Consider the following 57,671-nt stretch of genomic DNA (forward strand, 5'->3'; position numbering starts at 1 on the left):
CCAATGGTGGCGCGGCAATCAGATAGTACTTTACGCATTTCGCCAGAACGTAGACGCAAGGTAACGTAGTTTCCGTCACGTGCTAGGATCTGAGCATAAGCACCGGCAGAACGTGCAATTTGTGCACCTTTACCAGGCTTCATTTCAATTGCGTGTACAACAGAACCTACTGGGATATTACGCATTGGCAATGTGTTACCAGACTTGATCGGAGCATCCGAACCAGACTGGATTGCATCACCCGCTTTCATACCCTTTGGAGCCAGAATGTAACGACGCTCACCATCTGCATACAATACTAGTGCAATGTTAGCAGAACGGTTAGGATCGTATTCTAAACGCTCAACAGCGGCTGGAATGCCGTCTTTGTTGCGTTTAAAGTCAATCAAACGGTAGTGTTGTTTATGACCACCACCAATATGACGAGTTGTAATACGACCATGGTTGTTACGACCGCCAGATTTGCTGTTCTTTTCAAGCAAAGGTGCGTAAGGCGCGCCTTTGTGAAGGTCAGGGTTAGTAACCTGAACAACGTGACGACGACCGGCAGAAGTTGGCTTAGCTTTCAATAATGGCATTTCTAATCCCCTTCTTACTCAGCGCCACCGACAAAGTCGATGTCCTGACCTTCTTTAAGAACCACGTAGGCCTTTTTCCAGTCACTGCGTTTACCGAAAGACTGACCGTGACGCTTGGTTTTACCCTTAACGTTTACAGTACGAACACCTTCAACCTCAACTTCAAACAGTTTTTCAACTGCAGCTTTGATTTCAGCTTTGTTCGAATCTTTCGCTACTTTAAATACAACCGTGTTGCTTGCTTCAGCAGCCATAGTAGACTTTTCTGAAACATGCGGTGCTAAAAGCACCTTCAGTAGACGTTCTTCTTTCATGCTAACGCCTCCTCAAGTTGTTTAACCGCATCAGCTGTAATTAGCACTTTTTCAAATGCAATCAAACTTACTGGGTCGATGCCTGCAACATCACGTACGTCAACTTTGTACAAGTTGCGTGCCGCTAGGAACAAGTTCTCATCAACATCAGCAGTAACGATAAGAACATCATTTAGTTCATAGTCGTTAAGCTTAGCAATAAGTTCTTTTGTCTTAGGTGCTTCCACACCAAACTTCTCTACCACAACCAAACGGTCTTGACGGATTAGTTCAGACAAGATGCTTTTGATAGCACCACGATACATTTTCTTGTTAACTTTTTGATCAAAGTCACGAGGCTTGGCTGCGAATGCACGACCACCACCAACCCAAATTGGGCTTCGGATAGTACCAGCACGAGCACGGCCTGTGCCTTTTTGACGCCATGGCTTCTTACCACCACCACGTACTTCAGCGCGAGTCTTCTGCGCCTTTGTACCCTGACGAGCACCTGCACCGTAAGCTACAACGACTTGGTGTACCAAGGCTTCGTTGAATTCACGTCCAAAGGTCGCTTCGGATACTTCAAGAGCGCTTTGCGCATCTTTCAATGTTAATTCCATCAGTTCACTCCCCAGACGTTACGCTTTAACAGCTGGCTTAACGATTACATCGCCGCCAGTTGCGCCAGGTACGGCACCTTTAACAAGGATTAAGCTATTTTCTACGTCTACACGTACTACTTCCAAAGATTGGGTAGTCACTTGCTTGTTACCAAGCTGACCAGCCATTTTCTTACCTTTGAAAACTTTACCAGGTGATTGGTTTTGGCCAATCGAACCAGGTGCACGGTGAGACAAAGAGTTACCGTGAGTCATACGTTGTGAACTAAAGTTCCAACGTTTGATCGCGCCAGCAAAACCTTTACCTTTTGATGTACCAGTGACATCAATCTTTTTAGTGTCGTTAAAGATTTCAACAGTGATTTCACTGCCTACTTCAATATCGCCACCTTCGTTATCTTCCAGGCGGAATTCTACTAGAGCACGACCTGCTTCAACACCAGCTTTAGCAAAATGACCTGCTTCAGCTTTGTTAACGCGGTTCGTTTTCTTGCTTCCAGTAGTAACCTGAAGAGCGCGATAACCGTCAAGTTCTTCAGTACGTAACTGAGTAACACGGTTTGGGGTCGCTTCAATAACAGTCACAGGGATAGACGTACCATCTTCAGTGAAGATGCGAGTCATACCCACTTTACGACCGACTAGACCAATCGCCATTGTTATTACCCTCTCTTGTTAGCCCAGGCTGATTTGAACATCAACACCGGCAGCCAAGTCCAAACGCATCAATGCGTCAACTGTTTTATCAGTTGGCTCAATGATGTCTACTAAACGCTTGTGAGTACGAATCTCATATTGATCACGTGCATCTTTATTTACGTGAGGAGATGTCAATACTGTATAGCGTTCTTTGCGAGTAGGCAGAGGAATAGGACCGCTGACCTGAGCACCAGTACGTTTCGCCGTTTCAACGATTTCAGCCGTAGACTGATCGATCAACTTGTGATCAAACGCTTTCAAACGAATACGAATTCTTTGATTTGGCATCGATTAAGCTCCAATCGAAAGAACAAAAAAATTCACCTTTTCTCTTCCATTTTATTCTGGAAAGAAAAGATGTGCGTAAACCGATGGTTCCCAATTGGAACCCTGTTCTTTTTCCTAACACGCCTGTAGCAGTCTTATCTTATCGATTTCGCTTGCTACGCTGGCAACCACCCTAAAAGCAGTGAGGTCGCGGTTAGAAACATTGCCCTATTTGGGCAGTGGGCGCGAATTATACAGAAGGCAGGATACATTGCAACCGCTAGATCGCTTTTTGTACACATTAATTGCAAATCTATGACTTTAGTACAGCTGCGTCTTTTTAACAGGTGGTGTAAAGTTACGTTATTATTGAGCTACCTTAATGTAAGTAGTATTGCCGTTAAAGCGCTATACCTATAAGGTGGTAAAACATATGCAACAACGTTTAATCAAATTTGGATATAGCAGCGTTACGCTGTGCTAAGAACACTATGGAAGTAGAAAACAGTCAGCATATTTTCACTCATGTTAAACGCATTCTGAATAATCACTCGTCTTTATTAGACGCATACAGTTTGCTTGAACCCATCATTCTTGACATGTTTGGTGCTACCCGCATGAGCATCTTTCAGCGCCGCCGACAACATCAAGATTTAGTCGCTCGCTTTAAAACGGGTAAAGAAACGTTAGAGATTAAAGTGCCTATTAGCCCCATGTCTATTGCCGGCTATGTTGCTATCTCGCAATTGCCTTTACTCATAGCTGATCCTTATAACACCGCAGAGCTTAAAGCTATTCATCCCCGTTTACGGTTTGCTGATAAGTTCGATAAAGACAACGACTTCAAAACCACTAACATTTTATGTGTGCCGATTCTTAATGCCGGTGTGTTAATGGGCGTAATGCAAATTATCAATAAGCAACACGGCAGTTTTGATGATAATGATTTAGCGCGCGCAAACGACTTAGCATTGGTACTAGGGGCTAAGTTCCGTTATGAACTTGGTGGTACTAACAATCCATTTGATTCTCTACTCCATAAAGGCTTAATTAACGAACCTGCGTTAAAAGCTCTGCTATCTACCTCTAATGACACCCGCGCTATTGTGCAGGGTTTGATGTCTGAGCATCGCGTTCCCGAGCATGAAATTGGCCATTCTCTTTCTATTCATTACCAGGTTCCCTTCATTGGTTACTTACCCGATAAGTACCATCGTTATGAAGGTGAAAGTAAACTAAACCTGTCTTACCTTAAACGTAACCATGTTGCGGTTATTTCTGATGTAGAGGGTAACCCCATTGTGTTAATGGCAGAGCCTAACAATGCCGCGCTGTTAATGGAAACGGAAAGCGCATTGGGTATCGAAAGTTATGAAATTGCTGTCGGCTTGCCCCATCAAATACTTCAGTACCTAGGTGAAGGCGGCGGCGGTAACGCGCCTGGTGACATGAGTGAGATTCTTGATGAGATTGGTTTATCAACTGAGGAAAACGACGAGCTTGTCGATGAGCTTTCCGATGATGCCCCTGCAGTAGTACGTTTGGTTAGTCGTGTATTACACGATGCAAAGCGTCTTGGCGCGTCTGATATTCATATCGACCCAGAGAAGAATGCCCCCACTCGTGTGAGAATGCGGGTTGATGGTGTGTGCCGAGATATGAACAAAGTGCCTAACTCACACCATAATGCGGTTATTGCCCGTATTAAAATTATGTCTAACCTAAACATTGCTGAAAAGCGTGTACCTCAAGACGGTAAGTTGGCGTTTAAGATGAATGGGCAACTGGTAGAAGTACGTGTTGCCACCATCCCTACTGTAGCCGGTGAAGGGGTGGTGATGCGTTTGCTAGCGTCAGGTGGCGCTATGCCCATCGAGAAAATGAATCTAGCGCCTACCAATTTGAAGCGCTTAGAAGACATGATTAAAAAGCCACATGGCATCTTGTTAGTAGTAGGGCCAACTGGTTCCGGTAAAACCACAACCTTGCATGCTATTTTGGGTTACCTAAACACCCCAGAAAAGAAAATATGGACAGCAGAAGACCCCGTAGAGATTACTCAACCCGGTTTACAGCAGGTTCAGGTAAGCCCCAAAATAGGCTTCACATTTGCTAACGCCCTACGGGCATTTTTGCGTGCCGACCCCGATATTATTCTTATTGGTGAGATGCGTGACAAAGAAACAGCTCATGCTGGCATTGAAGCCTCGCTTACTGGCCACTTGGTGTTATCTACACTGCATACCAACTCTGCCCCTGAAACCATTACCCGTTTGTTAGATTTGGGGTTAGATCCCGTGAACTTTTCAGATGCCTGTGTAGGTATATTAGCCCAGCGTCTTATTCGAACCCTTTGTGGTAAGTGTAAGGAAGAGTATGTAGCCAGTGATACTGACATGGCCTTCATTAAACGGCAGTACGGCGCGCAGATGCTAGATGAATTAGCGTTGCCTTCTCCGCTCAAACTCTACAGAGCAAAAGGCTGCGAAGAGTGTGGTAACACGGGCTACAAAGGCAGAACAGGGGTTCATGAACTACTTGGAATGACGCCTGAACTACGCTCTTTGGTTTATAAAGAAGCCAGTGTTGCAGAAATGAAAAAACAAGCCACCCAAGACGGTATGCGAACCTTAGTACAAGATGCTATTTTCAAAGTTATTAAGGGCGATACCGACATTCCACAAGTACAAATTGTGGGTGGCGACTAACCACGAAATATTTACTAACACTCTAAATTTGAAGATTTAGCTGTAACAGTATTAAATAATGCTAATAAATCTATTACTTAAAGGAATGGAAACCAATATGAAGGCAATAGTTTTTGCGTTGTTATGCACGGGCACACTGATATCAACGGCGGCAGAAGCCCAATTACGAACTAAAGATCAAATGTGGAAAACCGAATACCTTTCGATTGTTGAAAGTGGGTTGTTCGCATTAAAAGCTGAAAATTACGAAGAAGCCCATACTAAATTATTAGAAGGCGCGAAATTAGGTAATAAATCATCTCAGTATTACTTAGCTCAAATGTATTTTCAGGGGTGGGGTATCGAGCCTAATTATGAAGAGGGTTGGCTGTGGTTAAAAGTCGCTATGGAACAAAAAACCGCGGAGTGGAATCGTTCTTTTCGCTCTATTCGGGATGCGTTGCCAGAAGATTTTAGAACTGCGATGCAACCTTACGTAGAGGAACATATTGCTCTGTACGGAGCGAAAGCGCAAGACTTACGCTGCGAAAAACGTGCGGCAATTGGCTCTAACATTAAAGAGATAATCTGCTCTAAGCGATTCTATTTATTTATCCGTTACGCTACAAAAAAGCCCGATGTTTCATCGGGCTTTTTACGTTGACTCGCCAGCATACTAAAACGCTAAACGCCGCTGTTTATCCAATCCCTATTTCTTCAAGTATTGACGAATTACATAGTGCAAAATACCGCCATTTTCGAAATACGTGAATTCGTTCGATGTATCGATTCGAATATCCATCGAGAATGTTTGTGATTCGCCTGCATCAGACGTTACGGTGACATCCACGTCTTTTTGGTCACGGCTTACTGCACCAATTGAGAAAGTTTCATTACCTTTAATTCCTAAGCTACTCGCACTGTCGCCCGGCTTAAACTGCAACGGTAAGATACCCATACCAATTAGATTTGAACGGTGAATACGTTCATAGCTTTCTACCATGACCGCTTTCACGCCCATCAAAGAAGGCCCTTTAGCAGCCCAATCTCGGCTAGAGCCTGTACCGTATTCTTTCCCACCTACAACTACCGCAGCAACACCCTCGTCTTGATAACGCATGGCCGCATGGTATATAGACATGGCATCACCACTAGGATAATGCGTGGTAGCACTGCCTTTAGTACCCGGAGCCAACTGATTTTGCAGTCGCACATTCGCAAAAGTACCGCGCATCATCACCTCGTGGTTACCCCGCCTTGAACCGTATGAATTGAAATCTTTGGTATTTACGCCTTCTGCTTGCAAATACTCGCCTGCAGGGCTGTCTGGCGCTATGGCGCCTGCCGGAGAAATGTGGTCGGTGGTAATTGAATCGCCCACTTTCACCAAACATCTTGCGTTCTCGATAGCACTAAGTGCTTCGGGTTCTTCGCCCATTGTTTGGAAAAATGGCGGATGTTTAATATAAGTAGAGTCAGGCCAATCGTATACCGATGTTGAACTTACCGTTAGGTCATTCCACACACCACTGCCTTTAAATACGTCGGCATATTTTGCTTTAAAGATATCACTGGTGACATGTTCAGCTATATGGCTTTGAATTTCATCTTCACTAGGCCAAATATCTTTCAAATACACTGGCTCACCATTGTTGCCCAACCCTAGTGGCTCTTTAGTAATATCAATATTCATATTACCCGCTAAGGCATAAGCGACAACCAATGGTGGCGACGCTAAATAGTTGGCCGCAACATCTGAATGAATACGACCCTCGAAGTTCCGGTTACCTGACAATACAGAGGTAACAGTAAGCTTGGCCTTTTTAATTGCATCGCTAATAGCATCAGGCAAGGGTCCCGAGTTACCAATACAGGTAGTGCAACCGTAACCCACAAGGTTGAAACCGAGAGTTTCGAGTGGGTCCATCAAGTTTGCATCTTCAAGGTACTGAGTCACCACCTGCGAGCCTGGGGCTAAAGACGTTTTTACCCAAGGCTTACGGGTTAAGCCTTTTTCCGCCGCTTTTTTCGCTAGTAACCCCGCTCCAATAAGCACCGAGGGGTTTGATGTGTTGGTACAACTCGTAATGGCCGCAATAACAATGGCACCATCTTCTAAGTTAAATTTATTACCACGGAATTCTACATACGAATCATGCTCTTCATTGACTTCAGGTACTGCACCGCCTTCGGCGACAAATTCAGTTTCTTCGTCTAGCACTTTCACATCAATCTGCGAGCGATGCCATTCATTGAATGCTTTTGCAGCGTTATCTAGTGCAATTCTATCTTGAGGGCGTTTTGGCCCTGCAATCGAGGGGACAACGTCGTTTAAGTCTAACTCTAACGTTTCGTGATATTCGGCATCTTTAGTAAAGTCATCGTGCCATAGCGAACTTTCTTTCGCATACGCTTCAACAAGTTTAATTTGCGACTCGTCCCGCCCAGTCAAGCGCAGGTAATCGAGCGCAACTTCATCAATAGGGAAAATACCGCAGGTTGCGCCGTATTCCGGTGCCATATTGGCAATAGTGGCACGATCGGCTGTGGTTAAGTGCTTCAAGCCTGGGCCATAGAATTCTACGAACTTACCCACAACCCCATGTGCACGTAGTTGCTGGGTAATAGTCAGCACCATATCCGTTGCTGTCACGCCCGTCGGCAATTCACCGTCTAAACGAAACCCAACAACTTTAGGTAGAAGCATAGTAACGGGTTGGCCCAACATAGCCGCTTCAGCTTCAATACCGCCTACACCCCAACCAAGTACGCCAAGCCCATTAATCATAGTGGTGTGTGAATCGGTACCTACTAGCGTATCGGGATACACTAGGGTGTCATCACCCTCTTGTTTCGTGAAGGCAACACGTGCAAGGTATTCAAGGTTAACTTGGTGGACTATTCCTCGACCAGGAGGCACAACTTTGAAGTTGTCGAAGCTAGATTGCCCCCACTTTAAAAATTGGTAGCGCTCTTTATTACGCTCAATTTCAACGTCAGTGTTTTTCTCTAACGCGTTTTCTTCTGCAAAGAAATCAACCATTACTGAATGGTCGATAACTAACTCTACGGGATTTAGCGGATTAATAGTTTGAGCATCGCCGCCTAACTTATTCACTGCATCCCGCATAGCGGCCAAATCAACAATAGCTGGCACACCAGTGAAATCTTGCAAGATGACGCGGGCAGGAACAAAAGATACTTCATGCTCAACGTGATTCTCTGTATTCCACGTGGCAACTTGTTCAATGTCATCACTGGTAACAAACTCTTCATTTTCATGACGAAGTAAGTTTTCAAGAAGAATTTTAATACAATACGGTAATCGGTCGAGCGCAAAGTTCTCATTTACTTTGTCAAAGCTAATTGCCTTGAAGGAATTGCCATCGACATCGATATTAGAAAAAGATTGATATTTCACGCGCTCACCATCCTTATTTGCCTGTCATAAATATAGTTCTAGGAGCAAGTCAGGGAGCGCTTTTACTAGATGAATTGCAGTGCCATTTCGCACTCTTATTTCGCCTTAGAAGGAATTAGCGCTCCTAACTACTCTCACTTATAGTTGTATACGGTAACAATGTGAAAAAAAGTTCATGTTGATTTCACACCGTTAGCTAAGCAGTTTATGTTGATACTAAAGGGGTCTGCATCACTATTTGGCTAGTCTTACCTGTTAAACTTGGCTTTTCGAAACTGGATTTTTCGTTGCCGATCAACGATGATAGCGATCATCTTTTTTTCGTATCCGTCTGACGCACCATTTCATTGGCATTCGTTGGGCATTTTCACTTTAACGCCGCAGGTAACCTTACTATGTATAAACTGGTACTTATTCGTCATGGAGAAAGTCAGTGGAACCTTGAAAATCGTTTCACTGGTTGGCACGACGTTGATTTAACTGACACAGGTGTAGCACAAGCTAAAACCGCTGGTCAGTTAATGAAGGACGCAGGTTTTGAATTCGATCAGGCTTACACGTCTGTATTGCTTCGTGCTATCAAAACGTTGAATATCTCTTTGGAAGAAATGGGTCAACATTACCTACCTGTTGAACGTCACTGGCGTTTGAACGAGCGTCACTACGGTGCGCTTACAGGTTTAGACAAAGCTGAAACGGCTGCTAAGCATGGTGAAGAGCAAGTTAAAGTTTGGCGTCGTAGTTTCGATATTCCACCACCAGCGGTCGATACTGACAGCGAACACTTCCCAGGAGTCGATCGTCGTTACAACAACGTTGATGCCGAGATTCTTCCTCGTGGTGAAAGCTTGAAGATGACTATCGAGCGTGTACTGCCTTACTGGCACGATGTTATTCGCCCAGACATTCAAGCTGGCAAGCGCGTTATTATCGCGGCTCACGGCAACAGCCTTCGTGCATTGGTTAAATACTTAGATGGTATGTCTGATGAAGACGTACTAAGCTTAAATATTCCAACTGGCGTACCTTTGGTATACGAGCTAGACGAAAACTTGAAGCCTATCTCTAAAGAGTACTTGGGCGATCCAGAAGCCATTAAGGCGATGATGGATGCCGTTGCTAAGCAAGGCAAAGCTAAGTAGTCGATAGGTAATTATTAGAAAGCTAACGCTGACTATTAGAGCCACGACTAAAGAGCCGCAAACGTTGTTTGCGGTTCTTTTATATCTATTAGACTCTTAACTACACTTCTCAAATCATTTCCTTTTTCGACCATTATCATTGTTACTAATTTGTAAACACATGCTATTCCCATTACATTGTCATCAGGCTCAGTTTTTTCAGCAGGTGTACTATGCAGGTGTCGGTCTTCAAATCAGCCAATAAACTCATTACAGGTGAAGGGGCGTTAGCGAGCCTTGCTCATGAGCTTTCAAGATTAAATATAAAAGCACCTGCCATTATTACCGATAAGGGCGTAAGCCAATCTGGTGCTCTTAGCCATGTTACCAATGAGCTGAATTGCGAATGCCCTATTGTGATAGACGATATTCCTCCTGAACCTGAAATAAGCATTATTGAACAAAGGCTTGCTCGACTAAAACAACATAAGGTAGACGGAATTATTGCCGTTGGCGGTGGGAGCGCGATAGACAGCGCTAAAGTACTTGCGGCTACGTTTGATTACACGGGGAATATTGCAGACTTGTTTGGCGAGAACTTGGTTGCAGGCCGCGCATTACCCCTTATTGCCATTCCTACCACGGCGGGCACGGGTTCAGAAGTCACTAATATTGCCATACTAGCCGACCCTATTGCGCACGTTAAAAAAGGCATTGTAAGTGACTACCTATTACCTGACGTGGCCATTGTGACGCCTGAAATGACATTAAGCTGCCCCAAACACATTACTGCCGCCAGTGGGGTAGATGCATTTGTGCATGCGCTGGAGGCCTACTTGTCCGTTAATGCCAGCCCTATTACTGACGCGTTGGCCAGCAAGGCGATGACACTTATCTTTCATTCACTTCCTGTCGCCTATGCAAACGGCCACGATGTTAAAGCACGGGAAGACATGGCAACCGGAAGTTTAATGGCAGGGTTAGCGTTTGGTAACGCAGGCGTGGGAGCGGTGCATGCGCTTGCTTATCCGCTTGGCGGTCGCTTTCATTTGTCCCACGGTATGAGCAATGCAGTTATGTTGCCCCATGTTATGCGCTGGAATATAGGGGCATGCCAACAGCGCTTTATTGATGTGGCGGGCTTTTTACATTTACCCGTTGCCAATAAAAGTCAGTTAGAGATTGCTAATCAGGTAGTGGATGCCATTGAAGCGCTGTGCAGAAAAGTAGAGATCCCCGCTACACTGCGTGATTTTGATATTAGCGACGATGCCATTCCCCTGTTGGCAGAAGAAGCGAGCAAGGTGACTAGGTTATTACGCAACAACCCAAGAGTACTAAGCAAACAAGATATCGCGCAGATATACAAAGAGGCGTTTTAAACGCCTCATCAATCTTACTTAAATACCCATTTAGGTAGTTAGCTATTTAGATGGCTAACTATAGCTTCTGCAACCGCATGAGCACTTGCTGGATTTTGACCCGTGATAACGCGTTCATCTTCAATCACATGTACATTCCATGGCTGAACTTTACTGAATTTAGCCGCTTTACGGGCTAGCGCTTCTTCAAGTAAAAACGGAATATCGTTAATAGTGCCGTAATCCACTTCTTCTTCGCGGGTGAAACCGGTAATTGCTTTGCTCGCAATTAAGTCTTCGCCATTACTAAGCTTAATAGGTAACAGTGCTGCAGGGCCGTGGCAAACCGCGCCAATAATACCGCCATTTTCATAATGGGCAGCAGACAACTTGGCAAAGTCTTCGTTGCTTGCTAAGTCTGACAATAAACCAAAGCCACCTGGATAGAACACCGCATCATATTCATCAATGTTCACGTTTGATACGCTCACGCTGTTGCTGGTGCGCTGTTTAAAGTCTTCGTTATTTAACACGGCGGCATTAACATCGTCACCTTCGATATCGGTACCGTAAATAGGGATAGCACCACCATTGATAGACGCGATATCGTAATCTATGCCGTGTTTATTAAAAACATCGATTGCATGGGTGATCTCCGGCGAATAAGTACCGTTCGCTTGGTCAGTAGTTCCTAGTGTTGCGTGGTTTGTTACTGGGATAAGTATCTTTTTCATGGGTTCTTCCTATGCGTAAGGCACATCAGCTGCGCCGTAGTAATCAAGTGCATATACTATAGAATATCCCTGATAACTTGATAATATGCGAAATAGTTAAATCACTATTGCTATATAGCAACAATAATCTTTAAAACGTAAAATGAATCTACAACACCGCGAAGTTGAATAAATGGAAAGTTAAGATGGAAAGCTTTGAAGGCATTATAGAATTTGTAGCGGTAGCCGAGCGCAAAGGCTTTTCAGCTGCGGCCAAGCAACTAGGTTGCAGTACCAGCCACATCAGCAGGCAAGTTGCGCGTCTTGAAGAGCGAGTTGGCTGTGTTTTATTGGCTCGCTCTACCCGCCAAGTGAATTTAACCGAAAACGGCGCACTTTATTACCAGCACGCTAAAGACTTGCTTATTGGCCTTCAACAAGCCAATGAGCAGGTGAGCCATCAACAGGTAACACTTGATGGCGTTCTACGAGTAAGCGCCGCGGGCGGGTTTGCCGAGCACGCCGTGGCACCCGCATTAATGCAGTTTGCGTTAGCGCATCCAGAGCTTACTGTGGATATGGACTTTAATAGTCGCATGGTTAATTTTGTGGAAGACGATGTAGACTTTGTTATTCGCTATGGAGAACTGGCCGACTCAAGTTTAATAGCACGTAAACTGATTGAAAGACCCATGATGGCCGTTGCCACCCGGGATTACTTAGCGCAATGTGGCGAACCCTCCCACCCCAGTGAATTGAAAAAACATAGCTGCGTGATTTCTAACAACGATGTATGGAAGTTTTCAGAAAATGGAAAGCTTGAGAATATAAAGGTGAAAGGCCGCTGGCGCAGTAATAACGCAAATGCGGTACTTGCCGCGTGTGAGCAGGGTTTGGGTATTGGCTATATGCCTAAAAGCACGTTTAGTGCGTCGGTTGAGGCGGGAAGACTACAGCCTATATTGCAGCCTTACTGGGGCGACGGGGCAAGCAGTTGGATTGTATATCAGAACAAACGCTTCATGCCGCTTAGGGTTCGAATGGCCATTGATTATTTGGTGCAATACTTCACTGATTGGGAAGACAAGGCGCTTTAAAAATTTATAAAGATGCTAATAAAAAACTGCCAGCAGGTTTATCATGAAAACCTGCTGGCAGTATGTACTGATTGTTATATAGCGCTTCGCTGTTTATCAGCAAAAAACTTGCGCTTATTACTTACAGCTCTCGCACCCACATGTCTCTAAAGCTGACTAAGTTACCATGATCTTGAAGCTGAATAGGCTCACAACCATGGGCTTTATATTTAGGTGCACCTATCCACTCGGTAGTGCCCTGAATCTCTACATGGTTTTGCACCACCACGCCGTTGTGAATAACGGTTACGTACCCTGGTGATTCAAGCAAGTCACCATCGAATACCGGCGCTTTAAAAATAATATCGTATTCTTGCCATTCACCAGGTGCGCGCATAGCGTTTACTAACGGAATAGTCTGCTTATACACACTGCCCGCTTGCCCATTTGGGTAAGTGGCATTGTTGTAAGAATCTAGCACCTGAACTTCATAGCGTTGCTGAAAGAAAATCCCGCTATTATTTCGCTGCTGCCCTTCCATACCAGGCTCTGGCTGCGGTACTTTCCACTCTACGTGAAGCTGCACGTCACAAAAACCTTGTTTGGTTTTAATATCGCCTGCGCCCGGCTTTACCGTAAGCTCACCGTTTGCGAAATCCCATTTGGCGTCACCACCTTTTACCGACGCCCACGCTGACATATCGCTTGTTAATAAAGGGATAGCGTCAGAAGGAAGCTCGTTCTTTTTAGCACTTACCACTGCAGGTACTGGCTCCCACACTTCTGTTTTCGCTGCTTGTTTTTCGCGTTCAGCGCGCTCTAGTTGCTCGACACTCTCAGCAAAAGCCAAAGGTGCTATTGATGTTGCTAATAAAGCAGCTAATGCTATTTGAGCGCCCGCTTTTAAAGAAAAGGCTGTGTTGGTCGCCAGTTTAGGCAATCCGTGTTTATGTAATTTCATGTATTTTCCCTGCACTATTTATTTTCCGCTGCACTATTTATTTTCGTTGCACTATGTATTTGGTTTCGCAGCTAATTTATTTTTTCGTGAAAGCCTTAAGTCGCCCACGCCTTGTCGCCTTTTTCGTAAGGCAGCTCACCGTTGTAGTAACCGGGAATGGCCACATAGCGTAGCACCTTGGTGGCGCCTACCTGCGAAGTGAAAAAGGTATACAAAGTAAGTTGTTTTAGTAACGTGAAATAGTGCGGGATCGGGCCTTCACTGCCGGGCTCCCATTGGCTCGGTTTTGCTGTTGGAATACCGTTGCTAATACCTTCTGTCAAATTAGCGGCTTTCGCTTCTGTATCTAACTTTGTAAACAAGGTTTCGCGCTGCGTACTACTTAATAGCAGGAAGTCTTTTTTAAATGCTTCATTGCTACGAACATTAATTGTCTTAATGCCCTCTTTAAACGCTTTTTGTAACTTCGGGGTATAACAATCGGCAACAATCACCGGAATTACCAAGCCGACATTGGCGGCTTTTGCTCCTGGTGTATCGGTTTGCGGAATAATAACTTCCGCCATTTCGTTAATGAGAGCCACATCTTCCTTCGAAAACCCGGTTTCAGACAAAGGCACAGGGGCAACAATGTCATAAGCAAGTGCTTTACCACCCACAAGGGCAGTACCTGTGGCGGTAGCAATGAGTTTTAATAGGTCTCTACGTTCCATTACAAGTTCCTCCGCTTTAACTCTTCTACGGCAAAGCTAGCCGCGCGAGCGGTAAGTGCCATATAGGTAAGTGATGGGTTTACACAACTTGCGGATGTCATACACGCACCATCGGTAACAAATACGTTAGGAGCATCCCATACTTGATTGTGACCGTTTAGCACTGAGGTTTTAGCATCTCGGCCCATACGTGCAGTACCCATTTCATGTATACCCATGCCTGGTGCGTAGTCTGCATCCCAGCCATTCACGTTTTTAAGCCCAGCAGCCTCAAACATATCGATGGCATCTTGCTGCATGTCTTTACGCATTTTCAGTTCGTTTTCTTTTATCTCAACATCCATAGCGAGTACGGGCAAACCCCACTTGTCTTTTACTTTTTTGTTCAGATAAATGCGATTTGAATGGTCAGGTAACATTTCACCAAAGGCAGTCATGCCTATTGTCCAACCACCGGGTTCTGACATAGCCTCTTTTAAGCCTGCACCAACGCCTAACTCGGCCACATCTTGTCGCCAACCTGAGCGGCTAGCGCCACCTTGATAACCAAACCCACGCAAGTAATCTCGTTTGTCATCGCCCCAATTTCTAAAGCGCGGAACATAGAAGCCACTTGGGCGGCGACCATATGTATACTTGTCGTCGTAGCCTTCAACTTGCGCTGACGCACCTACCCGGAAATGGTGATCCATCACGTTATGACCTAATTCACCGCTGCTGCTACCTAAACCGCCATCCCATACATCGGTGGCAGAGTTCATAAGCAACCACGATGAATTGAATGCAGAGGCATTCACAAACACGATTTTGCTTTTGAAAACGTATGTTTCGTTGGTTTCAGCATCAATAATTTCAACGCCAGTGGCGCGCTTCTTGTCTTTATCAAACAAGATTTCTTTTACAATAGAGAAAGGACGAAGCGTTAAGTTACCGGTTTTCATTGCTGCTGGAAGCGTTGAAGACTGAGTACTGAAATAGCCACCAAATGGACAGCCCAACCAGCACTTATTACGGTACTGACAATTTGCACGTCCGTGTTCTGGCTTCGGCTCTGTCATGTTTGAGGTGCGACCGGAAATAATATGGCGAGCACCGCTATAGGCTTTTTGCACTCGAGCAGCCACGTCTTTTTCAACGCAGTTTAGCGCCATAGCAGGCTGGTAGATGCCATCGGGTAATACGTCTAAACCATCACGGTTTCCGCTAATACCAGCAAACTTTTCTACGTAGTCATACCAAGGGGCTACATCTTCGTAACGAATAGGCCAATCTACCGCTACGCCTTCTTTACCATTCGCTTCAAAGTCAGCTTTGTTTAATCGGTAACTCTGACGGCCCCAAGTAAGCGAGCGTCCACCTACGTGATAGCCTCGATACCAGTCAAAACGCTTATCCTCTGTGTAGGGGTTTTCTACTTCGTTCGCCCACATGCCGTTAGTAGATTCATTAAGCGGATAATCTCGCTTAAGCACAGGGTAATCTACTTTCATCGCCTGTGTAGGCAGGTCGCGATGTGGGTAGTCCCACGCTTCTTTGTGTGCGTTTTTGTAGTCTTTAATGTGCTCGATGTTTTTACCGCGCTCAAGCATGAGCACTTTTAGGCCTTTCTCGGTGAGCTCTTTAGCTGCCCAGCCTCCGCTAATACCTGAACCTACTACGATTGCGTCGTACTCGTTCGTCGCCATGTTATGTCCCCTTAAACACGTACTTCATGTATGGTGTTTGCTTGTAAAGTCATACGTCGCAGATACTGATCGCTTCTTTAAGCGACTCAATTCTGCCTGCTTTTGTATCTGGTGTTGGAATAAACTCTTGCGCTAAATACCCATCGAAACCTGTTTCTAAAATGGCCTTAGCAATGGCTGGATAATACAGCTCTTGAGTACTACCAATTTCGTTTCGTCCTGGCACACCGGCGGTGTGATAGTGACCAAAATAAGGATGAAAATCGCGAATGGTGCGAATAATATCGCCTTCGTTAATTTGCATATGATAGATGTCGTACAGCAAAGAAAAGTGCTTACTATTAAGGCGCTTGCATAGCTGAACACCCCATTTTGAACTATCGGCCATATAATCAGGGTGATCTATTTTGCTATTAAACAGCTCCATAAAGATCACCACGCCACGCTTCTGTGCATGAGGTAAAATGCGCTTTAAACCCGCCACCGCATTATCTAGCCCTTCCTCTTTGCTCATGCCGCGTGCATTGCCACTAAAACAAATTAGGTTGGTGTAACCAGCATCTGCCACTAGGTCGATATGCTTTAAGTATCGCGCTTCTAATTCGTCGTGCAGTTCACTGTGAATGAAGCCATCTTCAAGGCTAATTTCAGCGCCATTACACATAGAAGAATCAATACCGTACTGTTTCAGTACAGGCCAATCTTCCGGCCCCACCAAATCAATAGCCGCAAAGTTAAGTTGCTTTACGGTTTTACATAACGCTTCTATGGAAAGGTCGCCGTAAGTCCAGCGACTAACAGAATGATTAATATTGCCTTTTAGCGATGATTGTTTCATGCCGTGCTCTGATGGATTGGCTGTAGCATTGGTTGCTGTATTCCCTGCTGTATTGGCTGCATGAGCGCTGTTAAACGCAGCAGGTGCCAATACACCAGCGCCCGTTAGCGCCATTGCCTTCATTAAGCTGCGCCTGCGTTCGTTATGCATCAGTACTCACCTTTTCAGATTTAAACAGCACTAAGAAAATAACCAAAACAACCGCCGCAAAGCCTGCAGGGAACAACCAAATATCTTGCCAACTGTGAGATGTTGCCGTGGTGTACTCGTCTGTTATTTTTCCGGCTACTGCAAAACCAATCAGCATACCTATTCCATACGTTGCGAGGGTGATTAATCCTTGAGCTGCACTTTTGATGCGGTCACCCGCTTTGGCATCGGTATAAATTTGCCCTGACACAAAGAAAAAGTCGTAGCAAATACCGTGTAAGGCGATACCCACTATCAGCATAAACAGCCCTTCGTCTGCATTACCAAAGGCGAATAAGGCATACCGTATTACCCATGCCGCCATGCCAATTAGTAAGGTAGCTTTAATGCCAAACTTGTTAAGAAAAACAGGTAGAGCCAGCATGAATAACACTTCAGAAACCTGACCTAGCGTCATTTTTCCTGTGGCATTTTCAACACCAATTTCCGTTAAGAACGGATTGGCATTTTGGTAGTAAAACGCAAGAGGAATACAAATAAGTACAGAGGATAAAAAGAAGATAAAGAAGTTCTTATCTTTAAGTAACGCTAGCGCATCTAACCCCAACACATCGCGCAAGCCAGTCTTTTGGCCTGCCGCTTTTGGCGGTGTTGCGGGTAAGGTAAAGCTGAATATACCTAATGCTAACGACGCTATTGCACATAACATAAAGGTGTTTCTAAGCATGCCATCAGCAATTGCTGATGTGGAATCCCAAGAAAACACGTAACTAATAAGTAAGCCCGCAACAATCCAGCCCACGGTGCCCCACACACGAATTTTACCGAACTCTTTTGAAGGGTTTGTCATTTGGCCAAAAGCCACTGAATTCACCAATGCAAGGGTTGGCATATACGCAATCATGTAGCCTAGTACGTACGGGTAAAAGGTGGTGAAATCACCCGCCTGATACATCATGTACATCAGCACCGCGCCACACAAATGCAGCACACCCAAAATACGTTCAGCGTTAAAGAAGCGGTCGGCAATTAGCCCCACGATAAAAGGCGCAATAATCGCGCCCCAACTTTGGGTAGAGAATGCCATTCCCATTTGGCTACCACTGGCCGATAAGGTGCTGGCTAAGTACGTTCCCAAGGTGACAAACCAGCCGCCCCAAATAAAGAACTGTAAAAACATCATGGTGCTAAGACGTAGGGTTATCATGATTCTTATTATCCTGTGTCAGCGGGGCAGCGTTATTCGCTTATGCCCAAAATGCGGTTGTTTTTCGTTTCACTTACCTCGCCACCGGCGAAATCATCGAACGCGTAGCGGGTTGGCTGAATAATATGCTCAGCAATAAAAGGCGCACCTTCAGCGGCACCTTGCGCTGAATCTTTTAAACAGCATTCCCATTCGAGCACAGCCCATCCGCTAAATCCGTATTGAGTCAGTTTGCTGAAAATGCCTTTGAAATCGACTTGTCCATCGCCAAGAGAACGAAAACGCCCTGGGCGGTCTTTCCAATCTTGGTAACCACCGTAAACACCACTTCTGCCATTTGGGTTGAACTCGGCATCTTTCACATGAAACATTTTTATACGGCTGTGGTATCTGTCGATAAAGTCGAGATAATCAAGCTGCTGTAGCACAAAGTGACTGGGGTCGAACAAAATATTGGCACGAGGATGGTTATCTACTGCGGCCAAAAACATCTCGAAGGTAGCGCCATCATGCAAATCTTCACCGGGGTGAATTTCATAACATACATCTACCCCAGCCTCATCGAAGGCATCTAGAATAGGTAACCAACGCTTGGCTAGCTCGGCAAACCCTTGCTCAACTAACCCAGCAGGACGCTGCGGCCATGGGTACACCAAATGCCACATCAAGGCACCCGAGAAGGTAGCGTGGGCGTTTAGTCCTAAGCGTTTGCTGGCAATAGCTGCGCACTTAAGCTGGTTCACTGCCCATTCAGTACGTGCTTTTGGGTTGCCGTGTAAATGTGCTGGCGCAAAGTTATCAAATAGCTCATCGTACGCAGGGTGTACCGCTACCAACTGCCCCTGCAAGTGCGTTGATAACTCGGTAATTTCAACGCCCGCTGCCCTACAGGTAGCGGCAACTTCGTCACAGTATTCTTGGCTTTCTGCTGCTTTTTCTAAATCGAATAGTGCCGGATCGGTAGGCACTTGAATGCCTTTATACCCCAATGAGGCGGCCCACTTGGCCATGTTTTCAAGTGTATCGAAGGGGGCTTCTTTCCCCATAAATTGGGCTAAAAAGACGGCAGGGCCTTTAATTGGTTTTGCTTCGTTTGCTTGTTGTTCCATTGCCACATGCTCCACTTATTCTGTTCCAACTGGGCTGACGGTTTCCCACTTAGTCTCACTTTCACTACTGGCCAACATGGCATCTATAAACGCCATTCCTCGAAGACCGGAATTAATGCCAGGTACACCACTTGCTTTGCTGCTTGTTTGGTCTGATTCGCTACGAACAGCTGTGGCAAAGTCGTTATATAAATTCGCCATGGCTTCTAGGTAACCTTCGGGGTGCCCACCTGGAATGCGGCAACGATTAACAGCTTCGTCGCACAAACCGGGTTGTCCTAGTCCTGCACGGAAAACTTGATATGGCTGGCCAATGGGGCGATATACCACAGAGTTTGGTTCCATTTGATGCCACTCTAATCCGCCTTTATCGCCATATACTTTTATCTTTAAGGCGTTTTCTTCACCTGCGCACACTTGGCTGGCAATCAATACACCAGTAGCACCCTTCTTGGTTTTAATCAGCGCTGCGCCATCGTCATCTAACTGCCTGTCTTCGATGTGCGTGTATAGCTGACCACACAAGGCCGTTATAGCATCATCTAAAACAAACTCAGCAAGCCCAAAACCGTGTGTACCAATATCGCCCATACAGCCGCTGCCGCCGGCTAAACTTGGGTCGGTACGCCATTTGGCCTGTTTGTTGTGGGTTTCTTCATTTGCCGACAGCCACCCTTGTGGGTACTCAACAAACACTTTACGAATGTTACCTAGCATGCCGCTTTGAACCATGTGGCGCGCTTGCCACACCATGGGATAACCTAAGTAGGTGTGCGCTAAACCGTATAATCTGTCGGTACTATGGAGTAAGTCTTGTAAATCTTTTACTTCGCCTAAGCCAACACCAGCGGGCTTTTCGCAGAACACGTGAAAACCCGCTTTTATCGCGGCCACTGAAATAGGTACGTGTAAATGGTTCGGCGTAACAATAGACACCACTTGCATGCGTTGCTGCTCTGGAAGCGCAGCCTCTTTTTCTAGCATGTCTTCCCACGAGGCATAGGTACGGCTATGTTCAACGCCTACACTATCTGCCGTACTTTCATTATTGCTGGGGTCGCGACTAAAGGCTCCACATACCAAATCGTACTGGCCATCTAACCCGAATGCGTTGCGATGAACCGCACCAATAAATGCGCCTTCACCACCACCAATCATTCCTAATCTTATTTTTTGCATTTTCGCCATGCTGCGTAGCTCCTGTTGTGGTGCAGTGCTTAACCAGTAAACGCTACTAGTATCAAGCTTGCTCACTGCAAACTTGTTGCATTATTGTAACTATATTTAAAATGTAACGGATTACATTTTTATCTGTCAATGTATTTGAGCGCTTTTTGTTAAACTTAAGTTTAAGAAAATAACTTAAACAGCCCTTAAACAAGCGTTTTTTGTCTTAAAATAGTGAATAAATGAATTGAGACCTCTAAACCATTTACAAAAAATATACACTTAGTACTGGATTTTTTAAGAAAGATCCGTATTCTAAATCTCAAATGATATCGGTTACATTAATGCAATTGGTTAGCAAACAAGTGAATAAAGACAAGACACGAGTAAATGGCAAATATTAGAGATGTTGCTGATAGCGCTGGCGTTTCGGTAGCAACAGTTTCTCGGGCACTTCAACAACCCGAACGCGTTTCTCCGAAAACCCGTACCAAAGTAATGACGGCAGTAGACCTTGTGGGCTACAAGCCCAACTTAATGGCGGTAAAGTTTCGTTCGGGAAAAACCCACAACTTGGTTGTGTTGGTTCCTACTGTCGCGAATGTATTTTTTGCGCGGGTAATTAGCGGCATGCAAGAAACGGCGGCCGAATTGGGCTACTCCATTTTACTAGCAAATACATTAGGTAACCCTGACATTGAAAGCCATTACGCAAAAATGGTTAGCACCTCTCAGGCCGATGGACTTATTCAATTACGCGCGTTAAACCCATTCGACAACAGCATGATTAACGACAATGGCCTGTTACCCATGGTAAATGCCTGTGAAGTAATTGATGAGGGTAATTACCCTACTGTGTCGCTTGATAACCGTGCCGCAGCGAAAGCCATGACCGAACACCTGTTAGGCTTGGGCCATACTCGTATTGCCATGATAAAAGGCCCTCACTCCAGCCCGCTTACGCAAGACAGACTATCGGGCTATAAAGATGCTTTAAACGACGCCAATATTGCCTTCGATGAAAATCTCTTATTTCCCGGCGACTTCACGCTTCAAGCAGGCTATAACGCCGGCGTAACCATTGCACAGCAAGCAGACAAGCCCACTGCGGTATTTTGTGAAAACGATGAAACCGCAATAGGTGCTATGCAAGCATTAAAACAAGCTGGCCTGCGTATACCTGAAGATATTTCAGTCGCGGGATTTGATGACATTGCCTTTTCGGCATTTTGCGACCCACCATTAACCACAATTGCCCAGCCAGCCGAAGAGTTCGGCCGAACGGCAGTTAGCTTATTGATAGATGTAATTAACGGCAAAATTCGTAAAGCACCAAAAGTTATTATGCCGTTTGAACTCATTGCTAGGGGCAGTACTGGCCCAGCCCGAATTGTGTAACAGCGCATAATGGCGCGTTAAGGAGAATGCTATGATTACCACTTCCACCTTCACCCGCAGGCAGTTTATTCAAGCCGCGGCAATAGGTGCAGGTTGCGCCGCCATACCCAGCGTACTTGCACATTCACACACGGCTAAGTCTTTAAATGGTATGGCCAGCAGCAGTATTGGACTGCAGCTTTATACCCTTCGCGACATCATGAAAGTTAGCGTACCTGCTACATTGAAGTTAGTGGGCGCGGTGGGCTACAACGAACTGGAATTCGCCGGTTACTTTGGTCATAGCGCAAAAGAAATTAGTACTATTTTAAAAGGCGAAGGATTAACGGCGCCGTCTGCTCACATTCAGCTAGATGACTTCGATAATAACTTAGAGCAAGTGCTAGAAGATGCTCAAACCGTAGGTCATAAATACCTAGTGGTACCTTGGCTTAGCGAAGCGCAGCGCGGCGAAGGTATTGCGCCCTACAAAGCGCTTGCTGAGAAACTTAACACCATTGGCGAAGCGTGTAGTAAAGCCGATATTACCCTTGCGTACCACAATCATGACTTCGAATTTGAAGTGCGTGATGATGAAATTCCACTGGATGTACTGATTACTGAAACTGACCCGAATTTAGTGTCTATGGAGCTAGATTTATACTGGGCAGTTAAAGCCGGTAAAGACCCCGTAGATTACTTTAAGCAATACCCTGGTCGTTTTAAATTGTGGCATGTAAAAGACATGGCGACAGACGGTAGTTTTGCCGATGTGGGCACCGGCGTTATCGACTTTGAAACGATTTTTGCGAATGGAAAGCTGGCTGGAATTGAGCATAAATTTGTGGAGCGGGATCAAACCGGCGATCGCATTGCCACCATCGAACAAGGCTACAAAGCGGTAAGTATGCTAAACAGCACTTTGTAGCAAAGTACGTTTAACAAAGCGCTGTATATCAAAGGGCTGTGTAACAAAGTATTTTATAGTAAAGCGCTTTAGCAAAACCGTATATATCGTTATGATAACGCCACCTTTATGTTGTAGGTGTCGTTATCATGAGTAAAGCAGTATGAACGAACTGTTCAGTGCCTTATCCCGCACGTTAAGCCCTTATTACGCTGAAATGAGCATCATGCTTATGGCCACTATTTTAGTGGTTTACGGCGATATTATTAATAGCCATATAAAGCGTATTTTAGCTCCCTATCATTTCATACTTCGGGTTAGCCTTTTTGTAGTGCTATGTGCTTTTGGTTATGGCGCATTAACCCTTTATGGTGCCCCTTTTCTGCACCACATTATTGCCTACCTGCCTTGGCAGTACCAAGGTGCAGGTTTTGTATTTGCATTCATGTTTATTGGGTTTCTGGCCGAGCGTAGAAGATACATATAAGTATTGAATTAATTTTTTGTTATTCCTGTTCAGCACTAATCTGTAAGGTTTCGGAATATTGTTTCGGCGGAATACCCATAATCCGTTTGAATGTGGTCGAGAAATAGGATGGCCCAGCAAAGCCTACGCTTATAGCGGCCGAAATAACTGAGTCACCGCCTGCTAGTAGTGCTTTGGATTTGTCGATTCTGAATCGCGAGAGAAACTCGCTGAAGTTGTAGTCGAATAGCTCTGAAAGTTTTCGGTTTAAACTTCTGGGGCTCATTAGTAATAAATCAGCAGCTTTATCTCTAGTGAAATATTCATCTTTATAATTTTTTTCTAAAACAGAGATAAAGTTAAGGTAAAAAGCCATATCTTTTTCTGACGAAAGTTCTGGCAATAAAATACAGCTGTCTTCGCTTTTATTCATGTCTGACGACGAAAGATTGTTTGATGGAGTACGCTTCAATGCTACAAGATGCCTGACTCTTAGTATTAATTCTTCATCTGCGATAGGCTTAGTAAGCAAACAGTCGACATTCGCCTGCAATGCCCTTTCTTTCGATTCATCATCTACTTTTGCCGTTAAAACGATAATAGGTAAATATCGTAAAGCATCGGTATCACGCAATTTTTCCACAAAGTTCAGCCCACCCATAACCGGCATCATAAGGTCGGTTATAACTAGGTTAACTTGGTGAATCTGTAAAATATCTAGAGCCTGCTTGCCGTCTCTAGCCACAAGGCATTTATAGGTTGAAGAGAATAATTTAAAAAGATGATTACGAAGTTGGCGGCTATCATCCACTAACAAGATAGCTGGCTTGTCTTCCCAGTTACTATCAATACTTTCATCTACGTTTTGACTATTTAAAAGCTGTATATCATCTATGGGGAAAGTCACAATAAACTTGGTACCTTTGCCCAGCGAACTGTCGACAGATATTTCGCCCTGATTCATAGCCACCAACTCTTTAACTAAAGACAAACCAATTCCCTCGCCTGCTGCTTCGGGAGATGGATCTATTCTTTTGTAACGCTTGAAAATTTCTTGATGGTTAGATTCGTCAATACCTTTCCCATTATCTTTAACGCTCAATGTTAGATTATCGTCATCAAAAACGGCCGAGAATTTAATTACTCCATTGTTTTCGGTAAATTTAACCGCATTAGTAATGAGGTTCCCAATAATCGACTCTAAGCTACCTTTTAAAAGTGAAATAGTGCCTGTGCCTCGTGTACTTACATCGAGTACTTGGCGCTTTGTTTTCACTAATGAGTCTAAACTTGAAGCTATAATTTTAATATCATCTACAGAGTACAACCTAAAGTTTTCAAGCGTTGAAGTACCCAGTTTGTCTACCGTGTTCACTTGATCTAATAAGTTTTCCATTCTTTGAACATTGTGGACTAACGCGGTGATATTGAGCTTTTCTTCCTCTGAATCACTTTTCTTCGAATTACCTAACTCGCTCATAATGAGTTGCAGTGGCGTGCGAAGCTCGTGCGAGACATTACTGAAAAGCCGAATTTTGTTTTGTGCTAATGCTTCTATTTTATTCTTATGCTCAGCACCGTACCTACCTAATACCTTCTGTACTAGCGAGGTATTTATAACCGCTAAAGCCAATAATTTTAGATAGCCTTTTCGATATAAATAAACACACATAATCATAAGGGTGGCATATAGAAAGTAGGCGTAGTGACTTAAGTAGAACGGTGGATTTATTTTGAATTGCAGAGAATTAATAGGGTATTCAACATTACTATGGGGTGACTGTACCCGAGCTTGCAATTCAAAATTGCCATAGCCAATATCAGAAATAGCCAAATTCATACTTGATGCGTTGTGAGTTTGCCAATCTTCAATATACCCGAGTATTCTAAACTCTAGTTTATGTTTGTAGCTTTCAACGTAGCTATTGGATGCAACGCTGAAATTAAGTGTCTGATAGCCGCTACCGATAGTAAACGCAGAGTTAGAAAAAATAGGGTATGAGGAGTCTAGCTCACCCTTCTCATTGAGCCATTCGGCTTTGAGGAAAGAAATTTTTGGTGCAACGTTTGCCTCACTCAAACTTTTGATTATTACTTTCTCATTGATGCTATAAGCAAATCTATCTCCTTCGATAACGATAGTATCATTTAGTTCGTGAATTCCTCCGAAATCAAAGTCGACATCCCAAATACCATTCTCGCTATCTAGTTGATACAAGTTGTCGTCACTTGTATCATAAAGAAAGAGTCCAATATTTGTAGTAAACCAGAAATTTCCATTGCTACTTAAAAGCCCCGCTCGAACAAATCTAATATCGGGATTATCTAGTAATTTACTTTTTGAAATGTCACCAGTAGTGCTATCTATTTCACTGAGTCCACTGCCAGAGGAGCACACCAAATAAGTATCGTTGAATTCTATGATACAAGTGATTCTGCTCCAACCTGTCTCTGAGGGAGGCAACACCTTCCAATTAAACTTAGACAACTGAATATGTATGGAACTGTTCACGTCGTATCCCATTAGCTCGCCAGAAGACAAGACAATGGAGTTTTTGAGAAATGGGGGCGCATCAAATTCATCTAAAATTGAAGCTACATCAGCTAGATAATATTTCCATCCATCTTCCGTGTGGGCATATGCATAGTATTTATTATCACTTAACTTGATAATGTGATTGTAGGGGTTTGAGCAGAAATTTATTTCCCCTCTCTCTTTTAAATAAATTTCTTCAAATTTAATCTCGTAACTATCTAGGCATTTCGTGGCTTTGAAAGTGTGAGGAGTTAACGAGCCATTTTTAGTTTGCAACAAATAGCTATTACTAGCATCTTTTATAAATCCAACTCCCTCCCTTGTTGTACCTGCTGATCTAATATTTTTTTGGTAGAGGACTTCATTTAAACTCAGATAGTTAACTGCCTTTTGAGAATCTGACAACGCAATCAATCCCAACTGTGTTGATGCGAGAATCAACCCTCCGTTTCTTAACTTATTAATTGCTACTATCGAGTGTATCGCATCTGATGTGATAATTGGATTCATCCAATCAATCGCTGTAATAGTATCCCCAATAACTTTGTATAGCCCGCCCGCAGCAATCCAGATATTTTCCTCGTCAGCGATAAATATTTTGCTCAATGGCTTTCTTATTGTTAAAGCTGTATCAAAAGAATAGAAACTTTTCGTATTTTTTTGCTCATCTATTATGTAGATACCTTCAGGTCCGCCTACATATTGCTTGAAACCAAAATAGGAAATAGCAGTCAACTTTGATAATTTGGGATAATCTTGTGTCAAAGGGTTGAGCTTCACACTCTGACCAGTCAGATCTATCTCTATATGGTACCTTTCTGAAATCGCGTGTACTCTAGTTTGATTTGCAGACACTAATGAATAGGCTCCAGCCAAAGATCTAGATGAAATTTCATCTGCCCAATGTTGTATTTCTCTCGTTGTTCTATTAACAACGTATATACCGTTAATTAATGAGATTACTAAATAGTCAGGCGTTACAACTAAATTCCAAACACTCTTTAAGTCTGAGGAATCAGAAATAAACTGTTCTGATACTCCTGTCTTTAGATTGTATTTAAAAACACCAACGCCGAACTCACTAACCCAAAGATAGCCTTGCTCATAAGCCACATCTGAAATTATGCCTGTTTCTAAATTAGACTGGTTATAATTTACTTTTTGGGTCTCTTGTCCAACAATCTGAAAAACGCCATTTTCTGCGGCAAGGTATATAGCTTCATCAACAACCTCTATATCCCATATTACCCCTGCGGGAGTCCCCGCAAATACGCTACGCCCGTGGAAGCTTTCACTTCCGACTGATGCAAAAACATCGAAATCCAGTAACAAAACAATAACAATTGAGCCAAAAAACGAGCGATTGACCCATTTCATTTATATGTCCCTATATTCATATTCAATGCTCATAGTTATTTATTATTCTGTAATTGCTGAACTAGCAATACCGATAAAAATTAATACTATAAGAGTAAAACACTATGAATATCGAACAAAAAACAAACATTCAAGAGTTGAATGAGAAAGATTATACTAATGTCTATGGTGGAATTAGTTCTTTTGCGGCTTTTCCAGAGTTGGGTTATAAAATTGAACCAGAAAATCCAACCCCACCAGGCATAGGTCTAGACTCACTACACCAACAACCACTGCATACCGGCATTTTCGGCGGCTAATTGATCGTAAATAAAGTCACCCACATACAGGCAGTCTTCGGGTTGTAGCTGCCAGTGTTGGGCTATGTGTAATAATGCTGTGGGGTCGGGCTTGGCGGGTGCATCTTCTCGGGTAAGCACAAACTCAATGGGTATGCGGTTGTTGGCTATTTTAATGGCACTGGCTTCTCGGCAGTTGCGTGTAACAATAGCTATGGGCAAGTTATTCTCTAAAACCTTATCTACCATTTGCTTACCAAGGGGTAGCCATTTCGCGTTTTGTGCGTCGGTTAGTTCGTGTTGCAATATGGCGTGGTTGGCTTTCGCTTTTTCTTGTTCACACACCATATTGTCTATAAACGTAAGAATGTCTTCATCTTGCGGGCAGCCTATATCTTCTCTCATTTGCGAAAAGTTAAGGCTAGACTCAACCAAGGTGCCATCTAAATCAAAAATAACACCTTTAATACCGCTCAAATCCATTCTTCATACTCTTTAATTACGTTTAAGGTAGGCAAGGCTATTTGCCCTTGTGCTATAACATTGCCACAAGCTTGGCTGTGTTTCCGTTAACTTTTAGTTAGTTAACTTATTTTCTGAACTCGGAATCTTTAATATCTACTAACATACGCATTCACTTTCATTTAGCATAGCGGCTCTTTTTTCTAAGCTTCATATTTTATAGGTTACTAATGGGTGTATTCGCAGCACTAGGAACGGCACTTTGTTGGGCAATTGCCGCCCGTTTGTTTAGGGGCACAGGCAACGCGTTTTCTCCTCTTACCATGAATTTTTGGAAGGGCCTTATCTCTATTGCTATTTTGGCAGTCGTTATTGCGGTAGTGCAGCCAAATGCTTATGAAACCAACGCTGTACTTTGGCTGTTATTAAGCGGCTTTATTGGCATTGGTATTGGCGACACCTGCTTTTTTAAAGCCTTAAAATCGATTGGTGATAGCCAAGCGGTATTAGTGGCCGAAACCTTAGCGCCTTTATTTACTGCCCTTTTTGCTATGGCCTTTATTGGCGAATGGATAACCTGGCAACAATGGGTAGGTATTGCGGTAGTGTTATTGTCGGTCGATATGGTAATAAAAGCCCGTAAGCGAAATACTACTCATGTATTTGCTACCTCTGGCTATATGTATGGCGTGGGGGCGGCATTATGCCAGGCCGTGGGCGCTGTGGTTAGCCGCGACATTCTAGGCAGTGGTGATATAGATGCCGCCAGTGCAGCCTTCTTGCGCTTAGTTGGCGGTATGATTTTTGTCGTGCCCTTAATTGTGATTACTCGCAGTAAATGGTTGCCGGTATTAGCAACCAATCAACGGGTTTGGCCTGCGTTTGTGCTTGCCACCTTATTAGGCACTACCGCCGCTATTTACCTTCAAATGTTTGCTTTTGCCTATGCGAAAGCTGCCGTGGTGCAAACCTTAATCGCCACCAGCGCGTTAATGTCGCTAGGCGTTGCTTGGGTTATGGGCGAAAAAGCCACGAAGGCCACGCTGATATGGTCGGTAATTGCGTTGGTGGGTGTGGGTATTTTGGTAAGCTTCGGTACGCCCTTGTAGTACAAGAAGGCGTTTCGCATTCAGTGTATAGCTAATGCTTTTTGGAGCCAGCGCCTTTACAGTCAGCGCTAGATGTAAACTGCGACTAGTGCCGCTAACCCTGTTTTATATCTTAAATTTACAAATCAAGGATAACGGAACTAGCGGCTTTTCGTTTAGCCTTACATCGTTTTAAAGCGAGTATAAACACCGTTAGTCCAACCAAACCCTAGCTGAACTTCGTACTCCCCGCCACTTGCCGTTTTGTCAGGCTCGCACACGTTATACTTTTCTAGCATTACGCCGGTTCGCGCAAAATGATCTTCAATGGTTTGCGTAAAGCGATTAATAATGTCGCTAGCTTCATCACTAAAACCATAATTTAACAACCCTTTCACCGCAAACCATTGCAGAGGTGCCCACCCATTGGGTGAATCCCATTGTTGAGTAGTGGTATTTGCTGTGGTCACTATTCCGCCGCGGGCTAACAAGTGAGCTTTAAGGGCAATATTAACCCCTTCGGCCTGCGCATTGGTGGCAAGCTCTACAAATAAAGGAACGGTTGCCGCCGCTGAAAGCACGGTAGTTTGCGTATTACTGGGGTAATGGTAATCGTAAAAACAGGCTTTATCTTCATTCCACAAATAGGTGTTTATTGCCTGTTTTCGGTTAACAGCGGCCTCACGGTATTTGCTGGCTTCGGTGCCAACCCGCGCCAATGTACTTTCAACAAAATACAGCAGTGCGTTCAAGTCAACAGGTACTATTTCAGTAGTACGAATACTAGACAGGGCGTTTTCATCGGCAAGCCAACGGGAACTGAAATCCCAACCTGATTCACATGCGGCTCTTATATGGCGGTAAAACTCTACTGATTTTGCGCCTACCAGCTCGGCCGTTTCAATGTCTTCTCTGTACGACTCTGGTCGAGGCGAGGCGTCGCTATCGTAGTACCGATTAAGTAAAGCACCACTAGGCATGCGTACTAGATGTTCACTTGCTTGCTTAGCGTCTTGCGTGTCGCTTATGCTTTGCGCACCATTCATCCAAAAAGCATATTCTTTTTCGATGCCTGCTATAGCCCTTTGACGCTGTGTTTCACTTAACTTTTCCTCTACTAACGAGAACATTAGCGCCAGCACGGGTGGCTGGCTTCGGGTGTAATAGTAGGCTCGATTTCCATTTGGAATACAGCCCACTTCATCTAATATGTCTAAGAAATTTTCCAACATGTTAATTACCATGTCAGCTTTTCCAGAATCAATTAACCCTAATGCGGTAAAATAACTATCCCAGTAATAAATTTCTCGAAATCTGCCGCCAGGTACTATGTATGGGCGCGATAGGCTAATTAGGCTATCTATATTTTCTGCATCTGGTGTACGGGTCAGTACATCCCACATATGTTGCACATAGTCTGGTACAGCACTGAATGTAAAATTTGTACTGCTTGCCACCATGTCTGGCATTTGGAAATGAGTGCCAACGAAAGAGGATAAACTAAAGTCTTCGTTACATTTTTGCAGCTCGTATTCATTTATTACGGTCTGCCAATCGCTTAATACAATGGCATCGGCAAAGGTCTTGCTGTCTTCAAACAACGCCGCGTTTTGCACATCTTTAAACAAATTGCTTTCAAAAAATGGCAGGCACTCACGCCAACCACTCGTAGTTAATGCCATGTTACGCGGTATCCTTTAACACTATTGAAGAGGTTGCTCGTTTAAAAAAGAACAGAGTGACAAGCAGTGCACCTATGGGAATAAGCGATAAGTAAAAGGCTTGTTGCCCGCCCATTGCTTCAAATACATATCCGGTAATAATAGAGCCAGTGGTACCGCCAAGGGCAGAGAACACCACGATCAGGCCTGTCATAGGGGCGTGTTGCACTTTGGGCAATGCACTTAACATTACAGAATTAATAACAGGGTAAATAGGCGCCATCATTAACCCAATGAGCGGAATAAGGTACGCCGCTATTGGTGCATCTACCCAGCTAGCAATAAGGTTCTCGTCTACCTTTTCAGCTAAAGGTAAGCTCAATAGCATCACCGCAGCCATGCCTACTAAACAGGCGTTCATGAAGGGATACCAACTTACTCTTGCTAGCACTACACCAGCCAATAAACGGCCAAGGGCAAGCGCTACGGCGAAAATACTGGTAATTTGAATACTCACTTGGGTAGGCAAACCTAACACTTCTCGGTTAAATGTAGGTAACCAAGAGCCTATGCCCTGTTCAATCAATACATACAGAAACACGGAAATAATAAAGATGAGCACTAAGGGTTTATAGGCAAGTTTAAGCATATCGATAAACGCCGTACCTACCCCAACTTCTTTGTTCACCTCTGGTTTTTGAATCGGCGCGGCTAGCACCAATAAAATCGTTACGGCAACTAGAGCGGCAATAAGGTAATACACGTTCAGCCATGAAAGAGACGCTTCATTAGTCGGGTCGATGAAGGCTGCAAATACCCAATATCCTGAAAGCACACCCAACATAAAAATACCTTCAATGGTATTCATTAGAGAGCTATGCGTTTTGGTGTTGGAAGAGAGTTGGCCAATAATGGCGTACACCGACACTTTTACTAACGCAAAGGCTGTGCCTATGCCTGCGAACAAGAGTTTTATAACCCAAAAGTTGCCAATACTAGGCGTAATAGCGCAAAGCGTAGCCACCAGAATAAGGCCGAATAGCATTGAAACCTTGTAGCCAATACGAGGAATAAAGCTAGCCACAAGAAAGGATACCAGCGCAATGGATAAGTCTTTAAACCCTTCTAGGGTGCTGGCTTCTGGTTTCGACACATCGAAACTGTTTATCGATTGCAAAATAACGGTGCCCACACTGTTTAGCAGTATGGCAAACACATAATAGCTTACGGCTATCGCAGCGATAATCAACAATCTGGACATGTGTAAACACTCTGTTAACTAAATTAAGCCGGAGTGTAGACGGATAAAAACAAAAATGCAAACGTTTGCATTGACTTGTTATTTGTTAAGTGGTGCTTATTTATGACCGCGTTAATCGTGTTTACTTGAACGACGAACCACCAATTGGGTATCTACCACATAACTAGCGGTTTCTTTGCCTTCAAATTGGAGAAGTAGTTGCTCTACCATGGCCGACGCGGCTTGTTGGGTGTTTTGACGCACGGTTGTTAACGCCGGATGCATAAGTTCAGCTAGCGAAATATCATCGTAGCCCACAATGCCTACATCGCTAGGAATACCCACGTAGCGCTCTTTCAACGCTTTAAGTGCACCAAGCGCTACCATGTCGCTTGAACACACGATACCGTCGAAATCTAAGCCGTTCGCTTTTACTCTTTGATTTATATACTCGTACGCCGCTTTTGAGGTTATATCGATAGTGCAAGTGCAGTCTTCACTCACTGGAATATTAGCGTCTTGATGCGCTTGCAAGTAGCCTCTATAACGCTCTTGCATCTCGGCATGCTCTGCATCACCTAAAAACAACACGCGTTTAGCGCCTTTTTGCAGCAAGTGGGTGGCGGCTTCAAAACCACCTTGATAATTATCACCACCGACTATGGGATAGCGAGCCTCGCTTTTTGGATCGCCCCACACCACAAGGGGTACACCAGCTTCAGCGGCGCGGTCAATTTTCTTAGTCGACTTCCCTTGCCCGATTACAATCATTCCATCAGCGCGCTGACTATGAATGAAGTAGTTGGCCCAGTCGTCAGACGCCATAAAGGAATTTGATAGCAATAACTCGTAGCCCTTGGCATTCAACGCTTGGTTCAGTTCACCAACCAGTTTCAGTAAAAAGGGGTCTGTGGTGCTTTGCTCGGTATGATCGATAAGGTTGAGAATTACCGCAATAACATGAGTTTTCTGCGTACGTAGCCTACTTGCAGCGGCATTTACACTGTAATTGTATTCTTTTGCCAATGCCTGCACTTTGTTTCGCGTTTCCTGCTTTATCAGCGGGTTATCTTTAAGCGCTCTAGATGCTGTAGAGGTTGAAACCCCTGCAAGCTTTGCCAGCTTTGCCAATGTTAATTTTGTTTCTGAACTCAAGTTATTTAGCTCTCTCTTTTTTCAAACTATACCTAGAAATACACAAAAAGCCTATGCTCTGCGTGCGATGGTATAAGTCTCTGAATCTCAGGTTATTTACTTCTACTCATCCCAACTCAGCACCAAACCACTTTGCAAACAAATGTTAACATGCTTATACAATTATTTTGCAATCGATTGTATTTTACTGTTGCAATCGTTTGCAAACGGATCTATTTTGTTGCTCATTCCCGAAGCGAGTGACAATTTTTTAACCTGTTTCACGCATTCGGTTAACAACGCCCAAAAATTATTTTCAGGAGCACACACCATGAAAACGTTGTTCACAAAAGGAATGCTAGCCACTGCAATTTCTTTAGCGTTAACCCAAACAGCCTTTGCACAAGAAGAAACAAAACAAGCTACTGCAGAAAATACTGAAGTTATTGTAGTAAGTGGAACGCCAGGCGGCGCAGGGATAAGAAAAATTGATGCAAGCTTCGCTGTTACGAATATTGATGCCAGCGACATTGAAAAACTAGCACCAAAATCTACTGCCGATTTATTCAAAGCCATACCAGGTGTTTGGGTAGAAAGCTCTGGCGGTGAGTCAGGCGCGAATGTATTTGTTCGAGGGTTCCCAGGTGGTGGTGATGCACCTTTCCTTACTATTTCACTGGAAGGTTCGCCTATTTACCCAGCTTCAACCTTATCGTTCTTAGAAAACTCTCAGATGTTTAGAATTGATGACACCATTGAAATGGTTGAAGGCTTACGGGGTGGTCCTAACCCGGTAGTGAGTAACGGCCAACCCGGTTTAACCACCAACTTTCGCTTAAAACGCGGCGGTGAAGATACTGAAGCCAGTGTGAAATACACAGTATCAGATTATGGTTTGAATCGCGTTGATCTTGTACTTAGCGGTGCACTAGCCGACGACCTTTACTACATGGTAGGCGGTTACGTAAAAAGCTCTGATGGTATTCGCGATGCTGGGTTTAGCTCTGAAGAGGGCAACCAATTCACTGTTAATCTAACCAAAATTTTTGATAAAGGTGAGCTAAACCTTTATACACGCCAAACTGACGATCATGGCACTTGGTATTTGCCTACGCCGTTAAACGTAGATGGCATTGATGCAAACTATACGCAAATAGGCCCGTTGAACCGTCAAGCCACCATCAACTTCGGTCCAGACAATGCTACCTCTGAGTCATTCGACTTTGGCGACGGTCGCGGCTGGGATGGTCATGTGAGTGGTGGTAGCTTAAAGCTTGAATTAGGCGGCGGCTGGCATTTAGTTGACCGATTCAACCTAACTAAAGGCGCAGCAAACACCTTTGGTTTAGTGCCAGATGGTTCAGCTATAACCGTGGCTGAAGTTGCTGATAACGGAGAAAGCGCAACGGGTGCAGTTACTGGAAACACCTACGATGGCGACACCCCTATTCAACAAATTGGCCGTTGGGTAGTACTGAAAGACGTTGAGTCTTTCACTAACGACTTAGCCGTATCTAAATCGTGGGACAACTTCGATACCTCTTTGGGTATTTATAGCGCAACCACCAAAGCAGAAGACTGGTGGAGCATTGGTAACCAAGCTTACTATGCATTAGTGCCTGGCGGCGAAATGCTAGACGGAATTGCATGTAATAGCAGTGCTGAAGGCTGTGGCTGGAGCTACGATATAAACTCGGTAGGCGATGCCAGCACATTTGCACTGTACGCCACCAGCAACTGGTACGCCACTGAAGACTTAAGCATCGACTTTGGGCTTCGCCGTGAGAACCATGAAGTAAGCTACTCAGTTGATGAAGGCTTAGATGGCGTAATAAATAAAGCCTTAGAGTATGACGAAAACAAAACCTCGTGGACGTTAGGGGCTAACTACGCGCTTAATGACTTTAGCGGCGTGTTCGTACGTATGAACCGTGGCTACAAAATGCCTTATTTCGATGACTTTCGTGATAACTGGGGAGCGTACACTGGCGGCAACGACTTAATTAAAGAAGTTACCCAAGGCGAGCTTGGCTATAAATACATGAATGACAATATTCAGTTTTTCGCTACGGCGTTTGCTAACGAAGTAAAAGGCGATACCTTTGTTCGCCTGCCAGGTGCACCAGCTGAAATTTTAACGAATGAAGCATACGGTATCGAGTTTGACGGAAAGTACAACCATGACTCAGGTTTCTCACTTAGCGTAAATGCAACGCTACAAGAAACCGAAATTACGGCTAGTGCAACCAATGAAGGTAATGAAGCGCAGCGTCAGCCTGGTTGGCAAGTACGTATGACCCCAAGCTACGGTTTCGACGTGGGCGATATGTATGCCACAGTATACGGTACTTTATCGGCCGTAGACGACCGCTTTGGCGATAACGAAAATACGGTAGTGTTAGAAGGGTATGAAAAAGTTGATGTGGGCATGACACTTGAGCCTACCGATGCTCTTCGCGTTCAATTGTCTATCGACAACCTAACAGACGAACAAGGCATTACCGAGGGCGATCCTAGAAACCCTGATTCACCTAACGGCCGCTACATTATGCCAAGAAGCATGAAGCTTAGCGTGTCTTACCTGTTCTTTTAATTAACAGACTATAAGCTACCAATCCAAAGCCGGTGATCATTTCATCGGCTTTTTTATTACCCCCTCTTTGAAGCGCCATATTTCGCCACCATAATATAGTTATTGTACTGGCTCTTTTGCTGGGCACTTTACCATAACGCTTTGCCATAACTTTTACCTTAACCTTTTACCTTATTGTTGAGACATTATATGAAACGGGTTTTCTTATTCCTTGTTACCAACTTAGCCGTAGTGTTAGTGCTAGGTATTGTGCTGAATATTGTGTTTGCTGCTTTTGGTATTGATAACCGCAGTATTACTGGGCTATTAGTTTTCTCTGCGGTATTTGGTTTTGGCGGTGCGCTTATTTCATTAGCCATGTCGAAATGGATTGCCAAACGAAGCACGGGTGCCCAGGTGATTGATAACCCCACCACCCCAACTGAACACTGGTTAATTAATATGGTATCTGCCCAAGCTAAAAAGGCGGGTATTGGCATGCCAGAGGTAGCAATTTACGACTCACCTGAAATAAACGCCTTTGCAACCGGTATGAATAAGAACAATGCCTTAGTTGCCGTAAGCAGTGGCTTATTAAATGGTATGAGCGAAGATGAAGCGGAAGCGGTGCTTGCCCACGAAGTATCTCACATTGCCAATGGCGACATGGTTACCCTTACGTTAATTCAAGGAGTAGTGAACACCTTTGTTATCTTCTTAGCACGGGTTATTGCAGGCGCTATTTCTAACGCCACCCGTGGCAACAATAGCGGAGGCGGCGCTTTAGGGGGCTTTGCTTATTACGGCATTGTGTTTGTACTTGAAATGCTGTTTGGTATTTTGGCTAGCATTATTGTGATGTGGTTTTCCCGTCAACGTGAATACCGGGCCGATGCAGGCTCAGCCAAATTAGCGGGCAGACAAAAAATGATAGCGGCGTTAACGCGCTTAAAATCGAACAGTGAAAGTCAGTTAGATGGCACCATGATGGCCTTTGGCATTTCGGGTAAGTCGGCATTTTCAGAATTATTTATGAGCCACCCGCCCCTAGATAAGCGTATAGATGTGCTTAGACGTCGCGCGAAAGCGCAATAATAAAGGGAGTTACTACTGTGCCACCACCTAAAGCGATTTTTTTCGATATTAACGAAACCTTGCTTGATATGGCAGAAATGAAGCATGGTTTAGCGCCATTACTCGGTGGCAATGAAGATTTAGTCGATTTGTGGTTCGCCAACCTTTTGCATCACTCGCTTGTCGATATAGCTTCTAACCAATTTCATGATTTTATCAACATTGGGGCAGCTGCCTTGGTGATGGTGGCGCATAGTAAAGGTTTTAGCGTATCTGAAGATGAAGCCCTCAACGCCATAAAGAGCCACGTTACCAAGCTTCCAGCGCATGATGATGTGAAGCCGACACTTTCAAAGCTTCAGTCATTAAACGTGCCGTTGGTGGCGCTATCCAACTCCTCTATTGAAGGGCTAAAAACGCAACTGGAATTTGCAGGTATCGTTGAGTGCTTTACCCATGTACTTAGTACAGAAAAAATTAAAACATATAAGCCTTACCCCGATGCGTATCGCTGGGCGTGCAAAGAAGTTGGCGTTGAGCCAAAAGATGCCATGATGGTAGCGGCACATGGGTGGGATGTGAGTGGTGCAAAGGCCATAGGTATGCAAACCACGTTTGTAAACAGACCTGGCAAAATGATGTATCCGTTGGGGCTTGCACCCGACTTGAACGTAGAAAGTTTAACTGGGCTTGAGCAAGAAATGAAAAAGGGCGCATAAAGCACCCTTGGTATATAAAGTGTAGCAGGCTTTAGTTATCAGTTTTAGCCACTAATTGTCTGCCTTTAAACCCGTAACTCGAACAGTTTGAACGCTTAGTTTCTAGCGCACCCAACTGGCGCTTTAACCAAGACTTTTGAATACCCGATTTCGCTGCATCCATTTCACCACTAACTCGTGAAATTTCTTTACCCACATTCACGCACGCTTTAGCGGTTGGCTGAAACCCGCCATTTGCTAAGGCTGCAGAAGAAATTACTAATGCGACTGATGCGATTATAGCTTGCTGTTTCATACGATTCCCCAACGGCCTGATATAGTTCAAGCTCATTTATTTAGATAGAGACAAGGCTATCCGATACCCTGATTGTGTTGAAACTATAGCAATTATGATCTTATTTTTAGGTGTTACGAATTATACCTAATGATAATAAATTGAGGTATACCGCAACGTCCCATGCCTTTTGTTTACCTCATCATGTATTCGTATTGCTCATGATTTTAGAGGTGTTGCTAATGTTTCTTATCTTGTTATCGACCTGGTGTGAGCTTTCACGAGAACCCTTCCTTAGTTGAGGTTACAGTAACAGCTTCCTGTAACAGCAATGTTATCGTGACAACAAATCCGCTTTATTAAAACATCAATTAAATCAGCTAACAAGCCAAGTGGAAAACTTAGCGACAACATAGATTAAACAAAATCTAATTAAAGCCGTGTACCCACGCCAATCGACTCTAACGTATCGAGTATAGCATCTGCTAGCGAAACTAGCGGTGTAACGTAGCTGGCCGCATTTAATTCTATTGCCACCTTGGGCATACCAAACACAACACAGCTTTTTTCATCTTGGCAGAAGGTAGTGGCGCCTTGTTGTTTCATTTGCAATAAACCGTTAGCGCCGTCACGTCCCATACCGGTTAGCAACACCCCTACAGCATTTGCCCCAGCATTAGCCGCTAGTGAATTAAAAAGCACGTCTACCGAAGGTTTGTGGCCCGATTCTCTTGGGGCATCAGATAAGGCAATACGATAATCTGCGCCACTGCGTTCAACAACCAAGTGCTTATCACCCGGCGCTAAATAAGCATGCCCCGGTAACAGACGCTCACCGCCTTTCGCTTCACTTACCTCTATTTCACACAGGCTGTTTAGCCTACGGGCGTAGGTTGTCGTAAAGCCCGGCGGCATATGCTGGGTAATAACAGTGGCTGGCGCGTTTTTAGGGAAATGCATGAGTACATCTTTAATCGCTTCTGTACCGCCAGTAGACGCGCCCATTCCTATCACTTTTTCGCTACCCGTGTAGCGCATAGCAGCATGTTGGGATGCGCGTGATTGGGTAGGTGCACTTAATGTGGAGTGTGCCGCCATTCTAATTTTTTCCGTTATTACCGAGCGATACTCTTCCATACCTTGCGCCACACCTAGCTTAGGTTTTGGTACAAAATCTACTGCACCTAGTTCTAACGAACGAAGTGTAGCATCAGCCCCTTTTTCCGTTAACGTAGACACCATAACAACCGGTGTAGGGCATGCTTTCATCATAACTTCTAAAAACCGTAAGCCATCTACCTTGGGCATTTCAATATCAAGGGTGATCACATTAGGCTTAAACTCTTGCACCATTTTTTTCGCTACAAATGCATCGGGTGCCGCACCAACCAAAAGCATGTCAGCTTCATTATTAATAATTTCAGATAATAACTGCCTGATAAGTGCAGAGTCATCTACCACGAGAACTTTGATGGGCATTGTCAGGCTCCGTTAGCGAGAAATCATCGGGATTGGCTTGCTGAGATAGCAGCACGCGGTGGCTAGATTCACGCTCATACAAACTGGTATTATTAAAATTTCTAATTCGCTTCATATATACATTACCTTCATCCGGCAGAAAGTATATTTTGCGGGCGTAGTCGGACATTAAGTCACTATTTAATAGTGGAATGTTTTCCCTAGTTAAATAGTTAACAACAAACTCAGCGTTAATTCTGCCAATATCTTGTTGCACAAACCCAGCAAGCACTTTGCCGCCGCCAAAAGCTTTAGCCACCAGCTTTTCCTTTCTTGCCCCTAGTGTGATGAGTTTTTCAATAAGCATATCCATAGCATGCACACCGTATTTAGATGCAAGGTTGCTGTCTAGCTCGCTGGCTAAATTCAATTCAGGCAACATAAAATGGTTCATGCCGCCAATCTTCTTTTCTGGGTCGTAAATACATGCGGCAACACAAGACCCTAAAATAGTGACTAACACCTTATTAGAAGCGGTGGCAACGTACTGCCCTGGTAATAATTTAACGGCTTCTTTTCGAAATCGGTTGTCGAAGTAACTGATAGGTTGTTCATCTTGGCTCATACTGCTAACCCCTTTTAATTTACTGGCCGGTAAATAGTTTTACCCATAGGCCGTACCAACTCAGGGTACATAGTGAAGTTTTCAGAATGACCGGCTACATACATTCCCTCAGGTGTCATTAACTTAACCATTCGGGATAGAATTTTGCGCTGGGTGTCTCGATCGAAGTAGATCATGACGTTTCGACAAAAAATAATATCTATTGGGCTTTCAATGTCCCATGTGGGCGACATCAGGTTTAGGGTTTCAAACTGCACCATACGCCTCAGTTCATCGGCCACACGCACTTTCCCTAACTGCGCGCCTTTGCCTTTGTAGAAAAACTGTTGCCGATAGTGAGGAGGTAATTGCTCAATCCCATTTGCACTGTAAATCCCTGCGGCGGCTTTTTGTAGCACACGGCTATCGATATCAGTGGCAACAATAGTCACCGGAGGAGTAAAAGTGCCAAATACCGATGCCACTGTCATCGCGATGGAATAAGGCTCCTCCCCTGTACTACTGGCCGAACACCAAATGCGTTTTATGTTGGGATGCTGCTTTAAGTACGTTGAAAGCGCTTCAAAATGATGAGGTTCTCTGAAAAAAGAGGTTAAATTTGTCGTCAGCGCATTAACAAAATGCTCTTGTTCTTGGTGGTTGTGGGCCACCATTTCCAAGTAGTCTTTGAAACGGGTTAATTTTAATATGCGCAAGCGCCGCGCTAAGCGGCTATACACCATGGCATCTTTAGAGTCGGCTAGGCGAATACCGGCACGCTCAAACAGTAGCCGCCTAACTCTATCGAAGTCTCGTCGACTGTAGGCAAATTCCCTTTGCGCCACTACTTCGTGTAACTCGGTCATACACTAAAAGGCCTCCCATTCTGCTTCATCCGGCGACATTGGGTTTAACGATACTCTTGGCTTAGAAGGCCCCGGCCCCGATATCGCTCTTGGAGAGGATGTAGGAAACGATGCCATGCTATTCGATGACGTTGAGGCTGAACTAAAGCTCTGTTGTTCCACTTTAAATACAGCTACCCGCTGTGCTAATTGCCCAGACTGCTGCCTCATACTGTCTGCGGCGGCTGCCGCTTCCTCTACAAGTGCTGCATTTTGTTGGGTCATTTCATCCATTTGCACAACAGCGTTGTTGACCTCTTGAATACCGGTGGCTTGCTCGGAACTTGCTGCGGCAATTTCTGACATAATGTCGTTCACCCGCTTAATTGCCGTCACAATATCTGCCATGGTTTCACCAGACTTATTCACCAACACATTGCCGTTCGTAATCTTCTCTACCGAGGTTGAAATAAGGCCTTTAATATCTTTAGCCGCTTCTGCTGAGCGCTGGGCTAATGTGCGTACTTCCGATGCTACTACCGCAAATCCGCGGCCTTGCTCGCCAGCTCGCGCCGCTTCTACCGCGGCGTTTAGGGCTAATATGTTGGTTTGAAATGCAATGCCATCAATAACACCAATAATGTCAGAAATGCGCTGGGCCGAATCGTTGATTTCCCCCATGGTATGAACTACTTGTTCAATCACCTTTCCGCCTTCTGATGCCACATCAGATGCCTGACTAGCCAAACCTTTTGCTTGGTCGGCATTTTCCGCATTTAATTTTACCGTACCGGTAAGCTCTTCCATGGCCGATGCAGTTTCTTCCAGGCTAGATGCTTGCTGCTCGGTTCGACTGGATAAGTCGGCGTTTCCTGTCGCAATTTCATTAGAAGCTGTATCGATGGTTTCTACCGCATCGTGAATTTTGATAATGGTGTCGCGTAGTTCATCCACGAACTGGTTGATTGACTCACCAAGCACTTTAAAGTCGCCATCTAGTGGTTCTTCAATGTTATGCAGTAAATCACCTTCGGTAAGCTTAGACATCACGGCTTTAATACTGTCTACTGCTACCGTGCGCCCCGTAATGTCGGTAGCGTACTTCACTACCCTAAAGGGGTTGCCATTTTGATCGAGTATGGGATTGTACGAAGCCTGAATATAAACAGCATTACCTAGTTTACTAATACGCTTGTACTCGCCACTAGCATATACCCCTTTGCGCAATTGCTCCCAAAAGGCGGCGTATTCTGGGCTGTTTTTAAAAGCAGGTTCTACAAATATGCTGTGATGCTTTCCTTTCACTTCATCTAGGGTGTAACCAAGCGCCGATAAGAAATTACTGTTGGCATCTAAAATCACGCCATCTAAATCAAACTCGATAACCGCTTGAGATTTGCTTATGGCGATTAGTTGCCCTTCGAAGTAAGCGTTCTTAGCTTTTTCAGCGGTAATATCAGTGGCGAATTTCACCACCTTAAAAGGTTGCCCGTTGCTGTCTAAAATAGGGTTGTAAGAAGCTTGGATCCAAACGTCTTCGCCCTTGTTATTTACGCGGCAAAATTCTCCGCTGTGAGCTTCACCGCTTCGTAATACCGACCAAAAGTCTTTGTATTCTTGGCTACTGGCGTATTCTCGAGTAACAAACAGGCTGTGATGTTTGCCTTCAATTTCGCTTTCTGAGTAGCCCATGGCTGACAGAAAATTTTCATTCGCTTTAACAATATTGCCATCGGGAGAAAAAAGAATAACCGCTTGGCTTTGGTTAATGGCACTAACCATACCCGCGTGTTGATCTTCCTGTTCGTTATCACTCCATTGCACAACATACTGAGCGGGCTCTGAGCTTGACGCACTAAGCGGGGTAATATTGAGGGTAAACACACTCTCAGCCAATTGCGCATAAAGACTTTCTTCTCGGCACTGCAATATTTGATTCAGCAGTTGGGTATTACCTTTAATAACTGCCGATAAATTTTGCCCTTTTAAAGAAGCATGGCCGCCATGAGTGGAAACCGTAAAATCATCAGGGCATTGCTTCGCCAGCGCTAAAAAAGCAGGGTTGTGATATACAATATTACCCGCGCCATCAATTACCATAATGCTTGCGGTGCATGCATCGAGAATTTGCGTTTTGAGCTGCGCTTCGTGCTGTGCAGCTTTAAGCTCATCATTGTTGAGAAAGTTAAACACGCCCATAACCAGTTCATCCTAAATTTGCGAAATTTTTTACCGTTGCCGTCTTAGCTGTTACGCGTCTTCGTTAACGCTTTGGGGAGCAACTAAGCCCATTTCTTCACTGGTGATAAGGCTTTCAATATTCACCAGAATAACCATCTGACCATCTACATCTGCCAACCCGTGCAAGTATCGGCTATCAAAAGCCACACCAAATTCAGGTGGTGCTAGAATTTGGTCTTCCATTAACCGAATAACATCCGATACGCCATCGACCACAATACCTACAATGCGATCTTGTATATTGAGCATAATCACAATGGTAAATTCGGTATAAGTGGCTTCGCCAACGTTGAACTTAAGGCGCAAATCTACAATAGGCACAATGTCCCCTCGCAAATTGATTACCCCTTTGATAAACGCTGGCGCATTAGCAATTTTAGTGACTTGCTCGTAGCCACGAATTTCTTTTACCGTTTTGATATCTAAAGCGTAGTGCTCATCGGCAAGTACGAAACTTAGATATTCCTTGTCATCGCCCCCAATAACAGCCTGATGTAATGCGGTATCACTCATGCGAGCATGTCCTCCAATTGACTTGACGTATAAGTAGTTGCGATAGAGTCAGCATCGATAATAAGCGCAACTTTTCCGTCGCCCATAATAGTAGCGCCGGCAAGTCCAGCCACTTTTCGATAGTGAGCTTCTAGGCTCTTTATTACCACTTGTTGCTGGCCAACTAAGGCGTCTACAAGTACTCCAAAGCGTTTCTTACTGCTTTCAAGTAATACAACAATGGCTTCTGTGGGTTTACGGTTGGCGTTTTCTACGTCCATATAATCGTGAAGTGGAACAAGCGGCCAATATTGGTCACGTACATAAAGCACCGTATCGTTGCCTAGGGTTTTAAGTTGACTGGCAGTGGGCTGAAAAGACTCCACAATGTTGAGCAAAGGTATGACAAAAATCTGATTGCCAACTGACGCGCACATGCCATCAACAATAGCGAGGGTAAGCGGTAAATGTATGAAAAAGCCCGAGCCCTCGCCTAATGAAGACTCTATTTCAATCCGCCCACCAATGGCTTCAATATTCCGCCTTACTACATCCATACCCACACCACGGCCTGACACATCGGTTACCGCTTCGGCAGTTGAAAAACCGGCTTGAAAGATAAGCTGCCAGACTTCGCTATCTGGCATGTCATCATTAACAGTTAAACCATTGGAACGTGCTTTTTCCAAAATACGCGCCCTATTCAGCCCGCCGCCATCATCTATGATTTTAATAATAATACTGCCGCCTTTTTGCTCAGCGCCTAGAATGACGGTTCCCATTTCGGGCTTACCGGCGGCACGTCGCTTTTCGGGCAACTCAATACCGTGATCGATACTGTTTCTAACCAAATGCGTTAATGGGTCGACAAGCTTTTCAATCAGGCTTTTGTCAATTTCTGTATTCGCGCCTTGTAAAACTAAATCAACTTTTTTATCTAGCTTGCCAGCCAAATCACGAACTAGCCTAGGGAAGCGATTAAATGTAGCTGTTAGCGGTAACATTCTGACTGACATTACCGATTCTTGAATTTCACGAGTATTGCGCTGCAGCTCGTCTATCGCCACTTGCAAACGCTCACCTACTTGCCCATCTACTTCCTGTCCAATCATCGACAGCATAGATTGAGTGATAACGAGCTCGCCGACTAAATTAACCATAGAGTCGATTTTTTTGGTATCCACTCGAATGGAAGCGCTATCGCGACCAACACTTTTTTTATTCGTCTTAATAGGCGGCGCAGCATCACTCGCTTTTGGCGGTGACTTTTTCTTTAATGCAGATGTTTCACCTGTACCCTTTGCCGCAATAGGGTCTAGCACAAATAGTTTAGGTGAAACTACGGCTTCAGAATTGTCAGGCGTTGCCTTGTTTTCAGGCAGCTCTGTTGTATCGAAAAAGCCATAGCTGTTATCGCTGGCTGCTGGTGTAGAGACCTGCATTTCTGGTTCATCAAAAAAGCCGAAGCCGTCGTCTTCTGCGCTAGCGACTGCTTCGCTTGGCGTATCATCAAAGAACCCAAAACCATCATCACTTTGTGTGGACAACTCAACGTCGTTAATCTCGGTCTGTTGGCTAATGTTTGTGGTGAGGTCGGGCTCATCATCAAAAAAGCCAAAGGCGTCGCTGTTGTCATTTGAACTATCGCTGCTGTCAGCATCTGAACTGCCGTTGCTATTGTCAAAGCCGTTAGCGTTATCGACATCGTTAGAAGTATCAGCCGCGGCTGCACCTTGGGTTTCAGATAGCGCCCTTTCCAGCTTGGTAATACTGACGGCAATGGCTTGTTCTGGCACATCGACCTGATCGCGATAGGCAGATAACGTCGCTTTTAATACATCAAGGGTTTCTAGTAACAGGTTAACGATATTGGTGGTAACAGATATCTCTTGATTACGGGCTTTATCTAGCAGGTTTTCCATTACATGGGTAAGGTTCATTAGGGCATTGAAACCAAAAATGCCACTGCCCCCTTTTATAGAATGGGCCGCGCGGAAAATACTGTTGAGTTCTTCCGGGTCAGGCGAGTCTACATCAAGGCTAATTAGCAGTTGTTCCATGTCGTCGAGATGCTCATCGCTCTCGTCAAAAAACACGCCATGAAATTGCTCAATATCGATGCTCATTCTGAATCCTTCCAGGCCGGTATGATGTGAAGAGGATTAGCCCAAAACGCGCTTTGTCACATCTAGCAGCTTATTAGGATCGAAAGGCTTCACCATCCAACCTGTAGCACCCGCCGCTTTCCCTTTGGCTTTCATCTCTGGGCCTGCTTCTGTGGTAAGCATTACAATAGGCGTACGATTGAAACCGCTTAAACTACGTAAATTTTTGATGAGTGTTAAACCGTCCATGCGAGGCATATTTTGGTCAGTCAATACAAACCCAAATTGCTGAGACTTACATTTGTCTAATGCTTCTTGACCATCTTGTGCGGTAGTAACCGTGTAGCCAGCACCTTTTAAGGTCATCTCTACCATTTGACGAATTGATATAGAATCGTCGACTACTAAAATATGCTTGCTCATCCTTTCTATTCCCTCACTGCTTAAAAGTAATAACTTTTGATGTCAAAATCCTTTGTACCCTAGAATAACTCTACCTCTCCCGACTGCATGGATGTTGCAGATACTGGGTTATGATCGGTTTTTCCTCGTTGGGCAAGCGCTTGTTGGTAAGCCTTTAATTCAGAAGCAAATGCTTCCAAATTTTCAGGCTCTAATTGTTGGAGTCGCTCGATAATAAATTTCACAATATCTTTCGTATAATTAATGTGCTGGCCATTTATATCGCCAAACTGCATGCCTCTTATCGCGTTATTTATTGCATCATCAAGTTGTTGGCCAATACCCTCTAGTTGCTTGGTGGTAACTTGATCTGATTCTGCTTTGCGAATAATGTCTTTTAGCTCTTTACTGATATGGTCTTTGGCTTCAACCACATGGGAAATATCTTGAGAAGCAACGAACTCGGCAGTTTCTGTGAGCTTATCTACCAGACCTTTAATATTTTCTACCTGCTTCTTAATAACATCACTGAACTGGGTTGAGCGGGTAGATAACGCCCGTACTTCATCGGCCACCACGGCAAAGCCCCTTCCCGCTTCACCGGCTCGCGCCGCTTCAATGGCTGCATTTAACGCTAGCAAATTAGTTTGGGCTGAAATATCGTCTATTCCGCTAAGGGCATCGATAACCGTAGGCATTGCTTGTTGAATGATTTGTACTTGGCTCATTAAATGCTGCGTTGAAGAAGACATTTTTTCTGTGGAATCGATAAAGCTTACAAGGGTGCTGTCGGTATCTTGAGCAAAATTGCGCATTTTATCTGAGTAAGCGGTGCTGTTTGATGCATCAACGCTTAGCAGGGCATCAATGCAATTAACCTGTTCTGCCACAAGGTCTTTTAAACTGGTAAAGGCTTGGCTAAGGGTAACAACAGCATCATCTTGGGTTGTTCTAATAGAAGATAAATTGCCCTCACATATTGATAGCGAATGCGCAATCTCCCCCCCTGCTAATGCAATATTATCTTCTACATGACTGGTGCTGGACTGTGTTTCTTCCATAGAGGAATTAGCATCAGACGAGGTGTTCTTACTTGACGAATAAGCGACAAAGCCGATTAATACCACCGTAAGCAAAACAAAGCCGAACAGCGCTGAGCCTAGAAAGAACAGAGCCCAAGCCGCTAATAACCCTACCACTACGCCCACCAGATAGAGGTTAGCGCTACTTTTTGAATGTGTAGATGAACTTTCCACGTTTGAATGCAAAAGGATCTCCTTATACTTTGCCACTACTCCTTCATCACGCCCGATTAAACCGAGCGAAATATGCATGACGTGTGTTCAATGTCATAAAGGTACTTACTCTGTACATTGAAGGGGAGTAAGTAGGCAACGCGTTAGTCAGTGTTGATTACAATATGGACTAAGCGTAGTACCCAATTTGGAAAGTTGGCAAGTAACGAGATGCGAAAAACTGCTATATGTGCAAAAAAACCTATAAAAGGCGGGAAAGTGTAGTTTTAAACTCAAAAGTCATTAATTGGTTATTTGCTGCATGAATAAGATTGATTTTGAAGGCTAAGAACGGCTGAACTTCCCTTATTCCAAAATTCTGTATTCATGCCAATATAACGCGCTCCTGAGGCTGAACGGGCATGCTGTAATATATGAATATTACCATTTTCAGATAACTTAATGGTATCTGGGCCTAAAAAGCGCACCACAATGTTTCCTGCTGTCGCACAATTAAACTGATGCGTTCCTGTGGTAGCAGCATCCATTTTTTCATTCTTCGCCGTGTCTTGTGCGGACATTTTTATTAACTTCAGTCTTTGCTTACCGGCATTATCATAAATAACCAACCAGGTGCCCTTTTGAATTTCGTAACGGCTTGCCGCTTCTAGCGCTTTCACAAATCGCTGTTCTTGCGCTGACATGGCACTTACACACGCGCGGCGAGTCGTTGCCAGTTTAGACGTTGCAAACTCACCTTCTGCTAATTCGCCCGCTTGTAAATTAAGTATGCCTGAGAATTGATTACAGCCAGTAAAGCCGGAAATTCTATTTTTTGTTACTAACTCTACGGTCATCATACTGCTATCGATAATGCCACCCATGTCGATGCTCTCCACCTGCCAAGTACCGGTTAGGGTGGTTGCAGATTCATCTTCGCTCACTGAGTCTGCGTCTGAGGACATTTGACTGGCGTTATTACTACAACCAGTGATGATAAAAAGCAGACTCAATACAATTAAAAGTGAATTATTAAAATAAGAAGGCATGACTGATCCTAGCCGTTTTAAGATGAAGAAAAAGATAAAGGTACTTATGTACAATATTGCGTAATGTGGCCTGAAAGTAGCAAATATGCTCACTATTTGGAAGCGATACCTCAACCAACTTGCAAATAATAACAATTATCAATAGCATGTAGTCTCTCAACTTGGGTACATACTATGTCTGCCGCTCGCATTTTAATAATAGAAGACGATATAACCCTTAGCGATCAGGTAGCTAGGCTGCTAAAAGAAAAAGGGTTTACCACTACGCAGTGCCTAGATGGCCAGAAAGGCTTGTTAGCGGCGCTGCAGGAAAGCTTCGATCTTATTTTACTCGATATTTTGTTACCTTCGCTGAATGGCTTGGCTGTTTTGAATCAAATTCGAAAAGTTAAGCATACTCCGGTAATGATGATTACCGCCAGTGGCGCTGAACAAGAGCGTATTGAAGGCTATAGAAAAGGCGCTGATGATTACTTGCCTAAGCCGTTTAACTTCACAGAAATGATGCTTAGAATAGAGGCTTTACTACGTCGTAGCCAGCGAGACGCTATCCCCCCCAAACAAGCTTCACAGTTAATCATTGATGAGCTTCAACTTAACCGAATAAAGCAAGATGTTTGCTTTTCAGGTCACGACGTTGAGCTCACCCCCATTCAATTTAAGTTGTTATGGGTGTTGCTAGAAAATCACCATGAAGTGATGACCAAAGCCTTCTTATATCAAAGCGTGCTTAACAGGCCATTCAGCCGTTACGATAGAAGTTTGGACATGCACATCAGCCGTGTACGTAAAAAGTTAGTAGAAGCAGGTATGCCGCCAGAAAGGCTTTCTACGCTTCACGGAAAGGGCTATCGGTTTTCATGAAATATACCCTGTTTTGGCGAATGTGTACTGTTATTGGCGTGGGTACTGTACTGCTGTTTTGGGCCATTGACTGGTTAACAAATCATACCGAATCTAGCATGAGCTTTATTGCACAAGAACATCAACAGCAATTGCTAGATTACGGAAAAAAAGCCGATGAAATTTGGACAAATGAAGGCGAAGAAGCCTTGTCAGTTTGGCTTAAGATGCTTCAAGAAAAAGAGCAAACGTGGGTAGGCGTAGTCAGTTCAGAGATTACTCCTCTGGCCGACTCTACTATCTACAAACCCTTTTTCGACCGCTTTCAATACGGCAGAAGTGTGGAGTGGAAAATACACTTATATTTTCAGCAAAACCCCGTAATGGAAATTCCCTTTGCCGACGCCAATACCCACCTTTTAATTGAACTACCCCAACGCATGCGCCCAGGTGCCATGCTGCTATATGCCAATGCCATGCTGCAAATTGCACTGCCGCTAATATTACTGTGCATATTAAGTTTAGTGTTATACCGCCACGTTATGTCGCCTTTAAGAAAGCTGGAAAACGTCACAAAATCTTTCAGCGCCGGGCATTATGATGTAAGAACCAATGCATCGCTGCTTGAGCGGAATGACGAGCTTACCCGCTTAGCCGTTACTTTCGATATGATGGCCGATAGAACCAGCAAACTTATTTATAATCAACGTCAGTTGCTAGCAGATTTGTCTCATGAATTGCGTACACCCTTAACACGTATAGATATGGCGGTTGATTTTGTAGAGCAGCAAATTAACCCGCAACAAGCATTAGCGCGACTTCGCTACGAAGCATCTACTATGCGCAACCTAGTGGAAGACACGCTTACTCTCGCTTGGTTAAATACCGAGTCTCCACAGTTAAACGCTGAAGACTTCGATTTGGTGGAATTAATACAGGTTATATGCGAAGACGCACGATTCGAATACCCCGACAAAAACCTTGTTAGCACGCTGCCAAAAAAAGCGCCGCTGACCCAAAGCAGCCAAATAGCATTGGGCCAAGCAATAGAGAATATTATTCGCAACGCATTGCGGCATACCCCAGAAAAATCGGAAGTAGAGGTACTGCTCAGCAGCACCGAGAAGGGTTACCGGCTATGTGTAAAAGACAATGGCCCCGGTGTGCCTGAACATATGCTTGGGGACATCTTTAAGCCTTTCTTTCGGGTAGATAAAGCCAGAGTATCCAAAGGCGAACGAATAGATACATCGCAAAGCACTGGCTTTGGTTTAGGGTTGGCGTTAGCCCACCGACAAATTGAGGCCGTGGGCGGTACTATCAAAGCTCGAAATTATACTGATGTCGCCGGCCAGCGCAGTGGGCTAAAAATTCAAATTGAATTGCCTAGCTCATCCACCACAGCTCGCTAATATTCACTCATACCTGCGTATTTTAGCGATAAGAGCGATATTGATTTAAGAATTTGCCCCTGCATTTTCACGCAACCGTTTAGGCTCGCTGACTAATCTGCGCCACGCCAATACAATGCCGGTATACACCAGCACACAAGCAAGCAAGGACACCACCCCTGCCACGGTTTGGCCCACAACCCCAAAGTATTCACCGGTATGTAGAAAGCGAGCCGTGCCCCACGCTTGACCACCAGCAGACCAATCTTGCTTTCTTAGCACCTTGGTTACTTCTCCCGTCTGGGTATCGAAAAAAAGCGAATACGCAAGCTCTTGCCTATGCCCTATGCTTTTATCAATGAAAAAACGTGCTTCATGAATATCTTCACCTATTTCCATCCACATTGAATACCAATCTGCGTAGCCATTCGCGTTGGCGTGTTGCTGGGCTGCATTAAACAGCGTTTCATAGGGCACCACGTCAGCCGCTAAACTGGTAATTTCCTCATGCTGCTCCCGCGTCGGTACACTTTCACCAAAGGCGCCATATATGGCTTTATTGGCCCAATCGAAATGAAAAATAGTGGCGGTTAAGGTAATAACAAATAGCGGTATTAAACACCAGATACCGAAGACGACATGCCACTGACGATTTCGATGATGGGAATTCTGGTAAGTTTTGGGTAATAGAACCTGCTGTTTAAAAGCTCTTAAATTTAAACGCTTAGGCAACCATAAATACAGGCCACTTACGATTAGAAAGAGGAATACTAAGTTGGCATACGCTGTGATGTTTTTACCCACCACGCGATAGTCGCCCGCAAGAGATAAATAACGATGAAAGTCGGTGACCACATGGAAAAACTCCCCCACCATGCCCTCGCCTTCTCGTAGAATTTCGCCAGTATAAGGGTGTAGCAAAAAGCTGTGTCGCCCCGCCCAAGCAGGGATAGCTGCGCCTTCGCGGTTTACCCAACGAACATAGATATGTGGTTCGTTAGGCTTCAATGCCTGTAAAATTGTAACCACTTCATCGGTGCTAATGCGCGCCCTAGCGGCGCTATGTGCTTGTGTATCAGTGTTCTCGCCTATGCCCTCGCCTTCGTGTTGCACAGCCGTTTCACTTACATCTGTAGACAACTTAGCAGGCTCTACATCATGCAGCCTTTCACTGAACTCTACAATTTGCCGTTCATAGGTTAGTAATACGCCTGTAAAAGACATACACAAAACAAATATGCCGGCTATTAAGCCGGCAATAAGGTGGGTCCAAAAGACCCACTTCTTTATAGTTTTAGACACCATCGGGTTAACGACCTAGTGCTAAAAGTCGTAGGTTACTGATAGCCTGATATCTCTACCTGCTTCATGGGGGCCAATAACAGTGCCAAATACTTCGCTATAGTCACCCACGCTTGAATGGTCGATGTAGTACTCATCAAACAAGTTAGATACCGCTAGGTTAACAAGAATATTGCTTGTGGCCTGCCACTCACCATACAAGTCAACAAGGGTGTAGCTTGGTTTGTTTAAGCTATACAAGCTGTCTGTCCAACCCAAATCAACCGCTTGGTGCAAGGTATCAATATCAATAGACCTAACCTGTCTAATACTAGTCCCCACACTTATATCGGCGTTAACGGCGTAATCTACGCCAACCACTATGGTATCGCCGCGGCTATTACCTAAGCCCACAAATTCATAACCGTTTAAATCAATAGATGAATAGTCAACGCTGTATAGGCCGTCTCTTGGGTCTAATTCAGTATCGGCGGTCGAGAAGCCAAAGAAGAAGTCGAATGAATCGACGCGATAAGCAAGGTCGAATTCAATACCGCTGCTTTCTACGCTACCGATATTATTAAAAACAGAGTTTCCTTCAAAGCCTTCAAAAATCACATCATCTAGGGTTGAGTTAAAAACGCTTAATTTCGCATTTAAGTTATTCGCACTGTATTCAATAGACACTTCAATGTTTTGTACTGTTTCGGGTACAAGATCATCAGCCACTACAGGAATGTCTGAGCCATCGTAAAGATAACCGTCGATAGTAAAACCATCGCCAATTTCTTTTCCCCTTGCCGCTTCGGCATAACCCAAACCTAAGGTCCATGCTTCGGTAAGCTGATATGCAACACCAATATTAAAGCTTAGTTCAGAGTCATCTAGTGAAGCTTCGCTGTCGGTAACCGGTGTACCGTAATACTCTTCAAGCAAAATGCGTTGCTGGAAATCATAGTCGTCGTAGCGCACACCATAGCTAAGCAATAGTTCAGGGGTAATGTTGCTATAACCTTGAGCGTAGATGCCCATAACGCTGCTTTCTTCCGCGTTCTCTACCGCTCCTGCAGCTGGTCCACTTTCCACTTCATCACTACGGTAATCTACCCCGTAAACAAATTTGTGGTTTGCCGTTTCGCTGGTATTGCGAATATCAAAACCGTAAGTGTCTATCTCGGCTAACCAATTAAAACGGCCACCTTGGAATGAAGAATCGGTTTGATAAGCGGTGGCTTCTAGGTAAACCATATCGCTATGTGCGAAACGATAGTTTGCTACATAGGTATCACGCTCGGCTTCACTTGGGTAAAGCGCTGCACCTTCTAATACTACCCAGTTCGGGCGTGCTGAAAACTCACCTTCTTCGTCACGTTGCTCAACACTTAGCGACAAATAGTGATTTTCAGCAATATCGCCACTGGCTTTAAGGAACAACATGTCCTGATCGGCCGCTGTACCGTAAATTTCGTTACCGTCGCCATCTTCCATATTGTTGCGATCGACAGTGCTGTAATAACCTAGCACGCCCCATGTATCGCTTAGCTTGCCGTAAAGGCTGCCACTATAGCGGGTACCATCGTTCGAAAAGTAGCTTGCTTTAACACGGCCACCAAATTGCTCGCCTTCAGCTAACAGGTCATCCGCATCTTTGGTTTTAAAGCGAATTGAACCACCAATAGCGCCTGGACCACTGGTTGCTTCACCAGCGCCAGCCTGCACATCAATTTGTTGTAACAAATCTGGGTCGATAGTGACACGGCCAATGTGATGGAAAAGTGTGGAGGTTTGCTGTGCACCATCTACGGTGACATTTAAATAAGCATCTTCTAGGCCGCGAATATATATTTTTTGTGCCACGCCAACTGAACCACCAACACTAATTGAAGGCGAGTAGCGAAATATATCAGCGAGATCATTAGCTTGGTATTGCTCGATTTCTTCAGCAGTAATACTTAGGTTTGTTGCAGCGCCTACTACCGATATTTTTTCAACAGCGGCCGTTTCGACAGGCTTAGTTTCATCAACTGCTTGTACTTGGGCATAGGAAAACGCGCTAGATAGTGTGCAAACCGCACCAATGAACACTCGTTTTTTCAAAGAAAGCTCCAATTAAATGTTTAGTTATTCTTAATAAGAAACATTCTCATTTACTTTGCATTGAAAAGGTAGTGTTTTTACAATTGTTACATTCAGCCACATGCACTAGAGATTCTTATCTTTTTGTACCTTTTTTAGGTAAGCCGCTAAGCTTTTATCTTTCTCGTTTTTATACCTGCGATCGAGTACAGAAAATTCAGATATTCGGTCGAGCCGAAAACTCCTAAATGCGCCGCGAAGCTCACACCAACCAGCCAACAGCCAAATTGGGCTAAATGAAATAAGTGCTAAAGGGCGTATTACGCGAACAGTCTTTTTGTCATTAAGGTCCAGATAGTGAAATTGCACAAATTGCTTACGCCTTATGCACTCCCTGACGTCAGTAAAATTCACCTGCCAAGGTATCTTGTAACGGCTTGGCGCTGAAAAAGTACTAATTTGATGAAGTTCATTAATTAAAGCCGCGGGTAGTGTAGCCTGTATTTTTCGATACGCGCTTTGTGCTTTTTGAGCAAACTTTTCATCTGTCCAGTTACTCACCATGCCTATCCCCAAAGCAATTGCTTCTAGTTCGTCAGCGTCAAACATAATGGGGGGAAGGTGGTACTTTTTATCAATTACATACCCCACTCCGGCCTCACCAAAAATAGGAATACCTGAGTCAATCAAGTCTTGAATATCTCTGTAAACAGTACGAAGACTGACTTCAAACGTGTCTGCTAAGGTTTGTGCAGTTACAGCCTGATGCATTCTTCTTAAATGATGAACGATGTCGTTTAATCTGTCGGCTTTACGCATAAGACGCTATGTAAACCTAATCAGTGAGTGGCGTTATTTTAGATAAACACTACTGACATTAACTGTCAGTAGTCAATGGCTACTATGTAGTTGCGACACTTAATCACTTAGGAGAAAGACATGATTGGATACGTAACAATTGGAACAGCCGACTTAATAAAATCAGGTGCGTACTACGACGCCTTACTAGCCACAATAGGCGCTACACGGTTTATGGAAGAACCCAATTACTTTATTGCGTGGTCACGTTCACAAAACGACACTTCGCTTGCAGTCTCACTACCCTTTAACAAAGAACCGGCCACGGTGGGAAATGGCACTATGGTTGCCATCGCATTAGAAACCCCAGAACAGGTTAAGGCCTTCTATAACAAAGCCATTGAATTAGGAGGTACAGACGAAGGCGCACCCGGTTTTCGCCCTCAAGAGGCAGATTCAGGCTTCTATGCAGGTTATTTCCGAGACCTAGATGGTAATAAGCTGAACGCGTTTTGCATGGTAGAAGAATCTGTAGCAGGTAAGCGTATTCTATAAATAGTATTTTATATGTTGAAGAAGCTTGGTCACTATAGCGCAGTTTCTGCTGCGCTATTTTGATTCAAGGAAATTAAGAATGCCCAAAGTATCACTTAGCTTGCCGTAAAGGCTACCGCTATAACGTGGACCGTCATTAGAAAAGTAGCTCGCTTCTACTCGACCACCAAAACGTCCATCTTTAGCTAAAAGGTCATTAGCATCTTTGGTTTTGAAGCGAACTGAACCACCAACACTAATTGAAGGCGAGTAGCGAAATATATCTGCGAGATCATTAACTTGGTATTGCCCAATGTCTTCAGCAGCAATGCTTATGGTTGTTGCAGCACCTATTACCGATATTTCTTCAACAGAGGCTGTTTCGGCAGAAGTAGTATCGTCAGCCACTTGCGCTTGGGCATAGGAAAACGTGCTGGATAGTGTGTAAACCGCACTAATGAACACTTGTTTTTTTCAAGGAAAGAACCGTTTAAATATTTAATTATTCAAAATACAAAAGGCGCTCGTTTGCTTCACACTGAAAAGGTTGTGTTTCAACAATTGTTACATTTTGAATTGAGAGGGAGTTTGGAAGGTTACATTTGTTCGTCTTCAGGCTGAGTATTTTGATCTTCGCTATTCGCTTGCTCAGCTAGCTTTTCTCGCTCGGCTTTAGAAACATAAGCCGGCTTATTACTCTTATGAATTTTAGCGTTCGCCTTTTTATCTTTTTTCTGAAGTTTCTTGATGATTTTTTTACGACGGTTCATTCCCAATCCTTCACAAACAGCCTCACTGATTCCTCATATTATACAGCGTTCATGGCTCAACCTGCCATAAGCGTATTAACGATTACAATTTTTGATTAGCAGTCACTATTGAATTTTAGTAACAACAGTTTTCCCTAACTTTAAATTAAGTTGCGGCACACTTATTGAACACTTATCAGACTGTTGCTACCAATTACTGAAAGTAGGCTATCGCCAGTTGAAAAATAGGTGAGATTATTCCGCCCCTTAGGGAAAATAGGTGGTTTGTTGCCGCTTTATAGTTTGATAACTCGTTACTTAGCCTCGCAAGGCAGGTTCCCCATTGTAGCTTTCTTGGAAGTACTCATTTAGAACGGAGAGACTTATGCTTGATAGTATTACCCAATCCAATACAGGATTCAGTCAATCCTCATTAAACCAACTTCAGGTTCGCTCCTTAACCGAAGACGAAATATCCGGCTTCGGCGACATTCTTCGCCAAGCGAATGAGCAAACGACTACGTCGAAAGAATTTTTGAAATCACTGTCATCCGACGAACTGCAATTAGTCAAAAAAGCCAATAGCCTTGCAGCAAATATTGATGTGGACTCTCTTAGTCAAGAAGGTGCCCAAAATCTATTAAGCCAGCCAGATGGCTCTGACTTAGTCGACTTAAACAATGATGGCATTGTTGAAATTGGTATAGGTAGAACTATTCACTTCCCCCCCGTAAATGCCCCCGCTCATGTAAAAGCCGCATGGGAAAAAGCAACAGAAGGAATGGATTGGGGAGAGAAAGCACGTTTAGAACTGACTATGTTTTCTATGGTATACGGGTTTGGGATAAACGGTGTTGATCCCGATGCGGCTTTGCCACCTGAACAGCAGTGGAATAGTAAAAATATAAATGCGTTGTACGAGTATGCGCAATCAAATCTAGAATTCCGTGTAGGGATGGAAGGTTGGACTGATTACAATAGGCAGCTTGATAAGGTATACGACAGCTTCTTTTCTTCCATTCGCCAGACTGGCAGCAATAAATTTCAGCAAAGTGCTAGTGCTTTAAAATCGACTTCGTCATTGGGCTCATCACCAGACCAGAACACGACTACTTCTATGTCACCCAGTGATAGAATTAAAGAGGTTAATCAGTTAGTGCTTGATGCTAAATCAGAACTTGATACAACAACTTAGATCAAAAAAGCCCCGCATTTTCATGCAGGGCTTTGTTGAATAATGGTGCCTCGACCCGGGATTGTAACGCGCGGTGCAACCGCAGGGACACGCGGATTTTCAATGCAATCCAAGAGTTTAATTAATTGTTTTAATTAGTTTTTTATTTTCTTTGCAAATTCTTTGCATAAGCTAGCGTTTCATGACCTACGATCAGCATGGCAAAGTAAACCAAAAATCTATTCGCAACTTTGATGCTGGGCGTTTTGAACCACTGCAACGTGTACCGGCTTCCAAATGCAGAACTCTGCACTTTAATTAATATTTATGTATCTTTACTTACTTTATTTCGTGGTTAAATCTCTAATGAAAACCCTATTAAAAAAGTACGCCCACTCAATGTAGTATTATAAGCTCGGTCGTTTGAATCGCTGTATAGCTCCTCTCTAACATCAGTTAAATTTAGACCTTCTATCGTCACTCTTAATGATTGACTAAGTTGCATGCTCGCCGATGCATCAATGTAAGTTGTTGCATGATAGCCTGATTCGTCTTGGTCT

The 57,671-nt window shown here is 44.2% G+C and carries 52 protein-coding genes and 1 pseudogene (2 of these 53 only partly in view); 17 read left to right on the forward strand and 36 right to left on the reverse strand.

Annotated features, from left to right (window positions below):
- The 5 genes in view from rplB to rpsJ are tightly spaced (at most 18 nt apart) and all read right to left on the reverse strand, a layout consistent with a single transcriptional unit that may run on beyond the window.
- Positions 1 to 578: the 5' portion of a 50S ribosomal protein L2 gene (gene rplB, locus AAC006_RS06240; protein ID WP_013785732.1), read on the reverse strand. 247 nt of this gene lie to the left of the window's left edge; 578 of the gene's 825 nt are visible here — the first part of the coding sequence; its start codon is at positions 576 to 578; the stop codon falls past the left edge of the window.
- A gap of 14 nt (positions 579 to 592) precedes the next feature.
- Entirely contained in the window at positions 593 to 892 is a 300-nt protein-coding gene (gene rplW, locus AAC006_RS06245) for a 50S ribosomal protein L23 (RefSeq protein WP_013785733.1), read from the reverse strand.
- Positions 889 to 1,494, reverse strand: coding sequence for a 50S ribosomal protein L4 (rplD, locus tag AAC006_RS06250; protein ID WP_013785734.1), 606 nt, complete (start codon positions 1,492 to 1,494; stop codon positions 889 to 891). Before rplD ends, rplW begins: the two co-directional genes overlap by 4 nt.
- An 18-nt stretch (positions 1,495 to 1,512) precedes the next feature.
- Complete coding sequence (gene rplC / locus AAC006_RS06255; protein ID WP_013785735.1) at positions 1,513 to 2,151, reverse strand: 50S ribosomal protein L3; 639 nt, start codon at positions 2,149 to 2,151, stop codon at positions 1,513 to 1,515.
- Between the two features lie 18 nt (positions 2,152 to 2,169).
- Entirely contained in the window at positions 2,170 to 2,481 is a 312-nt protein-coding gene (gene rpsJ / locus AAC006_RS06260) for a 30S ribosomal protein S10 (RefSeq protein WP_006012796.1), read from the reverse strand.
- A gap of 470 nt (positions 2,482 to 2,951) precedes the next feature.
- Between rpsJ and AAC006_RS06265 the strand changes: the two genes are divergently transcribed.
- Together AAC006_RS06265 and AAC006_RS06270 are read left to right on the forward strand one after the other, a co-directional pair.
- Positions 2,952 to 5,168, forward strand: coding sequence for an ATPase, T2SS/T4P/T4SS family (locus AAC006_RS06265; RefSeq protein ID WP_339890923.1), 2,217 nt, complete (start codon positions 2,952 to 2,954; stop codon positions 5,166 to 5,168).
- A 97-nt stretch (positions 5,169 to 5,265) separates the two neighbouring features.
- Entirely contained in the window at positions 5,266 to 5,811 is a 546-nt protein-coding gene (locus AAC006_RS06270) for an SEL1-like repeat protein (protein ID WP_339890924.1), read from the forward strand.
- A gap of 45 nt (positions 5,812 to 5,856) precedes the next feature.
- Here the strand turns inward: AAC006_RS06270 and acnA are convergent, their stop codons facing one another.
- On the reverse strand, positions 5,857 to 8,568 hold the full coding sequence (acnA, locus tag AAC006_RS06275; RefSeq protein ID WP_339890925.1) for an aconitate hydratase AcnA: 2,712 nt from the start codon (positions 8,566 to 8,568) through the stop codon (positions 5,857 to 5,859).
- 395 nt (positions 8,569 to 8,963) lie between these two features.
- Between acnA and gpmA the strand changes: the two genes are divergently transcribed.
- Positions 8,964 to 9,710, forward strand: coding sequence for a 2,3-diphosphoglycerate-dependent phosphoglycerate mutase (gpmA, locus tag AAC006_RS06280; protein WP_057794463.1), 747 nt, complete (start codon positions 8,964 to 8,966; stop codon positions 9,708 to 9,710).
- Positions 9,711 to 9,922: 212 nt separating this feature from the next.
- Positions 9,923 to 11,071, forward strand: coding sequence for an iron-containing alcohol dehydrogenase (locus AAC006_RS06285; protein ID WP_339890926.1), 1,149 nt, complete (start codon positions 9,923 to 9,925; stop codon positions 11,069 to 11,071).
- A 38-nt stretch (positions 11,072 to 11,109) separates the two neighbouring features.
- Here AAC006_RS06285 and AAC006_RS06290 read toward each other — a convergent pair whose 3' ends face one another.
- Positions 11,110 to 11,784: a type 1 glutamine amidotransferase domain-containing protein gene (locus AAC006_RS06290; protein ID WP_339890927.1), complete on the reverse strand. Its 675-nt coding sequence runs from the start codon at positions 11,782 to 11,784 to the stop codon at positions 11,110 to 11,112.
- Between the two features lie 185 nt (positions 11,785 to 11,969).
- Here AAC006_RS06290 and AAC006_RS06295 point away from each other — a divergent pair, with 185 nt between their 5' ends.
- Complete coding sequence (locus AAC006_RS06295) at positions 11,970 to 12,860, forward strand: LysR family transcriptional regulator (RefSeq protein ID WP_339890928.1); 891 nt, start codon at positions 11,970 to 11,972, stop codon at positions 12,858 to 12,860.
- A gap of 121 nt (positions 12,861 to 12,981) precedes the next feature.
- Here AAC006_RS06295 and AAC006_RS06300 read toward each other — a convergent pair whose 3' ends face one another.
- The 7 genes from AAC006_RS06300 to AAC006_RS06330 form a co-directional block, all read right to left on the reverse strand.
- A complete protein-coding gene (locus AAC006_RS06300) occupies positions 12,982 to 13,800 on the reverse strand; it encodes a DUF1080 domain-containing protein (RefSeq protein ID WP_339348771.1) in 819 nt (272 codons plus the stop codon).
- Positions 13,801 to 13,895: 95 nt separating this feature from the next.
- Positions 13,896 to 14,513: a gluconate 2-dehydrogenase subunit 3 family protein gene (locus tag AAC006_RS06305; protein WP_288389505.1), complete on the reverse strand. Its 618-nt coding sequence runs from the start codon at positions 14,511 to 14,513 to the stop codon at positions 13,896 to 13,898.
- On the reverse strand, positions 14,513 to 16,198 hold the full coding sequence (locus AAC006_RS06310) for a GMC family oxidoreductase (protein WP_339890929.1): 1,686 nt from the start codon (positions 16,196 to 16,198) through the stop codon (positions 14,513 to 14,515). Before AAC006_RS06310 ends, AAC006_RS06305 begins: the two co-directional genes overlap by 1 nt.
- Positions 16,199 to 16,247: 49 nt before the next feature.
- Positions 16,248 to 17,186 carry a TIM barrel protein gene (locus AAC006_RS06315; protein WP_338456245.1) on the reverse strand — a complete coding sequence of 313 codons (939 nt, stop codon included), beginning with the start codon at positions 17,184 to 17,186 and terminating at the stop codon, positions 16,248 to 16,250.
- On the reverse strand, positions 17,179 to 18,393 hold the full coding sequence (locus tag AAC006_RS06320; protein WP_305414571.1) for a nucleoside permease: 1,215 nt from the start codon (positions 18,391 to 18,393) through the stop codon (positions 17,179 to 17,181). Before AAC006_RS06320 ends, AAC006_RS06315 begins: the two co-directional genes overlap by 8 nt.
- A gap of 32 nt (positions 18,394 to 18,425) precedes the next feature.
- A complete protein-coding gene (locus AAC006_RS06325) occupies positions 18,426 to 19,502 on the reverse strand; it encodes a sugar phosphate isomerase/epimerase (protein ID WP_208806151.1) in 1,077 nt (358 codons plus the stop codon).
- A 15-nt stretch (positions 19,503 to 19,517) separates the two neighbouring features.
- Positions 19,518 to 20,681: a Gfo/Idh/MocA family oxidoreductase gene (locus AAC006_RS06330; protein ID WP_338456257.1), complete on the reverse strand. Its 1,164-nt coding sequence runs from the start codon at positions 20,679 to 20,681 to the stop codon at positions 19,518 to 19,520.
- A 378-nt stretch (positions 20,682 to 21,059) separates the two neighbouring features.
- On the opposite strand from AAC006_RS06330, the gene AAC006_RS06335 reads away from it, so the two are divergent.
- The 3 genes from AAC006_RS06335 (at position 21,060) to AAC006_RS06345 (ending at position 23,440) form a co-directional block, all read left to right on the forward strand.
- Positions 21,060 to 22,067: a LacI family DNA-binding transcriptional regulator gene (locus AAC006_RS06335; RefSeq protein WP_129735917.1), complete on the forward strand. Its 1,008-nt coding sequence runs from the start codon at positions 21,060 to 21,062 to the stop codon at positions 22,065 to 22,067.
- 31 nt (positions 22,068 to 22,098) lie between these two features.
- Positions 22,099 to 22,974 carry a sugar phosphate isomerase/epimerase gene (locus tag AAC006_RS06340; RefSeq protein WP_339348772.1) on the forward strand — a complete coding sequence of 292 codons (876 nt, stop codon included), beginning with the start codon at positions 22,099 to 22,101 and terminating at the stop codon, positions 22,972 to 22,974.
- Positions 22,975 to 23,116: 142 nt separating this feature from the next.
- Positions 23,117 to 23,440: a DUF3392 family protein gene (locus AAC006_RS06345; RefSeq protein ID WP_126872998.1), complete on the forward strand. Its 324-nt coding sequence runs from the start codon at positions 23,117 to 23,119 to the stop codon at positions 23,438 to 23,440.
- Positions 23,441 to 23,459: 19 nt separating this feature from the next.
- On the opposite strand, the gene AAC006_RS06350 is transcribed toward AAC006_RS06345, so the two are convergent.
- A complete protein-coding gene (locus tag AAC006_RS06350) occupies positions 23,460 to 27,332 on the reverse strand; it encodes an ATP-binding protein (protein ID WP_339348773.1) in 3,873 nt (1,290 codons plus the stop codon).
- A 104-nt stretch (positions 27,333 to 27,436) separates the two neighbouring features.
- Between AAC006_RS06350 and AAC006_RS06355 the strand changes: the two genes are divergently transcribed.
- Positions 27,437 to 27,631 (forward strand): hypothetical protein, encoded by a 195-nt coding sequence (locus AAC006_RS06355; RefSeq protein ID WP_013785759.1) that lies wholly within the window; start codon positions 27,437 to 27,439, stop codon positions 27,629 to 27,631.
- Here AAC006_RS06355 and AAC006_RS06360 read toward each other — a convergent pair.
- Positions 27,590 to 28,093, reverse strand: a complete 504-nt coding sequence (locus AAC006_RS06360) for an HAD-IA family hydrolase (protein ID WP_288389499.1) — start codon at positions 28,091 to 28,093, stop codon at positions 27,590 to 27,592. The two genes, AAC006_RS06355 and AAC006_RS06360, sit on opposite strands and share 42 nt — an antisense overlap.
- A gap of 209 nt (positions 28,094 to 28,302) precedes the next feature.
- Here AAC006_RS06360 and AAC006_RS06365 point away from each other — a divergent pair, with 209 nt between their 5' ends.
- Positions 28,303 to 29,181, forward strand: coding sequence for a DMT family transporter (locus tag AAC006_RS06365; RefSeq protein WP_339348774.1), 879 nt, complete (start codon positions 28,303 to 28,305; stop codon positions 29,179 to 29,181).
- 161 nt (positions 29,182 to 29,342) lie between these two features.
- Here the strand turns inward: AAC006_RS06365 and treF are convergent, their stop codons facing one another.
- From treF to AAC006_RS06380, 3 genes are all read right to left on the reverse strand, one after another.
- Entirely contained in the window at positions 29,343 to 30,842 is a 1,500-nt protein-coding gene (gene treF, locus AAC006_RS06370; RefSeq protein ID WP_339348775.1) for an alpha,alpha-trehalase TreF, read from the reverse strand.
- Position 30,843: 1 nt separating this feature from the next.
- A complete protein-coding gene (locus AAC006_RS06375) occupies positions 30,844 to 32,082 on the reverse strand; it encodes an MFS transporter (protein ID WP_339348776.1) in 1,239 nt (412 codons plus the stop codon).
- 111 nt (positions 32,083 to 32,193) lie between these two features.
- On the reverse strand, positions 32,194 to 33,216 hold the full coding sequence (locus AAC006_RS06380) for a LacI family DNA-binding transcriptional regulator (protein WP_013785764.1): 1,023 nt from the start codon (positions 33,214 to 33,216) through the stop codon (positions 32,194 to 32,196).
- A gap of 310 nt (positions 33,217 to 33,526) precedes the next feature.
- Between AAC006_RS06380 and AAC006_RS06385 the strand changes: the two genes are divergently transcribed.
- Positions 33,527 to 35,788, forward strand: coding sequence for a TonB-dependent receptor (locus tag AAC006_RS06385; protein ID WP_339348777.1), 2,262 nt, complete (start codon positions 33,527 to 33,529; stop codon positions 35,786 to 35,788).
- Here AAC006_RS06385 and AAC006_RS06390 read toward each other — a convergent pair.
- A complete protein-coding gene (locus tag AAC006_RS06390; protein ID WP_339348778.1) occupies positions 35,763 to 35,936 on the reverse strand; it encodes a hypothetical protein in 174 nt (57 codons plus the stop codon). The genes AAC006_RS06385 and AAC006_RS06390 overlap by 26 nt on opposite strands.
- A gap of 41 nt (positions 35,937 to 35,977) precedes the next feature.
- Here AAC006_RS06390 and htpX point away from each other — a divergent pair, with 41 nt between their 5' ends.
- The gene (gene htpX / locus AAC006_RS06395; RefSeq protein WP_339348779.1) at positions 35,978 to 36,862 is read left to right on the forward strand and encodes a protease HtpX; all 885 of its coding nucleotides are present in this window, start codon (positions 35,978 to 35,980) and stop codon (positions 36,860 to 36,862) included.
- Between the two features lie 17 nt (positions 36,863 to 36,879).
- Positions 36,880 to 37,560, forward strand: a complete 681-nt coding sequence (locus tag AAC006_RS06400; RefSeq protein WP_339348780.1) for a haloacid dehalogenase type II — start codon at positions 36,880 to 36,882, stop codon at positions 37,558 to 37,560.
- Positions 37,561 to 37,591: 31 nt separating this feature from the next.
- Here AAC006_RS06400 and AAC006_RS06405 read toward each other — a convergent pair whose 3' ends face one another.
- From AAC006_RS06405 to AAC006_RS06450, 10 genes are all read right to left on the reverse strand, one after another.
- The gene (locus AAC006_RS06405; protein WP_339348781.1) at positions 37,592 to 37,855 is read right to left on the reverse strand and encodes a hypothetical protein; all 264 of its coding nucleotides are present in this window, start codon (positions 37,853 to 37,855) and stop codon (positions 37,592 to 37,594) included.
- Between the two features lie 411 nt (positions 37,856 to 38,266).
- On the reverse strand, positions 38,267 to 39,313 hold the full coding sequence (locus AAC006_RS06410) for a chemotaxis response regulator protein-glutamate methylesterase (protein ID WP_339348782.1): 1,047 nt from the start codon (positions 39,311 to 39,313) through the stop codon (positions 38,267 to 38,269).
- Positions 39,285 to 39,917, reverse strand: coding sequence for a chemoreceptor glutamine deamidase CheD (cheD, locus tag AAC006_RS06415; RefSeq protein WP_288389493.1), 633 nt, complete (start codon positions 39,915 to 39,917; stop codon positions 39,285 to 39,287). The genes AAC006_RS06410 and cheD overlap by 29 nt, the downstream gene beginning before the upstream one ends.
- A 14-nt stretch (positions 39,918 to 39,931) precedes the next feature.
- Positions 39,932 to 40,762, reverse strand: a complete 831-nt coding sequence (locus AAC006_RS06420; protein ID WP_339348783.1) for a CheR family methyltransferase — start codon at positions 40,760 to 40,762, stop codon at positions 39,932 to 39,934.
- A gap of 3 nt (positions 40,763 to 40,765) precedes the next feature.
- Complete coding sequence (locus AAC006_RS06425; RefSeq protein ID WP_339348784.1) at positions 40,766 to 42,940, reverse strand: methyl-accepting chemotaxis protein; 2,175 nt, start codon at positions 42,938 to 42,940, stop codon at positions 40,766 to 40,768.
- Positions 42,941 to 42,991: 51 nt separating this feature from the next.
- Positions 42,992 to 43,495, reverse strand: a complete 504-nt coding sequence (locus AAC006_RS06430; protein WP_126872400.1) for a chemotaxis protein CheW — start codon at positions 43,493 to 43,495, stop codon at positions 42,992 to 42,994.
- On the reverse strand, positions 43,492 to 45,600 hold the full coding sequence (locus tag AAC006_RS06435) for a chemotaxis protein CheW (RefSeq protein WP_339348785.1): 2,109 nt from the start codon (positions 45,598 to 45,600) through the stop codon (positions 43,492 to 43,494). The genes AAC006_RS06430 and AAC006_RS06435 overlap by 4 nt, the downstream gene beginning before the upstream one ends.
- Positions 45,601 to 45,636: 36 nt before the next feature.
- A complete protein-coding gene (locus AAC006_RS06440) occupies positions 45,637 to 46,002 on the reverse strand; it encodes a response regulator (RefSeq protein ID WP_013785776.1) in 366 nt (121 codons plus the stop codon).
- Between the two features lie 59 nt (positions 46,003 to 46,061).
- The gene (locus tag AAC006_RS06445; protein ID WP_339348820.1) at positions 46,062 to 47,237 is read right to left on the reverse strand and encodes a methyl-accepting chemotaxis protein; all 1,176 of its coding nucleotides are present in this window, start codon (positions 47,235 to 47,237) and stop codon (positions 46,062 to 46,064) included.
- A gap of 290 nt (positions 47,238 to 47,527) precedes the next feature.
- Positions 47,528 to 48,265, reverse strand: coding sequence for an META domain-containing protein (locus tag AAC006_RS06450; RefSeq protein ID WP_339890930.1), 738 nt, complete (start codon positions 48,263 to 48,265; stop codon positions 47,528 to 47,530).
- A 174-nt stretch (positions 48,266 to 48,439) separates the two neighbouring features.
- Here AAC006_RS06450 and AAC006_RS06455 point away from each other — a divergent pair, with 174 nt between their 5' ends.
- Entirely contained in the window at positions 48,440 to 49,129 is a 690-nt protein-coding gene (locus tag AAC006_RS06455; RefSeq protein WP_126872396.1) for a response regulator transcription factor, read from the forward strand.
- Positions 49,126 to 50,520: a sensor histidine kinase gene (locus AAC006_RS06460; protein ID WP_339890931.1), complete on the forward strand. Its 1,395-nt coding sequence runs from the start codon at positions 49,126 to 49,128 to the stop codon at positions 50,518 to 50,520. Before AAC006_RS06455 ends, AAC006_RS06460 begins: the two co-directional genes overlap by 4 nt.
- A gap of 45 nt (positions 50,521 to 50,565) precedes the next feature.
- Here the strand turns inward: AAC006_RS06460 and AAC006_RS06465 are convergent, their stop codons facing one another.
- From AAC006_RS06465 to AAC006_RS06475, 3 genes are all read right to left on the reverse strand, one after another.
- Positions 50,566 to 51,804: a PepSY-associated TM helix domain-containing protein gene (locus AAC006_RS06465; RefSeq protein WP_339890932.1), complete on the reverse strand. Its 1,239-nt coding sequence runs from the start codon at positions 51,802 to 51,804 to the stop codon at positions 50,566 to 50,568.
- An 18-nt stretch (positions 51,805 to 51,822) separates the two neighbouring features.
- Positions 51,823 to 53,877, reverse strand: a complete 2,055-nt coding sequence (locus AAC006_RS06470; protein ID WP_339890933.1) for a TonB-dependent receptor — start codon at positions 53,875 to 53,877, stop codon at positions 51,823 to 51,825.
- Positions 53,878 to 53,982: 105 nt separating this feature from the next.
- Positions 53,983 to 54,675: a YafY family protein gene (locus AAC006_RS06475; RefSeq protein WP_288389482.1), complete on the reverse strand. Its 693-nt coding sequence runs from the start codon at positions 54,673 to 54,675 to the stop codon at positions 53,983 to 53,985.
- 120 nt (positions 54,676 to 54,795) lie between these two features.
- Here AAC006_RS06475 and AAC006_RS06480 point away from each other — a divergent pair, with 120 nt between their 5' ends.
- On the forward strand, positions 54,796 to 55,209 hold the full coding sequence (locus AAC006_RS06480) for a VOC family protein (RefSeq protein WP_288389481.1): 414 nt from the start codon (positions 54,796 to 54,798) through the stop codon (positions 55,207 to 55,209).
- 69 nt (positions 55,210 to 55,278) lie between these two features.
- On the opposite strand, the pseudogene AAC006_RS06485 reads toward AAC006_RS06480, so the two are convergent.
- Positions 55,279 to 55,653 (reverse strand): annotated as a pseudogene (locus AAC006_RS06485) (TonB-dependent receptor); the annotation flags it as partial.
- 131 nt (positions 55,654 to 55,784) lie between these two features.
- On the reverse strand, positions 55,785 to 55,958 hold the full coding sequence (locus AAC006_RS06490) for a DUF2986 domain-containing protein (protein ID WP_339890934.1): 174 nt from the start codon (positions 55,956 to 55,958) through the stop codon (positions 55,785 to 55,787).
- A gap of 364 nt (positions 55,959 to 56,322) precedes the next feature.
- On the opposite strand from AAC006_RS06490, the gene AAC006_RS06495 reads away from it, so the two are divergent.
- On the forward strand, positions 56,323 to 57,132 hold the full coding sequence (locus AAC006_RS06495) for a hypothetical protein (protein ID WP_288389479.1): 810 nt from the start codon (positions 56,323 to 56,325) through the stop codon (positions 57,130 to 57,132).
- A 334-nt stretch (positions 57,133 to 57,466) separates the two neighbouring features.
- Here AAC006_RS06495 and AAC006_RS06500 read toward each other — a convergent pair whose 3' ends face one another.
- Positions 57,467 to 57,671: the 3' portion of a TonB-dependent receptor gene (locus AAC006_RS06500; RefSeq protein WP_288389478.1), read on the reverse strand. It continues 2,753 nt past the right edge of the window; only the last 205 of its 2,958 coding nucleotides appear in the window; its start codon lies beyond the right edge, outside the window; its stop codon occupies positions 57,467 to 57,469.

It is taken from the genome of uncultured Alteromonas sp., assembly GCF_963976965.1.
GTDB lineage: Bacteria > Pseudomonadota > Gammaproteobacteria > Enterobacterales > Alteromonadaceae > Alteromonas > Alteromonas naphthalenivorans.

Excerpts from the sequence above, each read along its gene's own strand:
- AAC006_RS06375 (WP_339348776.1), bottom strand. The coding sequence starts at position 32,082 with ATGTCCAGATTGTTGATTATCGCTGCGATAGCCGTAAGCTATTATGTG.
- AAC006_RS06475 (WP_288389482.1), bottom strand. The coding sequence starts at position 54,675 with ATGCGTAAAGCCGACAGATTAAACGACATCGTTCATCATTTAAGAAGA.
- gpmA (WP_057794463.1), top strand. The coding sequence starts at position 8,964 with ATGTATAAACTGGTACTTATTCGTCATGGAGAAAGTCAGTGGAACCTT.
- AAC006_RS06315 (WP_338456245.1), bottom strand. The coding sequence starts at position 17,186 with ATGCATAACGAACGCAGGCGCAGCTTAATGAAGGCAATGGCGCTAACG.
- AAC006_RS06265 (WP_339890923.1), top strand. The coding sequence starts at position 2,952 with ATGGAAGTAGAAAACAGTCAGCATATTTTCACTCATGTTAAACGCATT.
- AAC006_RS06355 (WP_013785759.1), top strand. The coding sequence starts at position 27,437 with ATGAATATCGAACAAAAAACAAACATTCAAGAGTTGAATGAGAAAGAT.
- AAC006_RS06325 (WP_208806151.1), bottom strand. The coding sequence starts at position 19,502 with ATGGAACAACAAGCAAACGAAGCAAAACCAATTAAAGGCCCTGCCGTC.
- AAC006_RS06410 (WP_339348782.1), bottom strand. The coding sequence starts at position 39,313 with ATGCCCATCAAAGTTCTCGTGGTAGATGACTCTGCACTTATCAGGCAG.
- cheD (WP_288389493.1), bottom strand. The coding sequence starts at position 39,917 with ATGAGCCAAGATGAACAACCTATCAGTTACTTCGACAACCGATTTCGA.
- AAC006_RS06435 (WP_339348785.1), bottom strand. The coding sequence starts at position 45,600 with ATGAGCATCGATATTGAGCAATTTCATGGCGTGTTTTTTGACGAGAGC.
- AAC006_RS06330 (WP_338456257.1), bottom strand. The coding sequence starts at position 20,681 with ATGCAAAAAATAAGATTAGGAATGATTGGTGGTGGTGAAGGCGCATTT.
- AAC006_RS06465 (WP_339890932.1), bottom strand. The coding sequence starts at position 51,804 with ATGGTGTCTAAAACTATAAAGAAGTGGGTCTTTTGGACCCACCTTATT.
- AAC006_RS06365 (WP_339348774.1), top strand. The coding sequence starts at position 28,303 with ATGGGTGTATTCGCAGCACTAGGAACGGCACTTTGTTGGGCAATTGCC.
- AAC006_RS06405 (WP_339348781.1), bottom strand. The coding sequence starts at position 37,855 with ATGAAACAGCAAGCTATAATCGCATCAGTCGCATTAGTAATTTCTTCT.
- AAC006_RS06495 (WP_288389479.1), top strand. The coding sequence starts at position 56,323 with ATGCTTGATAGTATTACCCAATCCAATACAGGATTCAGTCAATCCTCA.
- AAC006_RS06345 (WP_126872998.1), top strand. The coding sequence starts at position 23,117 with ATGAACGAACTGTTCAGTGCCTTATCCCGCACGTTAAGCCCTTATTAC.
- AAC006_RS06295 (WP_339890928.1), top strand. The coding sequence starts at position 11,970 with ATGGAAAGCTTTGAAGGCATTATAGAATTTGTAGCGGTAGCCGAGCGC.
- AAC006_RS06440 (WP_013785776.1), bottom strand. The coding sequence starts at position 46,002 with ATGAGCAAGCATATTTTAGTAGTCGACGATTCTATATCAATTCGTCAA.
- AAC006_RS06480 (WP_288389481.1), top strand. The coding sequence starts at position 54,796 with ATGATTGGATACGTAACAATTGGAACAGCCGACTTAATAAAATCAGGT.
- AAC006_RS06300 (WP_339348771.1), bottom strand. The coding sequence starts at position 13,800 with ATGAAATTACATAAACACGGATTGCCTAAACTGGCGACCAACACAGCC.
- rpsJ (WP_006012796.1), bottom strand. The coding sequence starts at position 2,481 with ATGCCAAATCAAAGAATTCGTATTCGTTTGAAAGCGTTTGATCACAAG.
- AAC006_RS06430 (WP_126872400.1), bottom strand. The coding sequence starts at position 43,495 with ATGAGTGATACCGCATTACATCAGGCTGTTATTGGGGGCGATGACAAG.
- AAC006_RS06310 (WP_339890929.1), bottom strand. The coding sequence starts at position 16,198 with ATGGCGACGAACGAGTACGACGCAATCGTAGTAGGTTCAGGTATTAGC.
- rplW (WP_013785733.1), bottom strand. The coding sequence starts at position 892 with ATGAAAGAAGAACGTCTACTGAAGGTGCTTTTAGCACCGCATGTTTCA.
- AAC006_RS06305 (WP_288389505.1), bottom strand. The coding sequence starts at position 14,513 with ATGGAACGTAGAGACCTATTAAAACTCATTGCTACCGCCACAGGTACT.
- AAC006_RS06320 (WP_305414571.1), bottom strand. The coding sequence starts at position 18,393 with ATGATAACCCTACGTCTTAGCACCATGATGTTTTTACAGTTCTTTATT.
- AAC006_RS06450 (WP_339890930.1), bottom strand. The coding sequence starts at position 48,265 with ATGCCTTCTTATTTTAATAATTCACTTTTAATTGTATTGAGTCTGCTT.
- AAC006_RS06420 (WP_339348783.1), bottom strand. The coding sequence starts at position 40,762 with ATGACCGAGTTACACGAAGTAGTGGCGCAAAGGGAATTTGCCTACAGT.
- AAC006_RS06455 (WP_126872396.1), top strand. The coding sequence starts at position 48,440 with ATGTCTGCCGCTCGCATTTTAATAATAGAAGACGATATAACCCTTAGC.
- AAC006_RS06340 (WP_339348772.1), top strand. The coding sequence starts at position 22,099 with ATGATTACCACTTCCACCTTCACCCGCAGGCAGTTTATTCAAGCCGCG.
- AAC006_RS06335 (WP_129735917.1), top strand. The coding sequence starts at position 21,060 with ATGGCAAATATTAGAGATGTTGCTGATAGCGCTGGCGTTTCGGTAGCA.
- AAC006_RS06460 (WP_339890931.1), top strand. The coding sequence starts at position 49,126 with ATGAAATATACCCTGTTTTGGCGAATGTGTACTGTTATTGGCGTGGGT.
- AAC006_RS06270 (WP_339890924.1), top strand. The coding sequence starts at position 5,266 with ATGAAGGCAATAGTTTTTGCGTTGTTATGCACGGGCACACTGATATCA.
- AAC006_RS06285 (WP_339890926.1), top strand. The coding sequence starts at position 9,923 with ATGCAGGTGTCGGTCTTCAAATCAGCCAATAAACTCATTACAGGTGAA.
- AAC006_RS06290 (WP_339890927.1), bottom strand. The coding sequence starts at position 11,784 with ATGAAAAAGATACTTATCCCAGTAACAAACCACGCAACACTAGGAACT.
- htpX (WP_339348779.1), top strand. The coding sequence starts at position 35,978 with ATGAAACGGGTTTTCTTATTCCTTGTTACCAACTTAGCCGTAGTGTTA.
- AAC006_RS06350 (WP_339348773.1), bottom strand. The coding sequence starts at position 27,332 with ATGAAATGGGTCAATCGCTCGTTTTTTGGCTCAATTGTTATTGTTTTG.
- rplC (WP_013785735.1), bottom strand. The coding sequence starts at position 2,151 with ATGGCGATTGGTCTAGTCGGTCGTAAAGTGGGTATGACTCGCATCTTC.
- treF (WP_339348775.1), bottom strand. The coding sequence starts at position 30,842 with ATGGCATTAACTACGAGTGGTTGGCGTGAGTGCCTGCCATTTTTTGAA.
- AAC006_RS06360 (WP_288389499.1), bottom strand. The coding sequence starts at position 28,093 with ATGGATTTGAGCGGTATTAAAGGTGTTATTTTTGATTTAGATGGCACC.
- AAC006_RS06425 (WP_339348784.1), bottom strand. The coding sequence starts at position 42,940 with ATGGGCGTGTTTAACTTTCTCAACAATGATGAGCTTAAAGCTGCACAG.
- AAC006_RS06385 (WP_339348777.1), top strand. The coding sequence starts at position 33,527 with ATGAAAACGTTGTTCACAAAAGGAATGCTAGCCACTGCAATTTCTTTA.
- rplD (WP_013785734.1), bottom strand. The coding sequence starts at position 1,494 with ATGGAATTAACATTGAAAGATGCGCAAAGCGCTCTTGAAGTATCCGAA.
- AAC006_RS06490 (WP_339890934.1), bottom strand. The coding sequence starts at position 55,958 with ATGAACCGTCGTAAAAAAATCATCAAGAAACTTCAGAAAAAAGATAAA.
- AAC006_RS06390 (WP_339348778.1), bottom strand. The coding sequence starts at position 35,936 with ATGGCAAAGCGTTATGGTAAAGTGCCCAGCAAAAGAGCCAGTACAATA.